The sequence below is a fragment of the Lederbergia wuyishanensis genome (genome assembly GCF_022900255.1).
In the GTDB taxonomy this organism is placed as follows: domain Bacteria; phylum Bacillota; class Bacilli; order Bacillales; family Bacillaceae_C; genus Lederbergia; species Lederbergia wuyishanensis.
On the sequence record NZ_JALIRM010000011.1, the window covers coordinates 57,672 to 115,342 of the forward strand.

Sequence of the window (57,671 nt, forward strand, 5' to 3'; positions counted from 1 at the left end):
CTTCTCTCCTCAACCGAATTAATATTTGAACGCAATGGAATCCCTCCAATATAAAATACGAGAATCATTAGAAAAATTGATACTGCCTTGAAGTTTGTTTTCAGCATATATCATCTCTCTTCTAAATAAACTTCTATTATTTTTAGATTATAAAATATGATGGTATGCACTCTAGATCAACCCTATGTTATGTCGTTGGTGTCAGTAAATACTCCGTAGATTTCTTCCACAACTACATCAACAAGCTGCAAAGTAAATAGTTATTTTTTCACCTACCTTTCTTTAACCCAAAGTAATGTAAGTGCTCTCATTTTAAAACAAACTGATGTAATTTATCCCGTTGAAAATAAACCATTAGAAAAATATCAAATTATTATTTTTATCATAAATTTGTTAAACCAAACGGTCAATATTTTCTGTTCACTTCAAAAAATAAACATTCATCTTAGAGAAATTCCCAAGAATCAAAGTTAAGAGGATGCTGTTGTCACAAATAACATCGCAATGAGAATTTTTTCGCAGTATTAAACAAAAACACTCCTTAACTCAAATCGAGTTAAGGAGTATTATGATTCTATACGGAATACTTTGTCATCTGTACGACTGAATTATTGTTTGAAGTTCTTATTTTATAAAATAGTGTTCCCACAACAATCACAAAAAGAAGTGCAACTCCCCACATTATTTCGACCCCAACTGAATCCCATAAATTGATAAGCATTAAGAACCCTGGAATTGTAGCTGTAATAAGTGCTTGAATCAATGTTACCCATCCTGTGAAAATAGCGATATCCTTTTTCAAGGCAAGTAATAGGAAGAATAGAGTCCAAAGGAATGCCCACATGAACCAGATAATGCCAAACTTTGGATCATGGTAATGGACAAAACTCATAATCCCATAGCCCACCGCCATTATCGCAACCCAGAGTGAAAACCAGCCCACACCTCCACTATCCCATTCTTTTAAGTTCGTAATCCCCACATAGAGATACGTTAGGCTAAATAAGAAAACGCCTGATGCATTAAATATTACCCACGGATCGGAACCAGCAGTAAAAATGACATAAAATGGAGTAATCATTTGAATGGCACCTAGGAAAAGATTAAATACCCCTGCACTTTTGCTATCGACCTTTCCTAATAACATTAACGCATTAATGAAAAGAACTGCACCACAATACATTAAGCCTACATTTTGCATTTCTTCTCCTCCACCCTCTGCATGATTAACAACATCAAGATCAGCTTCCAGCTTTTTGATTCAATAATTTTACGAAAGTGTCTGCAGATATTACAGGAGCAAAATAATTGTTGATTCTTTCCATCGCAGCCGCTTCTTGTTCAGGTTTTGCACAGCCTGTTGCATCACCAATAATGATTGGAAGGTAGCCGTGATCCCTTGCTGAACGAGCGTTTCCTTCTATGCACCAATCAAGGTGAATACCTGTAAACACAATCACTTCAACTTGCTTGCGAGCCAATTCTAAAGGTAATGGCGTTCCAACAAATGCTGTCTGAAGCGCAAGCTCATTAAACTGCAGATCTCCAGGTCTTACTAAAGCTTGAAGTTCGTCAACCAACTCGTTATCTTTTGCCTTTTGTTCTTCCGTAAAATTTAATTTTTCTACCCATGTTTCATATTGAACTTTGTCAAAAATAGATTTCGGATAATCTTCACGAAAGACGCTGTAGCCAATCCAATTGAATGAGACAAAGTTGGCTGCGTTCCTGGCGGCTTCTACTACTTTGATTGTTGCAGGCAAATTACCTCTTTCCCGATGATTTTCATGACTTTGTGCTCCCCAAGGTTCGTATAAGGATTTATTTTGACTAACGGATACAAATGCCGCTCTTCGTGTCAAAATCTCTGTTAAATCAAGTTTTTTCCATTGTGGTGCAAGTTCAGGGATAGCGTGAATTCCACCAATTTTCTTTTCAATGCTTTCAATTATAGGCATTCTTATTCCTCCTAGTTATTAGTTAAATACTCACTTCAAAAATGTTAACTTTTTTCGGATCTCCTCCCTTTTTAAGAGACACATTAAACCCGAGTAAACAAATACACTTACTATGTTTAAAACAAAAAAATAAACCACTTCGATAAAGAAGAGGTTTTTAGTCCGTCCGTTAGTCTCTTCTTATCTTTCAAGCATTTCGCTTGCTGGAATTGGCACAGTACTTTAAAAAGCCTGTTGCCGAGGTGTCATTGGGCCAGTCCCTCAACCTCTCTACATAAGAATTACATATGAAATTATCTAGAATCTTACAGGTTGGGAAATGTATTGTCAACCTAGTTTTTGGAAATGATTCTAAAGTATTACTTACGAAATTTTTACTATTTGACCCACTTATTTTTGGGATATATAATTAATACAAAGTGAATTCGATTTTTTTAAGGGGAGTAGCTGTACAATTAAAGTCGTCATTACAGGATTTTTTCCTCGGCTTTATTGGCAACTAACGTTGTTAGCGAGACCTTACCATTTTTCGGTAAGGTCTTTTATATTCTATTAGACACTATAGCCGAATATGGTTATAGTGTTTTTTTTGTTTCATAGGAAATTATAGATTGGAACAATGTGGCTAACTTTTAAGAAGGTTGTTCCCGTCCAGCTTCAGCGACTAGCGCCTAGCGCCTAGCGACTAGCAAACTTTCGGTTTCTTCCTACGCTAAGTCAACATCGGCTCGCCAAGGCTAACCGTGTTTCCTTTATCTCGTCAGAAACCTAAAAAGTTGGTACGTCGCTGAGCAGGCGCTTGCGCATTTGTTCTTAAAAGGAGTGGAAATCATGAATAAGTATAGTGGCTTAGCAAATAGTGTAGTCATCAATCCAAAAAATCATAAACTCATTCATTACGATGCTTCTTTAACTTTAATTGGCGCGGGACGAAGTGCCTATGTTTTTAAAATTAACAATACAAACCAAGCATTGAAAATATTCTTTCCAAGTCATCAATATTTGGCAAATGTCGAAGCAGATGTTTACAAGAGTATTCAACATATCAATTATTTTCCCAAATTTTATGAATCGGGAATAGGCTATCTCGTCATTGATTACATTGAAGGCTACACGTTATTCGAGTGTCTTACTCGTGGAATTCCGATTTCAGAAAACAATATCAAAGAAGTCGACATGGCCATTCAGCTTGCTCGTAAAGAAGGCTTAAACCCCTCGGATATCCATTTACGGAACATTATCATTCATAACGGAAAGATAAAAATGATTGACGTTGCTCGATTCAAACAAGTTGAGACAGACAAACAATGGATCGATTTAAAAAACGCTTTTTATCACCTATATACAAAAAGTTTTTTCCCTAAAAAGATTCCTGCTTTTATTTTGAATGGAATTGCAGTTCTATATAAGAGGTTTAATAGAAAGAGCGCAATTCAAGTGAACTAAAACTTGAATTTGCTACAATCAAAAAGCCATTCACTAGTTACCATAACTGATGATTGGCTCTTTCTTCTTACATTTAGTTTCTACTAAAACTTTCTTTGCATCATAACCATGTATTGCACCCAAAATTGGCATTATTAAAGCATTCCTAATCCTCTATAATTTAAATAAGCTTATACCCACTAATTAAAATCATCACTGCAATAATGGCTCTTAATGGTTTAGCTGGAAGTTTTGATGAAAATGTACTGCCTAATATTACACCAGGTATGGATCCTGCTAAAAGATTAATCATTAACAAATAATCAACATTTCCTATTCCAGCGTGCATTAAGCCCGCCGCTGTCACTAATAGGAATGCATGGGCAATGTCGGTTCCTACTAATTCTGAAGGTTTCATTCTATAGAAATAGAGCATTGCTAAAGCAAACATAGAACCAGAACCAATTGAGGTTAAGCCAACAATAAAACCTAGCACTATTCCAATAATAATCGTCAAAGTTTTCTTTTCTTTCAAGGACTTCTGCTGTAGCTTGGATTCATATTTTTTCTTATAAAACGTTTTAAATAGAGTTGTTAATGCAACCAGAATTAGCGCATACCCTAAAGCATGTTTAATCAATTCTTCCTGATTATGAAAAAAGGAATCATATAGATGAAGTACACCTACTGCGCAAATCGCGCTCGGGACGCTTCCGATTGCAAGATACTTTACTAACTGAAAATCAATGGTTTTTTGTCGCCAATGTTGGAAAGAGCCAAATAATTTCGTAATAGAGTTATAAGCAAGATCTGTTCCTACTGCTATGGAAGGACTGATTCCTAATAAAACCAATATCGGAGTTAGAAGTGCGGCTCCTCCTACTCCCGTCAATCCAACCAAAAAACCAACAAATAGCCCCATTGCAATGATGCCAACGCTCATTCGGCACACCTCAAATAACTAGACTTTTATCCCAATTTATGAAAACCATCATTACTTGGTGACCCAAGAATGAAAAAAGGATAGGCTGAAGATTAGAATTTATTCTTTTGTTATTTTATTAGTATCTTGAATCGCATTGGGTAGGATTCTCGAGGAAATTAAAAAATCATTGAGTTTCGTCTTGAATTAAGGTGGTATTCACGACGAAACTAGAAAATCAATATGCTTAATCGTGAATTAGGGTGGTATTATCGATGAAATTAAAAAATCACTGTGCTTCGTCGTGAATTAAGCTGGCATTATCGATGAAACTAGAAAATCAATGTGCTTCATCGTGAATTATGGTGGTATTATCGATGAAAAAAAAATTCATTGAGTTTCGTCGTGAATTAAGGTGGTATTCACGACGAAACCAGAAAATTAATGGCATATCTTTACAAAACCTTATTTCTTCTCTTCTTCATCCTCTTTCAATTCAATTTTCTTACATCCTACATACAGGCAGCAAAGAATATCCGTTTCTGGATTCGATTTTGCCAAGCCTTTTATGTAGGGTGTGACCAAATCTTTAAAGTCAGCTCCTACGCCCTCTTCTTCCAATATCCCGTATACATATAATTTTTTATCGTTAAATAAGATTGCTAAGTTTCCAACGGCTTTGTTTTTTGAATCGACAACATTCAATATTTGATAGTGAGGTGTTATAACTTCAGGCGAAAAATAAATTTCCATGCAATGGCTCTCCTTTACGTAAATTCTAATTTTTCAAATAGGGTATCGTTTTCGTTTTCTTGTTTTGGTTCTTTTTTCCCTACACGAATGAGGACAAGACATAGAAATCCTACAAACAGCGTCAAGCCTGCGGTAGATAAAAACATTCCGGAACGCGACCATTCCATTAATGCTGTGTAAACGGGAGGGCCGACGGCGACGCCTAAAAACCGGACCGATCCGTATAGAGATGTAACAAATCCACGTCTATCAGAAGGTACCGATCCAGTGATAAAGCTATTGATACACGGAAGAACAAGGCCTGTTCCTATACTGCTTACGACGAGAACTGAAAAAAATGGAATTAAATTTTTAAAGAAAACAAGTGTTGAAAATGATGCGGTCATGAGCAATAAACCTAAAACAATTAAGCTTTTCATTAACCTCATATTTTTTCCGATCTTAGCTCCCGTTATATAAGATGTTGTCGTCATGAACAATAATGGGATAGCTAAAATGGCGCCTTTTAGTATTCCATCGATCTGGTGATCCTTCTCTAAAATATCGGAAATATAAAATAGGATACCGAATAAGGCAAACAAACATGTGGCACCAGTCAAATACGCTACCAATAACCAGCGACCTTCCGTTTTAAAAACAGAAACAAGACCTTTTACATAACTTCCTAACGGCGGAGGTTCCTTATCCTTTTTCTTTTCTCTAACGAAAAATATCGTTAACAATATTGAAATAAGACAAAAGATAGGGAAGGCAAAAAAGGCGGCGTACCAAATGATTAATGCCAACAAAGAACCGATAATCGGGCTAATCACTTTTCCAACTCCGTTTGATGCTTCTACTAATCCTAATACTTTGCTTTGTTCTCCCCCTTTGAACAAATCCCCCGTCAAAGCCATGGCAATTGGAGCGGTCCCGGCTGCTCCGATTCCTTGCAAAATTCTTCCGGCCAGAATCCATGTATAGGCGTTCGAAAACCAAGCAGCTGCAGCTCCAGCCAAAATCCCTCCACTACCATACAAAATAAGAGCAGGAATAATGATTGCTTTTCTTGAGAAGCGGTCGGATAAATATCCTAATACAGGAATAGTTGCTGCAGCAGCAATCGAAAATACGGTAATAATTAAGCTAATTTTAAACTGTGAGACATCTAATTCCGATTTCATTTTCGGCAAAATTGGAATAAGCATAGAATTTCCAAGAACAAGGATGAGCGGAATGGAACTTATCGCAAGAATCGTCCCGCCTTTTGATTTTTTCTTTGGCAAAGCTGTCCCTCCCCTGCTGCAAATGTCTTTTTATTGTTTGAATGGACTTGCTTTTTTATACAGGGCAAAAGCCTATTTTCCGTGGTAAAAGCCCATTCTTTACACATTCGCCCAATATTCGAATAGGCTAACCTAGAAAAATAGAGGAGGCATTTTTCCTATGGATTTTTTGCAATTACCTATAAGAACAGCAAAACCAAGAGCATATGGTTTGACGTCGATCATTGATACCGGCATCTCTTATGGAGAATTAAAAAATATGTTAAAGGACTATGGTCACTTTATAGATGTTGCTAAATTAGGTATGGGTTCAGCTTACATCACACCTAACTTAAAGGATAAGATTGACTTGTATAAGGAATTTAATATCACTCCATATTGCGGCGGAACACTATTTGAAAAGTCATATTTCCAAAACAAAGTTTCCGAATACTCCAATTATTTAAAGGGGCTTGGAATTGATTGGATTGAAGTTTCTACAGGGACTATAAATATTCCATTACAGGAACGCTTAAATCTCATTTCACTACTCGTGAAGGATTTTCATGTTATTGCAGAAGTCGGATCAAAAGACATCCATAATCAAATGAGTGTATCCGAATGGAAAAATGAAATTAAACTGTTACTAGATGCTGGTTGTAATTACGTAATCACGGAAGGCAGAGATTCTGGAACTGCTGGGATTTACGATCAAAATGGAAATATTAAAACAAACTTAATCTCATATCTGCTAGAAGATCTCGACTACAAAAAAATCATTTTTGAAGCTCCTACACCAAAACAGCAAATGTTTTTCATTAATGAAATTGGCTCAAATGTTAATTTAGGTAACGTGAAGCTAAATGATGTTTTAGTGTTAGAGACACAACGTCGTGGTTTAAGATGCGAGACATTTTATATCGGGGAGCAAGAATCCATTTTGCCAATATGAGAGGGGTGAAAAATCTTGTCTAGCGTCATAAGCTTTGAAAATTGGAATGACGAAAAAACAGATTATATTTTACGCGAAAACCCAGATTATATGGATATCTTAAGGTGGGCTTTCCGGGAATATAAGGATGAGATTGTTTATGCTTGCAGCTTTGGTGCTGAAGGTATCGTATTGATTGATTTAATAAGCAAAGTAAATCCTCGTGCCAAGATCATCTTTCTTGATACGGGACTTCATTTTCCCGAAACTTATGAATTGATTGAAAGAGTGAAAAACCGTTATCCCTCTCTAAATATCGAAATGGTTAAACCCAAAATTACTGTAGAAGATCAAGCAGCGATGTTTGGTGAGGAATTATGGGCACATCACCCTAATCAGTGTTGCAATATTAGAAAAGTGCTACCCTTGCAAGAAGCTTTAAAAGATGTCAAGGCTTGGATTTCTGGTTTGAGACGGGATCAATCCCCTACAAGAAGCAACACCCAATTTATAAATAAAGATAATAAGTTTTCGAAAATAAAAATCTGTCCGCTTATTCATTGGACTTGGGATGATATTTTAATGTATATCGAATTAAATAATCTTCCATACAATCCTCTACATGACAAAGGTTATCCAAGCATTGGCTGCTGGCCATGTACATCAGCTACGTTAGATCATAACGATTTGCGTTCAGGGCGATGGGCAGGTACGACAAAACGAGAATGCGGACTTCATCTGACTTAAAAAGGAGGTAAAACGATTGAGCATTAAGCCACACGGGGGAAAATTGATTAATCGAACAAATCTCTCTTCAAATATAGATTTATCACTTAACCATGTAGAACTCGATAGTATGGAACTAAGTGATCTGGAGTTAATTGCAAATGGTGCCTATAGCCCGCTCGAAGGATTTATGGGAAAAGCTGACTATTATTCCGTTGTCCATAATATGAGACTAGAGAACGGAATTCCATGGTCCATCCCCATTACATTAGCAGTCGATGAATGGAAGATGGCGGAAATCAAAGAAGGCGATACAATCAATCTTGTCCAAAACGATATAGTTTATGGAACAATGATAATAAAGGAAAAGTTTAAACCTGATAAATATATAGAAGCAGAATGGGTATATCAAACGACTGATCTAAATCACCCTGGAGTAAAAAAACTGTTCGAAAGACCCGACTTTTATCTCTCTGGACCAATCACACTTTTAAGAAAACCTGAAAAAATAATGTTTCCTACCTATTATGTAGACCCTATTAAAACGAGAGAAAAATTTAAAGAATTAGGCTGGAAAACGATTGTCGGCTTCCAAACGAGAAATCCTGTCCATCGCGCACATGAGTATATTCAAAAGTCAGCTTTAGAAATCGTCGACGGACTTTTCTTAAATCCACTTGTAGGTGAAACAAAATCAGACGATATCCCTAGCGAAATCCGAATGAAAAGCTATCAAATACTACTAGAAAATTATTACCCAAAACATCGTGTTTTTTTATCTGTATTCCCAGCTGCCATGCGTTATGCGGGACCAAGAGAAGCTATTTTCCATGCTATTGTAAGAAAAAACTTTGGCTGCACTCATTTTATCGTTGGAAGAGATCATGCAGGAGTAGGAAACTATTACGGCACATATGACTCACAAAAAATATTTAGTAATTTTGACGAAGATGAATTGGGTATCGAACCATTATTTTTCGAACATAGCTTTTACTGTAAACAATGCGAAAACATGGCGTCAAAGAAAACATGCCCACATGAATCAGAACATCACGTAATTTTATCTGGCACAAAAGTAAGGGAAATGCTAAAAAAAGGGGAACACCCTCCAAAAGAATTTAGTCGTCCAGAGGTAGTTAAAACTCTTATTGAAGGACTAAATGAAGCCTATATCTTGCATTGAAGGTGATGACATGGGAAAAAGTAGTCATATTGTATGGCACGATACATTAGTAACAAAAAACGATCGGCGGTTTAGAAACGGTCATAAAAGCTGTGTTCTCTGGTTTACTGGTTTATCCGGCTCAGGAAAATCATCGTTAGCAAATGCCTTAGACATCGAATTATTTCATCAAGGACTTAACAGCTATGTGTTAGACGGGGATAATATTCGTCACGGATTAAACAGCGATTTAAGCTTTAAAGCAGAGGATCGAAAAGAAAATGTCCGTAGAATTGGTGAAGTGGCAAAACTGTTTGTGGATAGTGGCCAAATCGTTTCTTCCGCTTTTATTTCTCCTTTTGAGGAAGATAGGCAGCTTGTTCGAAACATGTTTGACCAAGGGGAATATATTGAAATTTTTATGGATTGCCCACTATATGTGTGTGAAGAACGAGACCCAAAAGGTTTATATAAAAAAGCTAGAATGGGAGAAATCTCGAATTTTACAGGCATTAGTTCGCCTTATGAGGTTCCGTACGATCCTGAAATCGTCATTGAAGCGGATAAAATGACCATTGAAGAATCAGTAAATATCATTTTAGCGTATTTGAAAGAACACAAAATCATATTTTGAGAAGATTCCTTTTCGGATCTTCTCATTTTTTTCTCCAATAAGGGGTTAAAAGGGCTAGCCTTTGTATTCTGAGTTCATAAATATAGTCAATAATATGAGTCGAGAGAAACTGGCAAATAACTGCAAAGACGACGATTTTATAATCGATGACTAGAGAAGTTAATAAGAAAATCAATAGATTAATTACCATCATCACCTTGCCGGGACTCCATTTTTTATATGATGCAATCATCAGGGCTGGAATCACCATCCCTCCACTTGAAGAGCCAACTCTTATTAAAATTCCAACGCCAACTCCAAAAAATAAGCTACCAGCTAGGATATCTAAAATAATATGTACATGTGGAAACGGTACGTGGGACGCTAAAATACTGACCGTCGTCGAGGTTGTTGCCACAGCAATAATTGTTCGAAAAGTCCACGAGGAACCAAAATATTGATAGGCAAACAATAAAAAAACAGCGTTTGCCAGCCATAACGATAATCCAAGGGGAAATTCAAACCAGTGATTCATGAGTAGTGCCAAACCCGCTGCTCCACCAGAGGGAATCGAATGCGGAAATAAAAAAAAGGACATAGACATCCCCTGCAAGAATGCACCAAATAATAGCAAGATATAAGAAACTATTAACTTTTTCATCGTTTCACCTCACGGACAACCTCTCTTGTCCATTTTATGAGGAGAATTAATGATTATGTAGAACATTTTTTAAGGTTAAAAAACTTATTACATTGAACACCGTTAATTTTCTGTGATTATATGGACAAGTCATTCATATAATGGAACGAGTATAGTCACGGGAGGATACGAATGATTACTTTATTAGAAAAAGCTGTCATTGGGATGGCACTATTACGTATATTATCAGGGAGTATAGAAGTATTCGCCGCATTTTTAATGATTAAGTTTAACGATGTAGAAAAAGCATTAGTCATCAACAGCTCTCTTGCATTAATCGGACCAACTATTCTTATTATTACGACCACCATTGGTTTGATTGGTATTGCCGATAAAATAGCGTTCGGAAAGTTTGTTTGGATTTTTCTTGGTGTTGCTTTTATTATTTATGGTGTTAAGAGTGGTTAACTTTTTACACGTACATATTTTGACCCTTCTCTTCTTGCTAAATTTGATAATTCGTGAGTCTCGATAAATTGAGCAACAGCTTCTGGATTTGTTTTGGAATACTCTCTTAATGACCAACCAATCGCTTTTTGAATAAAAAATTCATCAATGTGGGAAGTTCTGCTTATATAGGAATACAGTAACTGTTCATCTGTTTTGTTTTTATATTTTAGTTGAAATAATATCATTGTGCGCTGTAACCACATATTGTCTGATGCGATCCATTTTTCTCCATACGTCTTGATTAAATGAGGATGCTTTGAAAATAATTCTCCCACCAAATGACTAGCGATCAAATCAACTGTATCCCACCATGACTTTGTAACAATTAAATATTCCATTAATTCAATATCTGTTTCCAACAGGTATTTTTTCTTTTTCACAAGATAATCTAATGCTATATATTGATATTCTCTCTCAGGTTTTCCCCATAATTCTTTGATAAATGGTGATAATGCTTCGTTTGGAACCACACCAACACTTTTCAACCAGTCTGCAGAGATAGCCTTCCTTTCGGGTGATCGTATTCCTAGAAAAGGGAATAAGTTTTTCATATATTGCTCCATCGCAGTCGCATTTTCCTGATTACGATTTACCTCATATATTTCACTCAAATTAGCAATAAAATTTTCCAAAGTAATTCCACTCCCTATGATATTTAACGGATAATTATTTTAAATTGTATAAAATAATACTTTAAATTACACCCATAATTCATTATGATAAGGTATATTAAAAATTGAAGGGATCTGTCATACATGTGGGGGAAAGTTCGCAGCTGGTTAGAAAATCTCGCACCTGCCCATGTTATTGCTGGATATTATTTACTAGCAGTATTAATATCCATTCTACTATTCAGCATCCCTGCGGTCTACAGGCCAGGAGTCAACATCAGTTTGATGGATATCATCTTTATGGCAGTCAGTGTAGTTAGTGATACAGGAATGGCTGTATTTAATATTGCTGAAACATTTAGTGTTTTCGGGTATTTTGTCATCATTATTATTTTGCAATTTGCTGGTATCGGCATTATGGCAATCAGTACATTTTTCTGGATGGTTTTTAGGAGAAAAATTGGTTTACGAGATCGTAGGTTAATCATGGTTGATAATAATCAATACGCCTTATCTGGTCTCGTAAAATTGATTAGAGAAATCCTACAAATTATTATTCTAGTCGAAATTACAGGTGCACTTGTATTTGGTATTCACTTTCTAAAATATTTCCCTACATGGCAGGAAGCATTTCTCCAGGGTCTATTTGCATCTGTCAGTGCCACAACAAATGCAGGAATGGATATTACAGGGGAATCTCTAGTGCCTTTTGCTGGTGATTATTTTGTGCAAGTAGTAACAATGGTTCTTATTGTTTTGGGTGCAATTGGATTTCCTGTATTAATCGAAGTAAAAGAATTTGCATTAGGACGAAAAAAGAACTTTTCTTTATTTGCAAAATTAACTACTTCCACATATGGAATCCTTCTTGTGATTGGAACTATTATGATTTATCTAATGGAATTTCAACACTTTTTCAAGGATCTGACGTGGCATAAAGGATTTTTCTTTGCTTTATTCCAAGCAACTACAGCTAGAAGTGCCGGTCTTACAACAATGGATATGAACGATTTTTCAATACCTTCCCTACTGGTTATGAGCCTTTTCATGTTTATTGGCGGATCACCAAATTCCGTTGGTGGTGGAATCAGAACGACAACTTTCGCATTAAATATGTTATTTCTTTATAACTTTGCGAGAGGAAATCGTTATATCAAAGTTTTCAGACGAGAGATTCATCAAGAGGATATGATGAAATCAATTGCGTTTACATCATTGGCTCTAATTATGTGCTTTATTTCGATTGTCGCCATCAGTATTTCTGACCCGCAACATCAACTTATTGAGATTATCGTTGAGGTTTGCTCTGCATTTGGTACAGTTGGAATATCATTAGGAATTACACCAGATCTAAGCATATTTGCGAAATGTATACTTATGTTCCTAATGTTCGTCGGAAGAATCGGTCTAACCTCTTTCTTTTTTATAATAGGCGGTAAGAAAAAGAATGAAAAATACCGATTTCCAGAAGAAAGAGTTATTATTGGTTAGAATTTATTAATTGCAAGATGATATTTAAGTAATCATCTAAATCGCTTTTGAGTTTGAACCGAGACAGATATCTGGTGTTTCTGGTGTTCCTGGTGTTTCTGCCTCGGTTGAAAACGAATCGAGACAAAGACAAAGCCTTTTGTCCGATTGAATCTAAAGCACATATAAAGAATTAAAATAATAACATTGGAGTGAGTATTTTGAAGCAAACAATTCAACCTGTGTACAATTTTAACGCTGGTCCTTCAGCTCTTCCTTCAGCAGTTCTTGAAAAAGCTCAACAGGAATTACTTAATTTCCGTGGTACTGGAATGTCCGTCATGGAATTAAGCCATAGAAGCTCTACATATGAAGAAGTACATAACAAAGCCATTACTCGCTTAAAAACTCTATTTTCCATTCCTGAAAATTACGAAGTGCTCTTCTTACAAGGTGGAGCAAGTCTTCAATTTTCAATGATTCCAATGAACTTTTTACAACAAGGTCAAAAAGCTGCTTATGTGAATACAGGAGTATGGGCTGAAAAAGCATTTGCTGAGGCTAAGCTATTCGGCGAACCTTACGAAGCAGCCAGCAGTAAAGAGAGTAACCATTGTTTTATCCCTAATAACCTAAGTTATAATCAAGATGATGCATATATTCATATCACGTCAAATAACACGATTTATGGCACTCAATGGAAAGATTTCCCTGAGACAGGTGACGTACCATTAATCGCTGATATGTCTAGTGACATCATGTCAAAAACGGTTGATATTAGCAAATTTGCGATGATCTATGCTGGTGCGCAAAAAAACCTTGGTCCATCTGGGGTAACAGTTGTCATTATTCGTAAAGATATGATTGAAAAAGCAAATCCAAATGTACCGACAATGTTAAAATATAGCACACATTATAAAAATAATTCGTTATTTAATACCCCTCCTACTTTCGGCATTTATATGCTTGGAGAAGTACTTGGTTGGATTGAGGAAAAAGGCGGGTTACAAGCTTTAGCAAAACAAAATGAAGAAAAAGCAAAACTCATATATGACGCGATTGACGAAAGTAATGGATTTTATGTAGGGCACGCTGAACCAGAAAGCCGTTCCCTAATGAATATTACGTTCAGACTTGCAGATCAAGAATTAGAGAAGAAATTTTTAGAAGAAGCTAAACAAGCTGGATTTGTTGGGATAAACGGTTATCGTACAGTAGGGGGCTGCCGAGCTTCTACATATAACGCCGTTCCTGTAGAAGCTTGTATGGCGTTAAGAGAATTTATGATTCAATTTCAGAACAATAATTAAAAGGAAAACGGAAGCTGCTTAATATTAATTGAGTAGCTTCCGTTTTTTATTTTAGTATCCGATTTCCATCAACCTTACTAAATTCTTGTGACTAGTATAAGATTAATAGTTTGGATTTTCTTTTACATTAATCCAGGAATCAGTAATTTCGAGTTGGCCCGCTAATTGTAACAGAAGGTCTTCACAGCCACGCCTTGCCATCACTTGAACACCACAAGGAAGACCGTCTTTTGTTAGATGCATAGGAAGAGTCATAGCTGGTTGACCCGTTAGATTAGCAAGCTGTGTAAAAGGAGTACGCTCGAGACTTTTGTATGCTATCTTGTCAACAAAACCTGACTTTTTCAAAACTCCTCCTAAACCTAGGCCTCCAATTGTTCGAATTAGTATTTTTTCAAATTGGGTTTGATCCAGCTCACCAATCCTTGATGGAGGATAAGCTGTAGTAGGTGTAATGTAGAGGTCATAGTCGTCGTGAAAGTTTTCCATTTGGATTGCCGCCTGATCCCAGAATGTTAAGCTTGTTAAAAATTCTTCTGCAGACACAGCTTTACCTAGTAGACTAAGAATCCAAGTTGTCGGTTCTACATCCTGAAATCTTACTTTTCGTCCAATCACATCTTCAAGCGCAGTCAACGTTGCTGCAACTTCTGCAAAATATAACATCATATAATTACTAGCTAATCTCTTACCATCTACTGAAGCTTCTTGTTCAATGACATGATGTCCCATACTTTCAAGAAGCTTTACTGTTTTATTAACAGCTTCCTTACATTCATCATCAACTGTGGATCCTAATGGTGAATTTGTTGTAAACGCAATTTTTAATGGACGTGAAATAGGAGTCTGCGATGCTTCCAGATAAGATCCATTATAAGGCGGAGCAATAAAAGCAGAGGTCCGATCATAACGATACTGGTCAAGCATCGCGGCACTGTCCCTAACTGTTCTACTTAATATATGATCGACTGAGGCGCCTTGCCATACCCGCCCTCTAGTAGGACCAATCGGTGTGCGTCCGCGAGTTGGTTTTAACCCAAATAAACCACAAAAAGCGGCCGGAATCCGAATCGAGCCACCCCCATCATTTGCACCTGCAATGGGAACCATCCCCGATGCGACCGCCGCTGCTGAGCCTCCACTTGATCCTCCTGGTGTATAATCTGTATTCCAAGGATTTCTGGAGGCACCATAAAAGACCGGTTCTGTTATTCCCATTAGCGCAAATTCAGGTACATTCGTTTGACCTAAGATGACAACTCCAGTATCCCTTAATTGACGAACGAACTCACTATCTTGATCTGCAATAAAATTGGATAATACCTTTGAACCACTTGAATTTGGCTGCCCTTTTATTTCCTGCGAAATATCTTTCGTTAATACCGGAACACCAGCAAATATTCCTTTGGACTGAACGAGATCCTCTTCCTTGGGCTGATCATATATTCTATGAATAACCGCATTTAGCTTCCCATTTTTTTGCTCAATCTCTTGTATTGCCATCTCTTGTACTTCTTCAGGCTTTACTTCTCTTTTTTGAATTAATTCTGCTAAGCCTAATCCATCATATTGCTTGTAATCGAACATTGTTTCATCACCTCTATTCAGAGAAAGTAATCAATTTTTAGCTTGTTGCCTTTAACATCTCATAATCTATTTGTATTAATCTATATTTGTGAACTATATAAAAGTTTTTACTAACATTTTTCCATAATAATAAAAAAGCCTTTCACACAATAGAAGTTTAAAGCTTAAATCAGTGAAAGGTTCTGGAGATTTATTTTTTTACATCAGAGTATGATCTATATATTATTAGAATCCACTATATTAACACTCCCTCTGTAAATATTGAAAGATTCTATTTGGCGTTCTCATCCGGTTGATGAATTCCGAATATATTTCCTTCCGAATCAATATAGTAACCCTGCCATGCCATTCCAGGCAGAGCATGTTTTGGCTTGGCGACCTTACCTCCGTTATTAAGAATTTTCGCTTCGGTAGAATCGTAATCTTCTACTCCGATTGTACAAGTATATCCATTCATAGCCTGGCCCGATGCTGGAGGTGCACTTTGACGTTGCATTAACGCCCCGTTAATTCCAAGCTCATTTGCATCGCCAGTGACTGCCCCAAAATAAGGCATTCCTGCATAATCGCTCCAATCTTCAAATGACCATCCAAATGCCTCTCCATAAAACTTTTTTGCGCGCTCCATATCATCTACATGAATTTCAAAATGAATTAATCTTCCCATGATTCCCTCCATAATGTTCCTGAAAATATTTTCTTACTAGTATTTTATATTCTACCTTTGCTTATGGTTTCCTTCTCTTATTTCAATATATCAATGTTATTCAATAGAGCAATATTGCCTAAAACCGTTGTGCACTATAGGAATGGAGGAAAAAAAGTGTTTAATAAAAAAACGTCTTCCTCCTACAAAATCTAATTGTAAGAACAAGACGTATGGTTAGTTAGGATACCCGTTCACGCAAATTCGTTTGAATATGCTCCTTGTATTCTTTCTTTTGCAACCTTACAAGAATATTATTAGCCAATAGAGCAATAACAATCAAGATAGTACCAAGAATATCATACATCGTTACATCATAGCCTTGATAAATCGAAATTAATAGTGTAGTAACCGGAACAAAGTTAATGAATAAAAGTGCATTTATAGGTGATAAAATACTTACACCGATATTCCATCCGAGCAATGCAATGAGGCCCGGAAATATAATCATAAATAGTAAATGTGGACTTGTTGCTATGATAACCTCTTCTGTTGGAAATGATATATATCCAAACAGCGTCGCTCCTCCTACTATCACAACCGCCGTTATCGTTCCAAGCAAACAACTTAACGTTGAATACCGCAAAACGGACCAACTGCTAAACCTACTCCCACCCATTGTGTAAATAACCCATCCTATAACTGCAATAAATATGAAAATGGTAGGAATAATATCTTCCGTCGCACCCAGAAATGCTTTAATATCACCTTTTGTAATGACTAATAACGCACCGACCAATGACACGATTACACATATTAATGTGAATGATTGTGGACGTTTATTAAAAATCATCCATAATATCACGATGGATATCATCGGCATTAAGGACTCCATAATTGATGCAACGATTACTCCTGATTCTCCTAGTAAGTCTTCTCCCCAGAAGATGAATAGATTATAAACCGTAAATGCCATTGTCCCAAAGAACCATAATTGCAGACCTTTACCGTCAAATCGAAATGCTTGTTTTCCTTCTTTCCAGAAAAGCATCACTACCAAAATGATTGTAACAACACCATAACGAATGATTGTAAAATAAAAAGGATCAATATGTTTAAAAGCTGCATGTGCTACAGGAAACATAGCTCCCCATGAAACTGCAGCAATAAAGCACAAAAAAGCTCCCCACAATACATTGTTTCTCAAGTTTCTTCTGCCTCCCCGAATGATGACTGATTCATTATCTAATCTTTTTGATATCTTGTAAAATGAATGTTATTGATGATTTACTATCACTTTTCGTGATATCATATTAAAATGGAATATTATGAGGGTGATTAATAGTGGAATTTAAAGACTTAGAGATCTTTCAGTTGGTTGCAGATAGAGGTACCATTACAGCAGCAGCAGAAGAGTTGAATTACGTGCAATCAAATATTACATCTAGAATTCGTAAGTTAGAAGCGGAAATGAATACTCCGTTGATTAATCGACATCGACGAGGGATGAGCTTAACACCAGAGGGGAAAAAACTATTAACCTATAGTACAAAAATTTTATTCTTAAAAGAAGAAATGAAAAAAGCAGTTCAAATTAATAAGGAACCGTCAGGAAAATTAGAAATCGGTACAATAGAAAGCGTCATTCATTTACCAAAAATTTTGTCAAGCTATATAAAAAAATATACAGATGTCGATTTGTCTGTATTTACTGGAGTTACTAAAAACTTGGTGGCGGAAGTATTAAATCATAAGTTGGATGGTGCTTTCATTACAGAATCAGATTTTGATCACGACCTCGTTTCTCATGAAGTATTTCAAGAGGAACTCGTTTTAATCTCTGATACTCGTTTTTCTACTCTAGAAGAGTTAAAAGAAGAACCTATTTTATGTTTTAGCCAAGGTTGTGGATACCGAGCACGTCTAGCAGAATGGTATAAAGATCAAAACATTACCCCTAAAAAAATAATGGAATTCGGTACATTAGAAACCATCTTACGTAGTGTTGTTATGGGACTTGGCATTGCATTCGTTCCAAAGTCAGAAGTAATACGATTGGAAAAGGATGGACTTATTCAATTCCATAAACTTCCGGAGCAATACAGTAAGATAAAAACTGTTTTTATAAGAAGATCTGATACTTACTTAACACCAACAATCGAAAAATTTATAGAAACAATAGAAATCAATAAACAGGAGAATATTTTTTTATAATATAAGGAGATAACAAAACAGACTTCCAACTTTAAACGTTGAAAGTCTGTTTTGACTGCTTTATTACTATCGGTGATTTCTACTCCAAATTAGCGCAAATAGAATTTTACCAAATAGATTTAGAGAATTTAATTAAGCTTCTTGAATGTTTTCAGCCTCAAATGGAGGGTTAAATTGATTTTCCCACTTAGAAACAACGATCGCTGCTAATGAATTTCCTACCACGTTAACCGCAGTACGTCCCATATCTAGAATACGGTCAATACCAGCAATAAATGCTAATCCTTCAGGAGGTAAACCAATTGTACTAAATGTAGCTAATAAAACAACAAAGGAGACACCAGGTACTCCTGCCATACCTTTAGATGTTACCATTAAGACTAACATTAGTGTAATTTGGTGTATAATGCTTAGTTCAATTCCATACATTTGGGCAATAAATAAGGAAGCTATTGCTTGATATAAAACAGAACCATCCAAATTAAAGGAGTAACCTGTTGGAATAACGAAAGTAGCAATATGCTTAGGACTCCCTGCCCTCTCCATTTTGTCCATAATTTTCGGAAGTACCGTCTCCGAGCTTGATGTGGAAAAAGCTAAAATTAACTCTTCTTTAATCATCTTCATTAATTTAAAAATACTAAACCCAACAAACTTTGCCATCAAGCCTAAAATCACTATTACAAAGAAAATCATGGTTCCATATACTGTAAAGGCTAACTTACCTAATGGAATAAGTGAATTGAAACCATATTTAGAAATTGTTACACCGATTAATGCAAAAACCCCAATAGGAGCGTACTTCATAAATAAGTTCGTAACATAAAACATGGCATTTGCTGTACCTTCAAAGAAACGCAGAACCGGTTTTCCTTTTTCACCAATGGCTGCAATTCCAAGACCAAATACAACCGCAAAGAAAATAATTGCAAGCATATCGCCTTCGACCATAGCTTGAAATGGATTTGTTGGAACAATATGAAGTAAGGTGTCCGCAATTGATTTTCCTTCTTGTTCCTCTGAAGTGTGTACATAGCCTGAGATGTCGCTTCGCTCTAGCTTGTCCATATTTAATCCAGCACCAGGCTGAAATATATTAGCTGAAATTAGGCCTACAGCTATGGCAACTAATGTCATACCAATAAAATAGGTAAGGGATTTAGCACCTAACTTACCAACAGATTTCAAATCACCAACACCAGCTATAGCAACGATAATACTAGAAAGTACAATTGGCACAACAATCATTTTAATTAATCGGATAAAAAGATCACCAAATGGCTGTAAGGCACTCTGTGCCGTCTCATTTCCATAGAAAAGCCCACCGACGATTATACCCAATAGAAGACCGATAAAAATTTGATTTGCTAAACTTAATTTAAACCTTTTCATTATTTACCCCACCTTCATGATGATATTTAATAAACGAATTGCGCAGGTAAGGGAAACAAGTAGAAATGAATGAAAACTATTGATTAAATTAACAAAAAAAAAGCTATTACCGAATAACATAATACATTCATTCTGTTTCCTCTAAAACGCTGACGAGGTTAGCTTTCAGGTTAGGACTAATGGAAACGATAAGCCCTTTCTATTCAGAATTCACCTATAACGGAAATATCCGTATAATAATTTGGGTCCCCCGCTCTTAAAAGAAGATTAAGCGAAAAAATATACTTAATCTTATCATTAAAATGCTATATCAGTAAACTATTGATTATTTCCAGATACTTTGAAATTAGCTTTAACGATATCCCTACAGCTACCAAAACAATAATCAAATAATAGTTTTACGCTTGAATACTGTGACTGGCATGGCACTTTCTTATATCGCTTATGATTCCCCTTAATGTTAATTTTGTAACCTATAATATTATTCTAGTAAAATATTCCTATTCCCGTATTTATCGATAAGAACATAAAAAAGAGACAGGTGTTTTATCCTATCTCATCGATTATTATAAGAGCATTTTACCTTTACAAGATTTTTACCCTTGCTAAACTTTTTCTACCTTTACCAATGAGTGTTCCAATTTTTAGCAACTTCAATGGATATTATTTCATCTATTTTATTATCTGCAAAATGATTTCTATATCGAAACTGCTATTTGTATCATTTGTTCTTTTTTTCGAACATCAAGAACTAGATTCATAAAAGTTAGATATTCACATGTATAAGTAAAGCGCATGTAAAATCTAATGTATATAACCTTTGGCGTTAAAATTTGCGCAAATAATTAATTCCTATCGTGTCCTATACAAAAGAAAAATACTCACAAACTTTGATAAATCAATTTTTGTGAGCATTTGCTTTTTGAAATTTAAACTTGATATGTTCAAATGAGTGTCAGTTTTTTATATATCCACCGACACCTTACTAACCGCCATCTTTTTCAACAAATTATTAATCGCGCTACAAAGCGCCTTAACAGAAGAGGTCATAATATCCGCATCAATCCCACTTCCCCAATAAACAGAACCGTCAGACGCCGTAATTCCTACATACGATACGGCATTCGATCTCGATCCAATTTCCTGGGCATGCTCTTTGTAGACTAAATCTGTATATTCGATACCGAGTCTCTTTTGAAGTGCGTTGCTGATTGAATCAAGTCTACCATTTCCTTCGCCTGTCAATTGTTCCATTTCGTCGTTAATTTTAACGGTAACGGTTGTTTCAAAATCATCCGAATGATTGTAACGGTAACGAATAAATTCGACTGGAGTAGAGACATTCACATATTCTTTCGTGAAAATACTATATATTTCATTTGGCAAAAGTTCTTTTTGCATTTGGTCTGATTCGTTTTTCACAACATACCCGAAGCTTTCGCGCATTTTTGGAGGTAGATCGAATCCATACTGCTGCTCGAGTACATAACCGATACCACCTTTACCCGACTGACTGTTTATACGGATGACGTCCCCTTCATATTCCCTTCCAATATCTTTTGGATCAATGAGTAAATATGGTACTGTCCATTTATCACATTCGTTTTCTTCACGCCATTTCATTCCTTTGGCGATTGCATCTTGATGTGAACCAGAGAACGCTGCAAATACAAGTTTCCCAGCATATGGCTGTCTCTCATTCACCTTCATTTTCGTCATGCGCTCATACACTTCAATGATATCAAGGATATTTTCAAAGTTAAGTTTAGGGTCTACTCCATGAGAATACATATTTAAAGCAAGTGTGACGATATCTACATTACCTGTTCTTTCCCCATTTCCAAACAGAGTTCCCTCAATTCTTTCTCCACCAGCAAGAAGCCCTAACTCAGCGTCCGCAACTCCACTTCCTCTATCATTATGCGGATGAAGTGACAGAATCACATTTTCCCTGTAGTTCATATGGTTGCTCATGTATTCAATTTGACTCGCATACACGTGTGGCATAGACATCGATACTGTTGCAGGTAAATTTATGATTACTTTATTATCAGGTGTTGGTTGCCAAACATCGAGAACTTGATTGCACACATCAAGTGCAAAATCAATTTCTGTACCTGTAAAACTCTCAGGGGAATATTGAAATTTGAAATTCCCTTCCGTTTCAGCAGCATATTTTTGCAGTAATTTTGCTCCAGATACAGCAATTTCGGCAATTTCTTCTTTCGACTTTCTGAACACTTGCTCACGTTGAGCTACCGAAGTTGAGTTATACAGGTGAACAACCGCGTTTTTTGCTCCCTTAAGTGATTCAAATGTCTTTTTAATAATATGTTCTCTGGATTGTGTCAATACTTGAATCGTTACATCATCAGGTATCAAGTTTTCTTCGATTAACGTACGCAAAAATGTATATTCAGTTTCGGAAGCAGCTGGAAAACCTACTTCAATTTCCTTAAATCCGATTTGAACAAGTAATTGAAAATATTCTAGCTTCTCTTCAAGATTCATCGGAACGACAAGCGCCTGATTTCCATCTCGAAGATCGACACTACACCATGTTGGTGCTTCTGTAATATATTCCTTCTGCGCCCAATTGAAACTCATCTCTGGGGGCATAAAATAACCTCTCGCATACTTATCCACGTTTTTCATATTGTTAACCGCCCTTTCGAATATTACTGATTATATGCATGTTCTAAATAAAAAAAGCCCTTCACCTCTATTTAAATATAGAGACGAAAGACTTTGTCAGCATTCGCGGTACCACTCTAATTCATACCAATTATGGTATGCACTCTGCCGGATATCGGTTTATAAACCAAATATCCCCTAATATAACGGTTAGGCTCCGTCCCCACTTACTTTTAATCTTTTCGGTGGGCTGCTTCAAGGCGAGTTCGGATCAATCCACGGCTGTTTCACACCACCCAACAGCTCTCTTTGCGCTTCAGCAAATCCTACTATTCCTCTTCTTCGCATTTAAATATTTTAAAAATTATATCAAATGAAAAGAAAGTAATCAAGATTTTTTCAAAAGTTTCTTTTAATTTGTAATATTATTACCTATAAAAAAGAGTTTCTTATTGTCTTAGCAGTAAAGCAAAATTTAGAATTTTTTCATCGGGACTTGGTATTTTACCATAGTGCCATCGTTAGGTGTACTTGTGATGATCAGTCCTTTTCCATAAAGTTTTATTAATCGCCGATTTGTGTTAGCCAATCCAACACCAGATTTAACTTGTCTTTTCTCACTAAGGATTTCTTCTAATTTTTCCTGTTCTATACCTACTCCATCGTCAATAATTGTTATTTGAGCATAGGAGTGACGCTTAGTAATGCAAATACAGATGGTACCGCCACTTGCGCGTTTAAGTACCCCGTGTCTCACAGCATTTTCAACAATAGTTTGTATGGAAAGTGGCGGGACTTCAATAGTAAGTAATTCATCTATAGTCCATTTTACTTGCAGCCTATCCCCAAAACGTTCTTGTTCAATATATAGATAAGAGCGGGTAAGATCAAGCTCGTCTTCCAAAGGAACAAGCATTTTCGTATTATTTAAATCGAAACTTCTTCTTAAATAATTTCCAAATTCATCTAGAAGCTTAACCATTCGTTCCGTATCAATTTCACTAAGTGAGGCAATGGTATTTAATGTATTAAATAAGAAGTGTGGTTGAATTTGTGCTTGGAGCCAGGCAGCTTCAAACTGTAGTTGCTCATGAACCGACCGTTTTAACTCGGTTAACGCTTTGACACGTGATTTCAATTCTAATGCATCCATCGGTTTAGCTACATAGTCGTTTGCACCTGAAAGAAATCCTGCATAAATATCTTCCGATTGATTTCGAGCAGTTAAAAGCAAAATAGGTAATTCAGATAAAGAAAATTGCTTACGAATCAATTGAGTTAATTCATAGCCTGACATATTTGGCATCATTACATCTGATATAATTAAATCCAAATTCCTTTCTTTAATCATAACTAATGCATCTTGCCCATTTGTGACTGTCATAACCTCATATTCAACAGCAAGCATATCACTCAGGATTTTTAAATTAATTGGATCATCATCGACAACTAATATCTTTGCTCGGTTTTCATCTATATTGGACACGGGTATATTCCATCCATTTCTTGCCTTTTCCTCACCAATATTTGGACTAATAGTAGCGGCTACTTCCATCACACTTTTTGTTCCTTCTGCAGATCCATCAGCTAATGGTAGTGTAAAAGAGAAAATAGATCCTTCCCCAAGAGCTGATTCTACAAAAATTTCGCCACCATGCAGTTCAACTAATTGTTTGCAAATACTAAGACCTAACCCCAGTCCACTCCCAATAGATGATATGCTAGAATCTTCTTGTTCGTATGGTTGAAAAATTTTCTCTTGGGTTTCCGCATTCATCCCAATACCAGAATCTTTAATATAGATAGTAGCCATTCCATTTTTATGGTCGGCATCTATTGTTACAAGCCCACTATTCGTATATTTAACTGCATTGTGAAGCAAATTAAATAAAATTTGAATTAAACGGTTTACATCTGCATCTACTTTAGGAAAGGAATCTGGAATATTCAAACCAAATTGTAGATCCTTCCCATCAGTCATAAAACGAAGCATATCAAGTACACTCGAAGTCACCGAATAAACATTTACCTGTTCCCTGTTTAGACGTATTTGCCTTTCCTTTAGACGTGTGAAATCCAGAAGGTCGTTGAGGGTATAAGTCATTCGTCGACCAACGCTAACCAATAATTCTAAGTTTTCCTTATTAGTATTTGTTAATGGTTCCGTTTCATCATCCAAGATCGTTTGCGCTATATTGATCATCCCATGAAGGGGATTACGTAATTCATGAGAGGTGTTCGCTAAAAATTCATCTTTTTTCTTATCCGCTTGTTCTAACATAGCAACGAGGTCTACCACTTGATTATTTTGTCGATAAAAACGCTTAAACCAAAACACAGCAAAACCTAGAAAAGCACATAAGTAATCAAATGGATAAAAAGGTATTTCAATTCCTAAAGCTACTTTAATGAGCCCCCATAAGATGCCTGAGGTCGTGCTTATAACGACGACCGCAATAAAAATGGATTCATCTTTATATTGAAAGTATTCTTTTAAAGCTAGTGGTACAACACCAATAAAGGATGCAAAATAAAGAATGAAAAACATCATATTAACTTGTATTAAAACATTCAAAGGAAGAATGATAATGAGCAGTGCACAGACTCCATACAAAATAGTAAACCAACGAAAGCGTTTGTATTCCTGTGAACTTCTTAATAAACTTTTCATGATCTGCACAAGAAAAAAAGCAGCGCCAAGGTAAATCAGTTCTCCAAATTTAAACGACCACTCATAATTAAAATGAAGCAAATCTATTGAAGCACTATTATAAGTAAGCATCTCATCTATAGCCGGGAAAAGAAAACCTACCGAAAAAAACAGCATGATTTTCTTCCGATAAATGAAAGTAAATATAAGTAGACTATAGAGACTATGTAGCACAAGGATAACAACCATACTTGTTAATAATCCATCTTCATAGGTTTTACTTTTTGCAATAGCCTTTGATGTACCAAATTTAATAGGATGACTTATCGCAATGCCCTTTGTAGTATCAAAATTAGAAACCTGTAACATAATATCGATTTCGTTGTTCTCTAATGAAAATGAAGCAACATAAGGGTTTCCTTTACCAATATGGTTATATTCATCTGCTGCTACTTTACCTGATTGATCTTTTAAATGACCATTTATGTATAGTGCCGAGGCTGTATTTGCAGATGGTATGCTTATGGAAAATAATTGTTCCAAATCTGTAGATTCATCAATGAGAACCTTTAAATAAAATGTTCCGAATCTATAGGATGGATTAACTCCCTCAGATATATTTATAATATTTTCTTCAATAGTAGAATGATCTTGATGGGGATTTTCCAATAGTATTTCAGGTAAAAAATTCCACTCCCCATTTAGTGTAACAGTTTGTTTATCATTTAGATCATACTCTCGTAGATCTAACAACCCGTGTTGAGCTACTGGCTGTTCAGAAGGAGTATGGTAAAAAAGCCATATCAAACGAAAGCTTGTTAAAGAGACCAAAATGGCTATCAATATCAAAATACTTTTTGTTTTATTTTTTTTTGGTTTTTTCAATCCTTATAAATTCCTTTCAAAATACTTCAAAGCTTAGATGTATTCCAAAAAACCATCCTTGTTTTTTAATTGTAGTTTTCAGACACCCATTGATCATACCAAATCCTTATGTCACCTATCGGTTTTAACCCAAATTCACCCCATAACATTTTAGTATAATTCGCATATTGCTCTTCAACTGACGGTCGATCACCTAAGGCATCATATAATTTCATTAGCATAAAATAACTATCATCTAAGTAGGGAAGAATCATCTGTAGACGATGATAAAGAATAATAGCTTCTTGATAGTCGCTCCTATAAATATAGTAATCACATACTTTTTTGACAATTTCGACCCAAATTCCCCTTAATCTTTCCCGCTCTTGTTCTGCCCAAAGATAATCATCTACCTCAAAATAATCTCCAATATAAAATTCTATTAACTTTTGGAATTTAGGAAGTGTATCGCTAGTAACAATGGATAATTTGCTAACTTCTTTTTCCCAAACGTCCACATCTAATAAAACATCATTAAAATCAAGTTTATAACTATTTTCCGAACTTAAAATACTTATATTAACATTGATTGATTGTAAGGTTTTACGAATATTATATATCGTTGTATAAAGTTGCGGAAAACCCTTTTCCCAATCAATTTCGGGCCAAAATAGATCTAAAATGACATCCTTGCGAATAGGTTGATTACGATGTTGAACAAAAAAAGCAAACAATTCCCTAGCTTTATATGTACGCCATTGAACATCAATCGTATGTATCTTATCACCATAAGAACAAAAACTTAAAGTTTGAAAACAGCGAACCATCATGGAATTTGACTGTGCAGTTTTTGACTTGGCTACACCTGGAAGACGTTGAATTGTTTGGAATAACCGATCGCGTTTAACTGGTTTAACAATATAATCCACGGCATTCAGTTCAAAAGCTTTTACCGCGTACATATTATATGCCGTAATGAAAACAAGTTTTATTTCAGGGATTTCATTTTGGATGAGTTCCGCCAGTTCCATTCCGTTTATTTCTGGCATTTCTATATCGAGAAAAACAAGTTCTGGCTGATCACGTTTTATTGCCTCTAGTGCTTTTCGAGGATCCCAATACTTCCCCAAAATAGTAAGATTTTCGATTTCTCCTAGTAGTTTCTCTAAGTAAGCAAGGGCCAATGGTTCATCGTCAATAAGTATTACTTTCACCGAAAACTCCCTCCTTTATTGCTACTTTAAATAGAAATGAAAAATTATGTAAGTCACACTAAGATGTAAAAAACACTTAAAATAAGTAGAACTTATCTCCTAATATACCACCAAATTATGGAACGAATAACAAAGAAACATCCGTCGAATATGTCTTATGCAGAATTCTGTTCAGATGTTGTAAGAAATTATTCAGTTGTCTCAATTAGCTCCGCAATTACTACAATCCTATCCAAACCGGATTTAGTACATGTAATCATGGTAATTTCCTTTTTTTCTTGATGATCATCTAGTATTTCCACATAAGATGGATCAATAACTTCTGTGTTGGTAACTTTGTATACGAATGTTTGCTTGTCTGTATGTAAAAATACTTTATCCCCAATTGAAACTTGTGGCAAACGACTGAAATGGCGCTCACCACGATAACCTCTATGCCCTGCGATTGTGAAATTTCCAACTCCTGGAGTCTGATCTTTCTTTAATTGCGTTAATGCCACTCGTAGATTTTCTTCAGTTGTCTCACCTAAGATTTTTTGTTTTAAATTAATTGATGGAATTTCTAATTCCATAACATCTTTTAGTTGATCTTCAGTAAAAGAAAGATTATCAATACTTGAAAGATCAACAGATTCACTATTACCTTCAGAAATAAGAAAGAGGGCTTCTTCCAAAGCCCTCAACTCTTTTCCTTGCTGCCATTCGTAATAAAGTGGAATGGAGATGAAAGTTAGTCCTGCTGTCAAAAATACAAGACCTACTATTAATTTTGCATTTTTCATGAGGACATCACCTTCTATCATTATTCTGCTTTTCTATTTCTTCGTAAAAGAAGCAATCCACCAATTGATAGGAATAGCAAACCTAATACCATCATATACAACAAGTTTTGTTCCCCTGTTTGTGGAAGCTTGTCAATATCTTGTGCTGGTTTTTCTGGGCGAACTTCTTTCCCAGGATCAACTGGTTGTTCAGGCTTTTCTGGTTGCACAGGTTTTTCTGGTTGCACAGGTTTTTCTGGTTGTTCCGGCATTATTGGAGTAGCTTTATTTGCAAACTCAATAACTAAGGTTTCTTCCTGACCTTTTTCAATCGTAAATGTGATTGGAGTTGGATCTAGTTCGTAATCAGATGGTGCTTGCGTTTCGACGAACTGGTAGTTGCCTGGAGTTAAATTTTCCACAACTAGTTTACCGGTTTTGTCGGTTGATAATCCTTTTTGTAGCGCATTACCATCTTCATCCTGAAGTTCGAATTCTGCACCTTCCAGAGTAATCTCTTTGTTGTTACTGTCGACTTTGATCAATTTAACTTCGCCTAGAATCAACTTGTTCGTAATATCAAACCCGGAAACAATTGATACATAGCCTTCGACAACATGTTCCTTCACTGAATAAGTGTATGCCTTTCCCTCTTCATCATACTTCTCTATATCAGTAAAGCTATATTTCCAATCATTACTAGCTGTCACTTCTTTCGTATCTATTACTTTATCATTCTGCAGGAGGTCAACTTTGATCATTTCTGGACGATCTTTGAAGTTATCATCTTCCCATGTCTTCGTTCCTTCTACTGAAGTTTTGCCGACACGCAAGTTGGTGATATCGTAGCCATTTACTATAGATTGATAACCTTCTACAGATTGCTCTGTTACACTGTATTCGTATGCTTTACCTTCTTCATCATACTTGTCTAAATCTGTAAATCCGTACTTCCAGTCAGTGTCGGCTTTCATTTCTTTCGTGTCAATAACTTTACCATTTTGCAGCAAGTCAACTTTAATCACATCTGGACGATCTTTGGAGTCATGGTCTTTCCATGTCTTTGTACCTTCTACCGATGTTTTTCCAACACGCAAGTTAGTAATGTCATAGCCATCTACTGTAGATTCATAGCCTTTAATAGCTTCCTCTTCAACAGTGTACTCATAAGCAACTCCATTTTCATCATAAGCTTCTAAATCAGAAAACTCATAAGTCCAATCGTCAACTGCAGTTACTTTCACAGTATCAATCACTTCTCTGTTTTGAAGCAAGTTTACTGTAATGGAGTCTGGGCGATCTTTGGAGTTATCATCTTTCCAACCCTTTGTGACGACAACAGATGTTTTATCAGATCTAGTGTTTGTAATGTCAAAGCCATCCACCTCTGATCTATAACCTGGAACACCTTGCTCTTTTACAGCATATTCGTATGCCTTACCTTCCGCATCATACTTAGCCAAGTCTGCAAAGCTATATTTCCAGTCAGAATCAGCTGTCACTTCTTGTGTATCAACCACAACACCATTTTGAAGAAGATTCACTTTGATCATTTCCGGGCGATCTTTTGAGTTATCGTCTTTCCATGTTTTTGTGCCTTCTACTGATGTTTTACCAACACGTAAGTTTGTGATGTCGAAACCCTCTATCGTCGTTTCATAACCTTTAATAGCTTCCTCTTCAACAGCGTACTCATAAGCAACTCCATTTTCATCATAAGCTTCTAAATCAGAAAACTCATAAGTCCAATCGTCAACTGCAGTTACTTTCACTGTATCAATCACTTCTCTATTTTGAAGCAAGTTTACTGTAATGGAGTCAGGGCGATCTTTGGAGTTATCATCTTTCCAACCCTTTGTGACAATAATAGATGTTTTATCAGATCTAGTGTTTGTAAAGTCAAAGCCATCCACCTCTGATTTATAACCTGGAACACCTTGCTCTTTTACAGCATATTCGTATGCCTTACCTTCCGCATCATACTTGTCCAACTCTTTGAAGCTGTATTTCCAATCGGAATCTGCAGTGACCTCTTGTATTTCCACCACTACACCGTTTTGCAGGAGGTTTACTTTGATCATTTCTGGACGATCTTTAGAATTATCATCTTTCCATGTCTTTATACCTTCTACAGATGTTTTACCAACTCGGACGTTTGTGATGTCGTAGTCTTTTACTGTTGAATGATAACCATCGACTGGTTGCTCTTGTACAGTGTATTTATAGGCTACTCCATTTTCGTCAAATTCATCTAAATCTGTAAAGCTATACTTCCAGTGATTCACTGCTGTTGTTTCCTTGGAGTCTATTACCTTTCCATTTTGCAGTAATTCTATCGTTATAGACTCTGGACGGTCCCCTTCAGTGTTATCATCTTTCCATGTCTTCGTTCCAGACACTAAGGTTTTTCCAACACGTAGGTTTGTGATGTCATAACCTTCTACTGTTGACTTATAACCTTCTACTAGCTCTTCTTTAATAGTGTATTCATATGCCACACCGTTTTCATCGTAGGCTTCAAGATCTGAAAATACATATTTCCAGTCCTCAGAAGCTTTTAATTCTGCACTGTCAATTTCTCTTTCATTTTGAAAAAGAATAACTGTGATAGAATCTGGACGGTCTTTAGATTCATCATCTAACCAACTTTTCGTTACTTCAACAAATGTCTTTTCAGAACGAGTATTCGTGATATCAAATCCATCAACTTCTGTTTTGTACCCTGGAACACCTTGTTCTTTTACAGTATATTCGTATACCTTACCTTCATAATCATATTTCTCTAAATCTGTGAAACTGTATTTCCAATTATCATTTACTGTTACTTCAACAGTATTAACTACTACTCCATTTCGAAGTAAGTTAACTTTGATAGACTCTGGGCGATTTGCTAAATTTCCATCTTTCCATGTCTTCTCACCAGAAATATCCATCAATTCAATATTGGTGATATTATTACCATCCACTTTCGAATTGTATCCACCCACTGGAACTTCTTTGATTGTATAGTTGATTTCTTTACCATTTTTATCATACTTCGGAAAGTCTTTAAATGTGTATTTCCAGTTATCACTAGCTGCTACTGCTTTTTCTGCAACAACCGTTTCACCATCTAACAATTGGACTTTGATAGATTCCGGACGATTTTTCCCATCTCCATCGATCCATTTTTTCTCTCCGGAAACATCGACAATCGCATGGTTATCAATGGTAATTTCTGTTGTATTACCTATCTCAATCTTGATATTGTTCAATTCTGTTGCAATTTTATATCCTTGAGGAGCCTTAACTTCTTTTACAGAATACTCACCATAAGGAACATTTGCTTCTGCAATACCTTGTTCATTTGTTGTTAATGTATAGACTTGAGTTGTTTCCAAATTAGTTAATTTGAAGGTTGCATTAGCTAAAGTCTCATCTGTTACAGCATCTTTCTTAACAATTTTCGCCGAGCCTGTTTGACGCTTGTTTACAATTTTTTTCGTTTTGACCCCTTCAGGCATCCCCTCATATTTAAGCTCAATCGTTAATGGTGTTTCGGCTAAATATCCTGCCGGTACGGTCTCTTCTAAAGTATAAGTACCATATTTAAGACCAGTCCATTGAAGTTTTCCTTTAATATCCGTAGTTCCTTCGCGAACGACAATTTCTTTATTACCAACTGTTGTTTTTAATACGAAAGCAACGCCTGACAACGGTTTGTTCGACCCGTCTTCAACTTTTTCAATGATTAACTCACCCGTGCCACCTTGAGTAGGACCACCACCTGAGCTGATTCTTACTTGGACTGATTCTTCTTTCGTAGTTGTCCCAACTATTTCATTATTTGACTTTACTTCAGCATTGTTTTTTATGTCAGTTGTTTTATTAGCTAGAATATAAGAAGAATACTTAACAACGTAGTTGTCCGATGTCTCCCCAAGAATTTTCAATTCAAATGTATTACCATTAACTGTTAATGTATAATCTTTATCTACAACTAAAACTGTATCAGACCCTGTTCTTGTAACTTTAATTGTATCTTCCAATAAAACTTGTAAACTCTCATCACCTAAGTTGTCTGTTACAACGATGTCTTTTAACTTAGATTTTGATTTATTTACATCGATTGTCCAATCAATTGTCCATTCATCTTTATTGTGCACACCTTTTTTACCTAAAAACTCCCCTTGATGAGGTAATGTAACATGTGCTTTTAAATTATGTTCTTCCCCTTCACGCGGAACAAACTGTGCTGTGTTTTCATATTTTTCATCACTATTGTAGATGCCGTCTTTATCGACAGTTTTAAACACTATACGATAGCTCTGATCAATTTCACCTAAATTAATCTTAATTTCATCGTTCTTAGTAGTTATTACGAGGTTTTCTGTTACATCGTCTCCTACTGCTATTCCGCCTTTTTCTCCTATAGTCGTTTTAAAGACTTGAACCGAACCTTCCACCAATGTTTGGTTATCAGCAATTTTATCAATGAATTTTGCATCTTCTAGACTTAGCTGGTTGTAGTTCACGTCAACGGTCCAAGTAATTTCTTTTGTTTCATTATCTACTTTACCGTTTTTGACACCATTATTTTTCGTTTGATTATTCGGATCTACCTTATCTTCGATCTTTAGTTCATATTCCTCTCCGTCACTTGTTTCGTAAGATAAATGTAAACCATTGGTAAAGTTGGGTTTCGTTTCTGCACCACCGAAATCATATGTAAACCGAGTTTGATATGTGATGGTATATGCTTTGGTAATATTGCCAAAGTTTATGACAAACCCTTCATCTTTTTCGGTAATATGTGAAGTTGATTCGGGACTGATTTTGATTGTACCTGGAACCAGTTTTTGACCAGATCCTGAAAAATCATCTGTTAATACGAAGTTGCGTAAATCTTGTTGATCTGCATTTACGGTAATAGTCCAGTCGATTGTTTTATCTTTATAGTTGATTTCACTGTGGCTTTTTTTACCGACTTGCTGGTAAACACCTTGGCTACTTTTTGCTATTTTCCCGTTTAATGAAACTATATTCGTTATTTGACCATCATGTGTAATATAGGCTCCATCTTTAACTTTTGTTTTGTACTTGAAAATAAAAGCTTTATTGGTATCTTCATTTAATGTGAACGTTACTTTGTTCCCATCAATATGGATGTTAAATAAATCGTTTGCTTCAGATTGCTCTTTTACCTTACCATTCTCAAAAGAATCTACTTTAAATATCTTGATGTCTACTACTTCAAATTTATTATTTAAGGTATCGTTACCAACCTTAAATGTAAATTCATCTGTAATCGTTTCTCCTGCTTTTAACTCTTTTTCAGTAAAATTCGCGTTTACTGTCCATTCAACGGAACGGTCACCTTTATTAAATGCACTAGATGTTTTTTCAAGTGATTTCGGGCGGGAAACGGAAACGGATGAACCACTTTCTTCATCTTTCTTGTTATCCGAAACCAACTTTGCTGTATTATAATACGTATTCTCGCCTTCTTTATCTTTTTCATCTTCTTTAATTTTCGTCCTAAATGTAAGTTTATATGCTTTATTTGTATTGCCCATTTCCAACTCTAGTTTTTCTATAGTTGATTTATTATTAAACTCAACTGTACCGTCTTTTTCTTTTAGTACATTCCCTTTTAAATCTACTTCTACTTCTTTCAATATAATTGATTCAACAATTAATTCTTGACCGGATAATATCGGATCTTGAATAATTGCATCTTCTAACGATTCCCTTGACGTGTTAACAATTACAGTCCATGCAATTTCGGCTGCATTAAATGATCCACCAACTGGTTGCCCAGATTTAGTAATCGCTTGTCCGTACTTTGGTTTGACATTTATGGGGATTTCTTTGATTACATTATCATTTACTTTAAATTCTAGAATGTCTTCTGTCGTTATGATTTTCTGTTCTATCAATTCAGTTTGAACATAGAAATGACCGTGAACATTTGGGACCTTTTCTATATTTTCATTAAAAGTAAATAGGACCTTGCCATCTACGGTTACTTTATATCCTCCAAAAACCGTATCGCCGTCTGTTAATACATCATTAATCTCATTATAAATTGCCAGTTGTTCAGGTAATTGTAATTCGAATGTATCACCTGCAATATATTGATGCGTGTTAGGTAATTCCCAATCAAATTCAATTCTTAACCCTTCTGCAGGATCAAGAATTTCCCCCTCTTGAATCGATGATCCATCAACCTTTTTTAAAACGAGCGATCCATCTATAATGATATTTTCTTCGATTGGTTTTGGATCACGTTTCACTTCAGTGTTTAACTCTTTTTTATCTGAGTTTGATTTAACCTCTTCTTTATAGTCTGTCTCTTCTGTTGCCCCTGTACCAACTTCTGCTTTCTCATTGTCTTTTTCATCGGCTTCTGCAATTTGTTTCGTCTCATCTACTTGTTGAGCTTCTTCCGATTCCGGTTTTGAATCTACTTGAAAAGAAACATGAATAACCTTTTCTTGATTATTTAAAGTAAAAGGAATCGAAACTGTTTCATTGTCACCAATAACATCCTCATTAAAATTTGCTTTAATTGCCAGCGTTCCATTGGCATTGGTATCCGCTTCCTCATTGAAAGCAATTGTCACAAGTCCATCATTATTAACATTGTAAGAACCTATGTCTGAATTCCCGGATGTATGTAACTTTCCGCTTTGTTCTTTTGAAATCATTTGCGATGGAAGTTTATAGGAAAATATATCCCCTTCACTTACTTCTAAATCAGCTAATGACCAATCAAAATTAATATTCACTGTTGTATAAACATTTGGAAGAAATTCTGGATTTTGATTAGAATCAATAACATTGCCTTTTTCGTCTGTTATAGTTACATTTTGAAATATACTTTTCTTTACATTCTCAGCTATTACTACAAGTGGCGCTGCTCCATTGAGAATTGTGTTAGAAACTAAAACAATAATAAAGGCAACCATACTTAATTTCTTTCTCATTAAAAACATTCCCTCCTTTTTATTCGTTTGAATATGTCACTTTACTCATTACTCTTATTCCAAATTGTAATTCTACCCATCATTTCTAAACATTTTCTGAAAGAAAATAAACATTACATAAACTATTGAAAGAAGAAAAAGGATTTAGGTATTAATAAAAAAAATACCTAAATCCTTTTCAATACAACAATGAAAACGATTAATTTTATTAGTGAGAATATATTGATGATAAACTTGCAATTAAAGTCAGATAGATACAATATTTTGAAAAGAAAATCTCCAACTAGGACTTTATTCCTATTTTGAATCTTTAATAGTAATACTATTAAAGATATTAATGATCGTCCTTTATTTTATCTTTCAGAAAATGTATAGATGTTTTTGCTATAAATAAAAAAAGATTGGATTATGGAGGATATCATGAAAAGGCACCAGTTAAATATTCGGATTTCAAAAGATTTAAAGGAACAATTTGTTTCCCTTTGTAAAGAAGTGGATCGAAAACCATCAGTACTGATGCGTAGTTGGATTGAGAAGTTTATAAGGGAGAACGAGAAATACAATTCTAAGTGATAAACAAAAAGATCATCTAAGTATTTATAAAAAAACAGCTAGAAAAAAAGCGATGAAAACGGGATAAAAGTTGGATGCAATGTAGATCATTCATAAAACTTAATCAAAAAACTTATTGGAGCTCATATTCTTCAAAAAATAATGTGAAGTTTTTTGACAAATGAACGATTCCGTTTATCAAGAAAATAAGCTATTAGGCACTTACACCCAATAGCTTATTAGATATTTTATTCTTTTATTTTCATAATAGCTTCATCTAGTGCTTCTATTACTTTATCACACCAAGCATCAAATTCCGGATCCTCTTTTTGCAACTCAGGATTTTTTAATATATGTTGTACAGTCTGCTTTATACCTTGATCCACTCTAGTTGTTGCTACAAAATCAGGAACAAGTCTTTTTAGCTTGGAATTATCAAAAACAACGGTATTTGCTTTGTCTCCTATAAGGCCGCCTTTAAAATCATAATTGCTGCAGGCGTCTAGAAATTCGGATGGAACGTGAACAGCTTTTAATTTTACACCTAAAGCGTCAGCAATGATTTCGTGTATCTGGTTCCAAGTTACCGATTCATCTGATGTAATGTGTACAGATTCCCCTATTGCATGTACATTACCCATCAAGCCGATAAAACCCTTTGCAAAATCACTGCTATGCGTCAAAGTCCATAATGAAGTACCATCACCATGAATAATGACCGGCCTATTTTCCAGCATCCGTTTTGCTACTTGCCAGCTGCCTTTACTTCCTTGTACACCGAGCGGAATGGACCGTTCACTGTATGTATGGCTTGGCCTTACGATTGTGATAGGAAAACCATTATCTCTGTATTGCTTCATTAAAAATTCTTCACTGGCAATTTTGTTTCTAGAATACTCCCAATATGGGTTTGATAGTGGAGTCCCTTCTGTAATTCGATAATCAGATAGCGGTTTTTGATAGGCAGATGCTGAGCTAATAAAAATAAATTGTTTCGTTTTCCCTTTAAAAAGTCGATAATCTCTTTCCACATGTGCCGGTACAAAGGCGATAAAATCTGCCACTACATCAAATTCGTGGTCCTCGATAAGCTTCGCAACCGTTTCTTCATCATGAATATCTGCTGTAATGACCTTAACCCCTTCAGGCAAGTCATCATTTCTCGTTCCTCTATTCAAAAGATAAAGTTCACAACCATTTTCCGCCAGTTGCTTTGTAATAGCCGTACTAATCGTACCTGTACCACCAATAAAGAGCGCTTTCATTTTATCCCTCCATTATATATGTAAGATTTATATTCTAATATAATCATACGATGTTTCCACATAGTTTACTACTGTTTCGATTGGCGAAGACATGAGCAACCACTATACTGGTAGTTCATTTAAATATGTACAATTTTATTGCCGGGGATAACGATCAAATCAACGAAGAAATAGTTTTTCGCTGAATATCTTCTGCCATTTCACACTTTTACTGTGATTTTGACCGATGCGCGGCTTACTCCTCCTTTTTGGTATGATACTGCAGCGATTCAACTCAATACGCTGCATAACTCCTGCTTTTTGGCATGATACCGCCACGATTCTACTCGATGCGCCGCTTATCTCCCGCTTTTTGGCATGATACTGCAGCGATTCAGACCGATACGCTGCATAACTCCTGCTTTTTGGCATGATACTGCCGCGATTCAACTCGATGCGCGGCATAACACCTGCTTTTTGTCATGGTACTGCCGCGATTCAGACCGATATGCGGCATAACTCCTCCTTTTTGGCGCGATACTGCCACGATTCAACTCGATCCTCGGCATATCTCCTGCATTTTTTCACAATTCTGCCGCGATTCAGACCGATGCGCAGCATTACTCCTCCTTTTTGGTATGATACTGCAGCGATTCAACTCAATACGCTGCATAACTCCTGCTTTTTGTCATGGTACTGCCGCGATTCTACTCGATCCACTGCATATCTCCTGCTTTTTGGCATGTTACTGCCACGATTTTGACCGATGCGCGGCATATCTCCTGCCTTTTATCACAATTCTGCCGCGATTCAGCTTTTATTTAAAAAGTCATCATTTTTATTAGTATGGGGACTTTCTAGCAATAGAACAAAGAAAAGGATAGTTGAGCGTTAATACTTCGCCCATCTATCCTTTTCTTTCATTATATTATTTCTTAATCGGAATCAATGAAAATGCATAGGTATATGGTTTGTCAGCATATAAGGTGAATTCTGGATGTGTTTTTTGCAGCCAACTATCGTCTCCACCAATACCCATTTGTTTATAGTTAACTCGAATAACGGATTGGTTGCTATTCGGTAATTTATATGAATGGCTTGCTTCTTCTAATTCAAATGGTGTATATGGAAGTACATTTAGTTCCACTGTTGGAAATCCCAAAATTTTAAATCCTACACCTTGTTCGTTCGTAACAGTAGCCCACCTTACTTCTGTTTTATTTCCACATTCTTGTGGTTTTAAATATGGGACATACTGGTCTTTTACTTTTCCTTCATAAAGGCCGATTTTTGCACCTTTTTCTTTGTCGATATAGTTCTCGTGAGGACCTTTTCCATACCATTCTAGATTGTCGAAGCATCCTTCCATCTTAAAGAGCAATCCAACCTCTGGTATTTCCGGCAAATCAGATCCCGGAGTCAATGTGGATTCCACTATAATTTCTCCAGTGTTTTTCACGATATAGCGAATTTCTGTGCTAGATTCCCTTGCAGTAGGCAAACTGTACTTTACAAGAACAGCTATTTCTTCATTCGCTCCTTCAACTTGGAAGTTCTCAAGCTTGCGATTCAGTCCTGCTTCGCGCCATGTAGCACTTCTGACATCAAGCTTATTTCCTTTATCATTATCTGTCATAGCACGCCAATAGTTAGGAATGAGAGAGCTTTTGATTAATTCTTCACCAGCAAATTGATAGGATACAAGATCACCAGTCTGTTTGTTAAAGCGAATTAAGAATCCTTCTCCTAAAATTGTTAGTTCTTCGGCCTCTTCAACAAGATCTAGCTTTCCATCCATACTTTCTGGTTGCTCCTTAACACCTTCACGTAATACAAATTGTTCAAAAGCAATTTCATGACCTGCTTCTGCCCATATTGTGGAGTCTTTCAGACGAAGGCTAACAGTTAAGATGATTTCTCCGTCAGCATCAATCTCCTTAAGCGTATAATCTAGTCGAACTTCGCCAGAAGATAATGGTTCAATATCCAAATCTGCCTTGCCAGTTTTTATAAGTTCTCCATTGCTTGTAAGTTCAAAAGAAAGTTTAAATTCATTTAGATTCGTAAATAGATTTTTATTCTGAACATTCAAAGCCCCATTAGCAAGGTCAACAGCGCTAAATTCAACATTTTGATAGCATTTTTTCACTTCATAAAGCTTTGGAGTTACCGTGCCATCCGCGAAGATCAATCCATTACCTGAGAAGTTCCCATCATGTGGTGATTCACCGAAATCTCCACCATAGGCTAAAAACTCAACGCCATCTTCTGTTTTCATTCGAATTGCCTGATCGCGCCAATCCCAAATAAATCCGCCTTGAATGATTGGATATTTATCAAATAGCTCTGTGTACTTAAATAGATTTCCAACGGAATTTCCCATCGCATGAGCATATTCACATAGAATATACGGCTTCATTTGTTGATCGGCCTTTTCCGCTTCAATTGCATATTCCTCTACTTTTGAAGGAGTAATATACATGGTAGATTCAATATCCGATGCTGCTTCTGACGGTCTGTAATGGAATACACCTTCATAATGAACGAGTCTCGATGGATCTTTTTCTTTAAAGAATTGATGCATTTTAAGGAAATTATCGCCACCGAATGATTCGTTTCCTAGAGACCAAATAACTATAGAAGGATAATTTTTGTCACGTTGGAACATTGAATTACAGCGATCCAATACATTTTCTGTCCATTCTGGCTTACTGCCTGGAACCGTATCTTCAAGTTCCTTCTGCCCGTAAACCCATGAACCATGTGTTTCTAAGTTGTTTTCATCAATGACATACAAGCCATATTGATCGCACAATTCGTATAAATATGGATTGTTTGGATAGTGTGAAGTACGAACTGCATTAATATTATGCTGTTTCATAAGCTTAATATCGTGGACCATATCATCCAAATCAATCGCGCGTCCTTTATCAGCATTGAATTCATGTCTGTTTACGCCTTTAAAAACGATGCGCTCACCATTAATCTTCATTAATCCATCTTTTAGTTCAAATTTACGGAATCCAACTTTACAGCTTTCAGTTTCGATAATCTGGCCTTTTTCGTCTTTCAAACTTAGAACTAATGTATAAAGATTTGGATGTTCGGCACTCCATTTTAATGGATTTTCAACGAATGCCGATGCACTAATTTCGCATTTTGCTTCATTCGAAATCTTGACCTCACGTGAAATCGGAATTTCCAAAACCTTTTTCCCATTATCATCATAAAGCATTGCTTCAAACGCAACGTTCTCGCATGATTCTTCAACATAATTTGTGATGCAGGCATTCACTTTCAATTCTGCATCACGATATTCATTATCAAGCTCAGTATTGACGAAAAAGTCTTGAATGTGGATGCGCGGAGTTGAGTATAAATAAACATCTCTAAAGATACCACTTAACCTCCAGAAATCTTGGTCTTCAAGCCAACTCGCATCACACCAGCGGTACACTTCTACGGCCAATATATTATCTCCATCGATTAAATAAGGAGTAATATCAAATTCAGCAGGTGTAAACGTATCTTCACTATACCCGACTAAATCTCCATTTACCCAAATATAAAAGGCAGATTCTACACCTTGGAAGCTAATGTATACCGGCTGATTTTCCCACGATTCAGGAACTGTAAATGTTCGAATATATTGTCCGACCGGATTGTATTTTGTTGGTGCAAACGGAGCTTTAAGCTCTTCTGTGTTGATCCAAGGATAATTTACATTTGTATATTGCGGATAGTCATACCCTTGTAATTGCCAATGAGCAGGTACTTGAATATGATCCCAATTGCTAAAATCAAAATTAGCATGATAGAATTCTTGATTTCTTTTATCAGGAGTTTCAGAGAATGAAAACTTCCATTCGCCATTTAATAGTTTATAGTATTTAGAAGCCTTTCGATTTCCTTCCAACGCTTCTTCTACTGTGTGATAAGGCATTAGTGTCGCATGGGCTTCAAGCCGATTCAATTGAAAAATCTCAGGATTATTATTCCACTCTGGATAACCGTTTTTCGGAGGAGTGTACTCAAATTTCTTCAATTGCTTTAACATTACAGATCCCCACTTTCAACCAATTTATTTTACTGATCCCATCATTCCGGCAACAAAGTGCCTTTGCATTAAGAAGAATACTAATGCTGTAGGTAAAGTTGCAATCACGATTGCCATCATAATGACACCATAATCAGGTGCATAACCAGAACCTAAGTTAGAAATAAGCAAAGGAATGGTTTGTTGTTCTGGTGACTGGATAACAACGAGTGGCCATAAGTAGTTATTCCAGCTTCCCATAAATGTAATGATTGCTGCCGCAGCATATGTTGTTTTCATTGAAGGCATGAAAATTCGAAAGAAAATCCCTAATTCTGATAATCCATCGATACGACCAGCTTCAACAAGTTCTTTTGCAAACATTTTAGTATTTTGTCTAAAGAAAAAGATCAAAAATGCAGTCGTAATGGTTGGTATTGCTACTGCTGCCAATGTATCAATTCCGATAAATGGCATGACTTGAGAAATGGATCCGAACATACGATAAAGAGGAACCATTAGAGCAGCAAAAGGAATCATCATTGATAATAGCAAAATATTAAATACTATATCTTTCTTTTTACTACGATAGATTTCAAATCCATACCCAGCTATAGAAGCAATAATTAGAGCTAGAACAGTCGTTGAAATAGCAACAATCGCTGAGTTTACCAATGCTGTTCCCATATTGACATTTTCAAATAAATTTTTCATATTTTCTAGAAATTGATTCCCGGGAAGCAATCTGCCTTTTGTAACTTCTTTCGATTCATTCGTTGAACTAATGATCATCCAAAAGAATGGAAAAATGGAAATGAATGCAGCTATCGATAAGAAGACATACGCAAATACTTTTTTAAATGTAGTCATTTTCGATCACCTGCCGCTTTAAATTGTAAAGATGAAAAGATCACGATCAAAATAACGATCACAAATGAAACAGCTGCTGCATACCCAAAATCAGGTGAATATTTAAAGGATAAGTTATAGATATATTGAGAGATGGAGACTGTCGAATTACCTGGTCCACCTTTCGTAATATTCATGATTTCATCAAATATTTGAAGTGTTCCAATGGTTGAAGTAATAGAGGTAAATAGAATAATAGGTTTCAATACTGGAATCGTAATCTTAGTGAACATTTGAAATGCATTGGCCCCATCTATTTTTGCAGCTTCATAAATCGATTGATCGACATTTTGAAGTCCTGACAAGTAAAAGATCATATTGTATCCAGTCCATCGCCATGTAATTGCAATAATAATCGTAATTTTTGCAAGCAATGGATCCGTTAACCACGGGATTGGTTTAGAAATAAGTGAAACACCCATTAGAAATTGATTAATGATTCCATCCATACCAAATAAATATTTAAAAATAATAGAATAGGCTACAAGTGAGGTAACTGCAGGTAAAAAGATTGCAGTTCTAAAAAAACCTTTAAACTTCAATTTAGGATCATTTAATAAAACAGATAATATTAACGCTAAAACGATCATAATGGGTACTTGTACAATTAAATAAATAAAGGTATTTTTTAAAGCTGCTATAAAAGTAGGATCTTTAAACAATCTAGTATAGTTATCCAATCCAACGAAATCCAGATTGCTTCCCATTCCGGATTTAAACGATAATATGAAGGCTTGGACCATTGGATAGAAATAAAAAAGAACAATTAAAATAGCTGCAAAGAGCACAAATGACCAGCCGATTGCATTATTTCTTAGTTTGTTGCTCATTGGTATCATCTCCTTACGTAAAACAATGTCAGAGCTCATTCAATGTAAAGCCTTGGAGCAAATCTACATCTGAATTCTAAAAGCCCAAATGTAGAACTTGTCCAAGGCCTAGTCTAGAAAATTTATTTTAATTGTGAGTCTGCTTGTTTTTGAGCATTATTTAGAACTTCCTTAATATCTTGGCCGTTTAAATAATTTTGCATTTCAGCTACTAAAATATCTTCAACTGCATATGTGTGCATACCGTAATTGACAGCTGGAATTTCTTCCATCCATTTTGAAAAATCAGTCACGGTCTTTTGACCACCGAAATATGGATCTTCTGCTTTATATGCCTCGCCTTCAGAAGCAGGCATATAAGTACCGATTGCCCCTACTTTCGTTACTAAATTTTGATAGAAGTCTTTATTTGAACCAAATGTATTAGCTAGGAACTCAGCTGCTTTTTCTTTACCATCTACATTTAATACATAGAACGAACTTCCACCTAAGTTAGAAGCATTTACTGCATTCGGTAAGTCTAATCTTGGAATTGGAACGACAGCCCATTGTCCGGATTGCGCTTCTTCAGCTTTAATACTTGGTGTAATCCAGTTACCTTGTGCAACTGCAGCAACGTCACCATTGTTAAAACCGGCAAGTAATTGGCTCCAATCAGAATGAATACCAGCAACTTCTTCTTTTAACATTGTTTTATATACGCGAAATGCTTCTGTCAAAGCTTCATTTCCACTAATATCAGGAGTAACTCCGTCTTCTTTTAAGTACCATTTTCCAGCAGTTTGAATCATCATACGAATGGTTCCTAAGTCATTAGGGTCAACTGTAATCATTGGTTTTCCAGTTTTTTCTTTAACTTTTTTACCCATTTCAATGAATTGGTCCCAAGTAATGTTAGTAAAATCATCTACTGTATATCCAGCTTCTTTAATCATGTCAGTTCTAATAAATAAACCAGCTACACCTGTATCAAATGGTAAACCATATAGTTTTCCATCTAAACTAGCAGATTCAATTTTATAAGGTGCAAAATCATCTTTATTGATATACTCAGATAAATCAACAAACGCATCTGGATATGCTTTCAAAAAGCTTTGAGCACGATAATCTTCAATGAGAACAATATTAGGCATACCTTTCATTGTTCCAGAACTTAATCCAGTATTTAATTTTGAAACAATGTCTGGTTGTCCATTTTCAATAATTTTAAGATTAATTTCATCTTTACCACTGTAAGATTCATCAGCTAGCTTCAATGCAGCTATATTGAAATTAGGATCCCATGCCCAAGCAGTAATCGTATTAGAATCACCATTTTTGCTTGAGTTCCCGCCTTCTTTTGAACCTGAACTACATGCAGCAAGCATCATAATACTTGCAACTACTAATAACAATAGCTTTTTCACTGTCTATACCTCCTCATGATTGGAAACGCTTGCTTCCTATTAAAATGATATCAAAATAAAAAAAAAGACCGTTAGGACGATCTTTAGATAAAACTTTAACTTTATTTTGATAATTACATGGAAACGATTTCCTACTAACACTTTTTTTATAAATTTGTACTTTCTTTAGATTTTATTATCGGCAATCGAATCGTAACTCTTGTTCCTTCACCTAATTGACTGGAAACATCTACACCGTATTGTTCCCCATATAATAATTGAATTCGCTCTTCAACATTACGGATGCCAATTCCACTAAAGAGCTGTCGTCTACTTTTTTGATTTAAGGGGGTATCTTCCATTCCATCACCATTATCGTTTATTTCACAAATTAATTGGTGGTCTTTTTGTAAGATAAGCAGTTGAATATATCCTTCCTTTTTACGATTAAACCCGTGAAAAAATGCATTCTCGATAAATGGCTGTAAAATTAATTTCGGCAGCTCAAATTGTAAACACTCAGGAGAAACAAAATAGTGAACTTTAATCGCTTCTCCATACCGAATTTGATTAATATACACATAGTTTTTTATATTATTCAATTCTAGCTCCACTGTATTTGTTTCACTAATATTTCCAATCGTATTTTGTAATAACGAGATTAACGCATTAATTGTTTGAGCAGATTTTTCTTTATCTCCGTTTTGTACCATAAATTTGACAGACGCTAACGTATTATATAAAAAATGTGGATTAATTTGCTGTTGAAGTGCTTCTAACTCTGCATTTCGCTGCTTTTTTTGAGTATCCATTAACTTTCTCACATACGCATGAAGTTCATCTAACATATCGTTAAATGCATTTGCCAACTGCCTTGTTTCATAACTTCCTGTTTCAGTGACATATGAATCAAAATTCTTCTTACTCATATTTGAAATTTGTTTAACTAATCTCGATAATGATTTCGTTAACCCTCTTGAGATTAAAAACACAATAAATAAAGCTAAGATTACGATGATAGCACTAATCATGACAATCATCTTCGTATCGAGTAAATTACTCTGAACACTCTCACGATCAATTAAGTTTATAAGATACATATCAAATGCTGGTAAATACTTAGCGAATAGTAAACGACTTTCTCCTAAAACTTCAACTTGTTTATAATTGGAGTTATGATTTTCCATTCCTTTAACTTCTTGAAGTAATTCGGATATTTTTTGACCAGTTATAGACTCTTCACTGCTTGATACAACCATCCCAGTTTGATTTAAAAGCATTACGTGGTTTCCATTACCTGTATATCTCGCGTACAACTGTTTAAAATCTTGTTCTTGAATAGCGATATATATATAACCGTATATTAAATCAGTGGACTTTTCGATTAATGCTTTAGAAACGACAATTGCATCTTCCCGTCCGATGGTTTTTGGATCATATTGGTACAGAAGTCGATTGGGTTCTTTATAAGTATTCAACGTAATACGGTCTTTGCTCAATTCTTTCGCGGAAACCGGCCAATTCACATAATTGGTTGAATATAATCGTCCATTCTCACCAAGTAAAACGATATTGACCCCTTCCTGATCGATCATCGTTACATATCGATCCATTTGTTGTTTGATTCTATGTGTGGCTTTTGCTAATGCCAAAGGATCTGTTTGTTGATCTGTTAAATAATTTTCCACATAACTACTTTGCTGGACTTGGTTCGCTACAGAGACAAGTGAATAACCAAAAGCTTCAAAATCAGTCGTCACTTGATCCATTACTTTAGAATTTCCAATACTAAATGTATCAATAAAAAGCCTTTCGGACATTCGAATCATCGTAAACGTTATTAAGACGGACACAGTAACAATGCTGACAACCATTACAATAAACATCTTAAAAAACAGGCCGTTATTTTTAAAGCTATTTAAAAAGTTCCTTATCATTGAAATCATGTCCTATAAAGAAGTGCTCTTCCTATACTTACTAGGAGACATTCCTGTCATTTTTTTAAAAACCTTACAAAAATAACTATGATCTGAATAACCTACAAGACCGCTAATTTCAGAAATGGAGATTTTCTGATTTTGTAAATATTCCTTTGCCTTCTCTATTCTAATATGAGTCAAATATTCATTAAATCCAATGCTATGGTGAGTACTAAAATAAGATGATAAATAGGAAGGATTAAAATGGAAATGTTCTGCCAAACTAGACAAGCTAATTGGCTCAGCATAATACTGGTCAATATAATCTAATAATTTTTGCATATTGGATTGACTTGGTTCTTTAATCTCTTGGTGAATGATTGCTTTTACTTCATTTAAGTAAGAATGAAAGTATTTAGTAGTTTCGACAACATCTTTTGCATCGTTAATCATGGAAAAATGATGATATTTCTCTTGTTGCAATGATTCACTTTTAAAATGGAGGTTTTCTAATAAAATCGTTGTGTTAAAAATAATATTCCCTAAAAATGATTTAAACTCATTTTCATCCTTTGCATATTGCCGGGATAAACACTCGACGTAATCATTGAGATATTCAAAGGCATCTTCAAAATCTCTCTTTTTGAATACATCAATAAAGTAATTTAAATCGAACTTTTTTTGTTCATCTGACAGCTTGGGTAATTGGTCATAAGTCAAAACCGTAAAATTAGGAAAGTAAAATCTATATTTCCTAAGCGTCTGCAAACTTTCTTGAAATTGGTTTTTTATATCTTGCAGAGCTATAAATGGTTCACTTAAAGTCCAATCCACATTTGCTGTAACATCTTCGAGCTTATTTATAATAGTTGTTAAATCACTCTTCTCAATATTGAGCAAATACGTAAAGCCCGTTGCCTCTTTTAACACGGGATAACAAGCAATATCTACAAGCATGTTAAGTATAGAATCTATTTGTGAATGATTTAAGTCGTACTCTGTGGCGTCAGCACCTATTAAACAAAAATACTTTTTGGGAAAGACTTCTTTTACTAATTGATGATCGTAATTTACCTCATAGCCTGTCATTAAATGGTGGATAAGATCCTCTATAGAATTTACTGTGCTGTCAGTACGGCTTAGTTTAAAATTTGGGATATTTTTAACAACCCTTTGTAATGTCTTTAATAGTTCAGGTCCTTCTAATTTAGGTTTGAGTATATAGTCTGCAACCCCACTTTGAAAGGTAGAGCGAACATATTCAAAATCACTAAAACTACTTAAAATAATCACTTCAATATCTGGATAATGTTCTTTAATTTCCTTTGTCAGCTTTTCACCATCCATAATGGGCATGACCATATCAGTAATAACAATATGCGGTTGCTCCTGTTCAATTAGTTGAAGTGCTTCACTTCCATTAGATGCTTCGCCTACAATTGTAAAGCCTTCCTGTTCCCAATTAATATAATGCTTTATCCCTTGTCTAATCAGCACCTCATCATCGACAATGAGCACTTTACAATGTTCTTGTTTGTCCATCCAATCTCACCTCACACTTCCTCCACCGCACCGCAAGAAGTATAGTTGCCAGTTTCAACATTTAATCATACTACGTATTATCCAACAGCTACACTATCTTCTTTCATTACTAATGAATTAAAATGTCTCAAATCGAATTCATATAAAGCTCTGTATGTGTATAAGCTATGATCTTTCACTAATTGAAAATCATACCAATTGACTACTTCATATAATCGATTTAATGTTTCTGCGTGTCTCCATGCGGTTTCCTCAAATTCAATATTCATAACATGCTCATCAATAAGCATTTGTAACAGTTTCGCGTTCTCCTGATATTCTGATGGCAGATGATTTCTTTTCATTTTAAAAATCTCAATTGTTTTTGGCAAAGATTTTAATAATGCATCTCTATCCATGGCATGACCCAATTCATGCAGCGTGAGCGTTTTGACATACGATTCTATCGGTATCAATTGTTTCATGCTGTTTCTAGCCTTTAGAACACGATTCATATCACAGCAAAGAAAATGATAAATAAAGTCATAACTCATATTAATGCCAGTATGCATTATTTTTAATTCTATATCCATGTCAACAGCTTTTGTTGTTGAAAGAATCCAATTCTTAATACGTTTATTTGTATTTCTTTTATTCATCCATACCCCTAGCTTTCTTATTAGTAGAAACTATTTAATTATAGGTAAACAGTTAAAATATACTACTTTTCTTTCTAGTTGTTTTTTACTATTTTACTACTATAAATTAATGATTCCTACTGCTTTTTTGGTGCTTTCTAGTTTTTTAAATGCTAGATTATGAAAAAATAATAGTTTAATAAAAATTCTATTGGATATATATATGGATGTAAGACCAATACACTTCAAAGGAGAGATTCTAAATGGCTAACAATAATGATAAGCGTGACGGAATGTCTAGAGAAGAAGCAGGTCGTATGGGTGGAGAAGCTACTTCCAAGAACCATGATAAAGATTTCTATGAAGAGATTGGAAGAAAGGGCGGAGAAGCCACTTCAGAAAATCATGACCGTGAATTCTATGAAGAGATTGGTAAAAAAGGTGGAGAAGCTACTGCCGAAAATCATGATAGTGATTTCTACGAGGAAATTGGACGAAAAGGCGGAGAAGCTACTGCCGAAAATCATGATAGTGATTTCTATGAAGAGATTGGAAGAAAAGGTGGAGAAGCTACTTCCAAAAATCATGATCGTGATTTCTACGAAGAAATTGGTAAAAAAGGTGGAGAAGCTAGAGCCCGACAAGATGGTGGCGACGGCAAAATGAGCTTATCAGAAGCTGGCCGTAAAGGCGGAAAAAATAGCCATGGCGGCGGAAGAGATAGCTAATCCAACATAATTAATAAGCATATTATACATTCTTTGAGCTCAGGAACAAGGTTAAGAGAAACAAATTCTTAACCTTGTTCTTTTTTCTCGTATTTTCTTCTTCAGACAATGAGCTATAATAAGAGGAGGAAATATTTTGTAATGGGGGTATGGGATTGGATACAATTACTCATACTTTGTTTGGATTAGCATTATATGGGGCAGTCGACAAAAAACAGATGGACAGAAAATATAAAGCAGCCTACTTATTAACAATGGTAGGTGCTAGTCAGATACCAGATATTGATGTCATTTCACAGTTATGGGACACAGAAGGACTTTATCAAATGTGGCATCGCGGGCTCACTCATTCAGTTTTTTTAACTCCCGTTTGGGCATTGTTATTTTATCTACTATGTCTTTTGATATTTAAAATAAATGATGTAAAGTTGTTTCTTCTCGCTTGGCTGGCAGTCTTTATCCATGTTACGAGCGACCTTTTCAATGCTTGGGGTACAGGATACATAGAACCATTTTCCAACATACGCTTAAGTTTTGGAACTATTCCAATCGTTGATTTTGTTATTTGGGTCATTATCGGAATTGCATTCATCTTTTCAAAACGAAATAAACTAAAAGCACCTCATTATTTTAAACTAGCATGGGTTTTCATTACCCTTCATTTCGTCATTCAAAGTGCCCAAGGATATTGGATTTATAACCAGTATGATAAAAATTATAAGCAGGTTGCTCTGTCTGCGAGCTTTGTTCCATGGTCATACACCGTCATTACGAAAAATGAAGATACAGTTACACTCTTCCAAGATGGTCTTTTCCGTGAAAAGAAAGAAGTATATGTTTTACATTCAAACGAAAGTGCAGATTTGAATACACTTTTTACTCAAGTTCCGAAAGCTAAAACACTTTATGAATGGTCTCCATTTGTAGTGTTAGTAGACGATGACAATAGACTAGGATTGTATGATCCTCGATTTTACCGAAACGGTCAATCATTCTTATTTGAATATATGGAGAAAAAGAGTGAAAAATAAATTTAAGAACCTCTTCTAAATAGAATTTCAAAATTTAATTTTGGATAAAAAATATCAAGGTGCGATTCTTTTGAAAAGCACCTTGATACATAAGAGTAATGATCTTCCATCTATTATAAAACTTCATCCTCAATTTCAAAAATAGGAAGTCGAATTGTAAAGCTAGTTCCTCTCCCTACCATACTCTCAACTGAAATTTCTCCCCGATGATAATGAATGATTTCCTTGCAAATGGAGAGTCCTAGACCGTGACCGTCATTTCTCTCAATTGATTTTGTATAAAATCGTTCAAAAATATGTGGGAGATCGTCATCTGAAATGCCTTTTCCAGAGTCAGCAAGTATAAAAACAGCTTCTTTTTTTTCTAAATCAACTTTATGTTTTAATGTGATTCCACCAACTATTGTATTTTTCAAAGCGTTAGAAATAAGGTTTTGAAGAACTTGTTCCATTCTCCTAATATCAACTTCAATCAGTGGATATACTCCATCTATCGATGGATCAATTCTGACTGAAAAAGCTAGATTTGCATTGACTATATCGTGTTCAAATAGTTTCCATAAATGTTCAACTAATTGATTCGATGGAATATATTCCATATGCATCGACATTCCGCGAGACTCCAATTTTGTCAGTTCAAATAAATCTTCTATCATCCGATTAAGCGTTAATAGTCGTTGATGACTTCTTTCTAAATATAGTTCTTTGTCCTCGTCTTTTGAAATAACTCCTTCTAAGATTGCCTCTATATATCCTTGAACGGATGTAATTGGCGATCTAAGATCGTGTGAAATATTTGATAAAAACTTCCGTCGCATTTCTTCAGATTGAGCTAAGTCAAAGTTCGCCTTCTCTAAATCTTTGTAAGCAAATTCTAATTGTGCAGTACGTTCCTTAACCTTTCCTTCTAAATTTCTATATAAAAAAGCATTTTCCAAAGAAATGGCAGCCTGAGTAGAAAGTATGTTCAATATTTCTATTCTTTCCTTTGTAAAGGCATGCGTCATCATATTATTTTCCAAGAACATAGCACCAATTAATTTGCCTTGATGTAATATCGGAAAACATAGAACGGATTTTGGTTGATATTTCTTTATATAAGGATCGTTCTTAAACATTCCATAAATAGCACCACCTGATACAACAACAGGTTCAAGGCTTTTTTCTACATAATGGATCATATTTAATGGATATTCCATTGTGTCTTTCTCTATAAACGCTTCGATTTTTTCATGATCTCCATGTGCCACCGGTATTAATTGGTCCTCTACTTTTAAAAACATGATTATTTTTTCAGCACCACTATTTTCTAAAACGATATTCATTAATCTCGTAAGAAGCTTCTCCAATACAATTTCTCCTGAAAGTGCTTGGGCTGCCTTCATCATTGTCGCAAGATCCAGAGAGACGGTTTCGTTTTTGCCGATTACGGCTAATGTCTCTTCTTTTAATAGATTCTGATATTCATCTTTAATTAATCTTGCTTTTCGTGTTGCTCCCCAATTTTCATAAGCCAATATCGCTGCGTTTAAATAAGCTTTTGCTACAAAAGGCATATCCTGTGAAAGGTAATAACGCCCCGCACATTCATTTGCAATGGCAGTATCCTGAATAAAACCATTTTTCTGTGCCATCATAATTGCTTTGTCATAATACTTAGATGCATTTACGAAATCACTTTTAAGCTTTGCTTCTTCTGCCTTTACCAACAAATATTTGTGCTCATAGTTGGATGGTGAATGTCTTGACCACTTTTTCCAAAGTGCGAGATGTTTTTTTATTTGTTTTTGATAACCTCGTTTTTCATACATTGTGGCATTCTCATACATCTTGGTCATCCATAAATCTATATAAAAGTAGTACTCAGGAGCGATGACTAATGTTAAAGTCCCATTGACAAGTACACGCAGCTTTTCCAACAACTCTTTTGCAATATCCTGTTCATTAAGCAAATAGGCAAGCTGCAAACGAACGGTATAGTGAATAATTTCTGCGGACGTATCGTCTGTTATGACTGGAAATCTCCAATTCGGCTCTTTAATTGACTCGTTTAATACATGGATCCAATATTTCATTTCGTTCAAAAAGTTTCTTGATAAATCGTATTGAATTTGATTTGAAAAATTAAGCTGCTCATCAATAGTTCTAACCGTTTCTTCAAGTTGATGCCCCTTTAAAAAACTAATCATACAAATAAACGAGCTGCATGCCCCTGCAAGGTGAGCATTCCCAGATTCAATACAATGCTTTTGTGAATGCTCTAAATATTGCTGACTGTACACAATATGATTTTTCCAATGGTTTACAAAAGAGCCGTATACAAAATAGACTCTTCCTAATAAATGAGAGTTCCGACTATTCTCTGCTTCATAAAGTGCGAGACGACCAAATTCATAGCTTTCATTATATTGATGGAAACCCGAACTTAAAATGAGCGCGTAATTATTAAATACTAGCGGAGATACATCTGCTGTTCCATGCTTTATAATAAAGTTGAATGCTTTTAACATTAATAACGCAGCTAAATTTTGGTCTACATGATAGGAAGAAGCATTCATATTAATAAACGTTTGCAAAATAAGACGTTTGTCTGCGTCGTCCATATTAGGCAATTCCCTTAAATCTTTTGCTTTTCTTTTACTCAAAGCAATCTTAGCACGTAAAAATTCTATTGCTACTGCAAGCTTTCCAGGCCTTTTATTCAAATTCCATCCAAAGAGCTGCAGTCCCTTTATCCCGCAACCGATTGCTTCGTCTACTCGATGTAAATGTGTATACAAAGCCATTTTTAATTGATAAATTCGCAGTTTCTCCTGCTTTGTCTGTACTTTGCTCAATGCCTCGTCAAATCTGTTCTCAGCTGAATCAAATTGATTATCTAAGTATTCAGCCTCTCCAAGCCCAATTGTCATTCTAGATGTAAGCTTATTATGAAACTTCCAACCTTCATCACCTAATAAATCTTTTCCAACTTTATAAAACGAAAGAGACGATCTAAATGCTGCACTTTGCTTTGCTTTTTCCCCTGCAATACAATTCCATTCGGCAAGTTGTAGCTTCTCACTGTTATTTAAGTAGTTTTGGCATTGATTTAAGTGATTAATAATCTCAAAAACTTTATCATCAATATTATTTTTACTCTTATAATACAATACTAAAAGCCTGCCAATGGTTAAATGGTATTTCTCTCGTTCCATTTTTGTCATCGTTGAATACACAGCTTGTTGTATTCGGTCATGCAAAAATTTATATCGCAGAACTTGTGTTTCCGCAAGGTTTATCTCATCATCTTCATATATCCATTTATAACTCGGACTAAGCGGCAAGATCATCCCTTCCCGCAATGACTCCCAAAGCGTTTGCACCGTTATTATTGTACTTTTTTCATAGACAGTACTTAAAACATTGATTTCAAATTCGTTTCCAATACAAGAGGCAAGCTTTAAAAGCTTCTGAGTCTCTGCAGGGAGTTTATTAAACCTTTCAACAATTAATGAAATAATATCTTCTTGAACAGTAATCTTAGTTAATAATTGTAGATTACTTGTCCACTTTCCTTGTTCTTCATTAAAGAAAATTAATTGTTGGTCATAAAAGGATTGAAATAATTGTTTTATAAAAAAAGGATTACCTTTTGTAATTTTCTCAATAAAGACTGCTATCTCTTCCGATTCTTTTTCTTCACAATATAATGCATCCACAGCCCATTCCTTTATATCCTCTAAACTTAACGGATGCAACTGTATTGATGTAACAAGTCCTTTAATAGATTGGAGTTCTTTAACCATTAGATGAAATGGATGTGTCACGTCTACTTCATTATCTCGATAAGCACCAATTACGAATAAAGATTGTACCTTTTGCTGTGATAATATGTATTGCAATAAATCTAACGTTTCATGGTCTGCCCATTGTAGGTCGTCCAAAAATATTACGAGTGGATGATGTTCACTAGAAAATAAATTAATTAATCTTAAAAAAGCAAAACGTAAACGGGTATGACTTTCAATTGCCGGCAATTCATCTGGCTCCTCTATATCGCCAACAATCCATTTAATAGCAGGGACCATTTTAGCAATTGCGGCCAAATATGGTCCTACTTCTGTTTCCAAGCCAATCTTCCATCGATGGATACTTTTTTCTCCTTCCGCCATGACTTGTTTTAACAAGTCTTGAAGAGCTTGAATAAGGGGATGATATGGTGCATCTCTTTTCAACTGATCGAATTTACCTGAAATAAAATATCCCTTATTCCGAACAAGAGGCTTCTGTACCTCATGAACAAGTGCTGTTTTTCCTATTCCTGATACTCCTGGAATCAGTACGAAGGAGCAATTGCCTTTACAAACATGATCAAAGGCTGTAATAAATTTACTTAACTCTTCGTTTCTTCCGTATAATTTATCTTCAATATTAAAAAATGGCGATGAATCATTTTCAGCTAGTGAAAAGTCTAATTGCTTTTCAAATTTAATTAAATCAAGTTTTAATCCAGTTGCACTTTGATAACGCGATTCAGGCATTTTAGATAGTAGTTTCATGATGATATTGGAAAGTATATGAGGAATGGATGGATCGATCTCATCTGGTGGAGTAGGTCTTTTAGCAATATGCGCATGAACAAGCTCAATTGGATCATCCATCTCGAATGGTAGACGACCTGTTAGAAGCTCATAAAACACGACCCCTAACGAGTATAAATCTGTACGAGAATCTAGATAACGGTTAATACGCCCTGTCTGCTCAGGAGATATATAATGAAGCTGCTTTCCTAATGTATAAGGATTCACGTGTGCTCGATGACTTTCACGCTTTAGCAATGCCGCATGGTAAAAACCAGTCATTTTTATTTCGCTTGCGCGTTCCCTTACTAAAATATTTTCAGGTTGAATGTTTTTATGAATAATATGGCAAAGATGAAGATCTTCAATAATGGTCGTTAACTTTATAGCAATATGTAGAAATTGCTTAATATCAATTAAATTCCTCTTCATATAAGAACTTAAGGAAACCCCTTGAAAGGACTCTGCAATGAAATATAGTTTGTTCCAATAACTTTCCAATCTAATTGGTTTCAATATTCCTTTTACATTAAGATCTTTCGTCATGTTATATTCGTGTTTAACTGTGGCAAATTCTTGAGGATTAAGATCTTCTTTAACAAGCTTTTTAATAAGGACAGAAATCTTAGAAGTTTGATCTACTGCAGTGAAATATGTATATATTTGATTTGTTTCAAGCTCAATAATACCCTCGTAGCCTGGTAAATTTGTTTGCAGGTCTGCAGTTACATTCATGAAAATCCTCCATTAAATCATGATGGGATATTTGATCCTTACAGCAATTTTTACCTACATCTAAACACTGCGACAATAAAAATCAGAAATCTTTAGCAAATCTTTAGAATAATTTGAACGTATTTTATACTACACTTTGTATTATAAGTGTCAAAAGACGTTACGAGGTGAGCAGATAGTGCGACCAATCATACATAACTCATTTGAGCAACGTAGACTTGAATTACAACTAGACAAGGAATGGGTCTCATTAATAACATTAGCCAAAATACAAGGTGTAAGCATTGATGATGTACGCAATTTTTTCAAAGAAAAACGGAACTCTGTTAATACAAATCAGAATTGAATTTATAACCAATTCCTCTTACAGTGGTAATATATTCAGACGTTGTTGGATCAACTTCTATTTTTTTTCTTAAGTTACTAATATGCACCATAACTGTTCGATGATCACCGAAGCTGCTTTCCCCCCAAATCATATGGAAAAGTTGATCGAACGAATATACACGATCAGGATTGGCAGCTAGTAAACATAAAATTTGATATTCTTTTGTAGACAAATGTATGTCCTTACCATTTGCCTTAACGGAATATGATTCTTGATCAATAACCAGCCCTGGAAATGAAATAATTTGTTTTCTATTAGATTGAATTTCCGCTGCATGAATACTTTTATCCAAAAGACGATTTCTTCGCAAATGCGCTTTAACTTTTGCAGTCACCACTGATGGACTGAAAGGCTTAGAAATATAATCGTCGCCACCTACTCCAAGACCCACAATCTTATCAATATCATCTTCCTTTGCACTTAGAAATAAGATCGGTACATCACTTTTTCGTCTGATCATTTGGCATACTTCCAAACCATCTAATCCTGGCAACATGACATCTAAAATGATCAAATCTGGATTTTCACTATCAAAAATATCCAAAACTGTATATCCATGGTCCGCTTCGACTACACGATAACCAGCATTACATAAATACAATTCTAGAACTTTACGAATATCATGATCGTCATCAACAATTAATATAGTCTCCTTATCCATGGCTCCCCCCCACTTCTCTCTATCCTTGGAAACATGACCTTTTACGCAATAATTGGATATTGATTCCAGTTCTATTTTACCATTCATCTTTTAGATTCGATACTATTTTTGGAAAAATTGTCTTTTTATAGGGATTTCCTATGACAAAATACTTAAAAATGTTCTTGCTATTCTATATGTTATATGTGTTATAACTATTATATTGATTGATAGAAAAATAATAAGATAACATCTTAGAGAGGGTTTGGGCAATTGATAAAAGACATGACAGAAGGTCGGCCACTGAAGCTGATATTTGGATTTATGGGACCGATGATTATAGGGGGATTATTTCAGCAGTTATATAATGTGGCCGACACATTAATCGTAGGAAAATTTGTAGGTTCACGCGCCCTTGCATCAGTTGGCGTTACAGGTTCAACGTTTTTTTTCCTGCTTTCCTTGACCCTTGGGTTAACAAATGCTTTTTCTATTGTAATGTCACAATATTTTGGGGCAAAAAACGAAGAAATGGTTAGGAAGACATTGGTTAGTTCAATTTATATAACCGTTTTATGTACAATTGTTTTAGCGATTGTCGGCATTTTTGGCGCAAGACCATTAATGGAACTCTTGAAAGCGCCTGCAGATATTATAGATGATGCAACACTTTACATCCAAATTTGTTTTGGTGGAAGTATAGGTTTACTTTTTTATAATGCTGCTTCAGCCGTTCTCCGTGCAGTGGGCGACAGCAAAACACCTTTATATTTTTTAATTCTTTCATCAGTACTTAATGTATTGCTAGATTTATTGTTTGTCATTAGCTTTGGTATGGGAGTCGCTGGAGTGGCAATTGCTACTGTAATATCACAAGTTGTCTCCGCTTTAATTTGCATCATATATACTTATAAAATGTTTCCTATATTCCGTGTAAGACGGAATGATTGGAGTCCCCACTTCGGTAATATTAGGATGATTTCTAAAATCGGATTACCAATGGGATTGCAAAGTTTATTACTATCGATAGGAGAAATGACTGTTACAAGTGTGGTCAATTCTTTCGGTACAAACGCAGTTGCTGCTTATACGACTGGAATGAGAGTTCAACAGTTTGCTACTCTTGTCTTTTTTAATATGGCTCAAGCATTTTCCACTTTTGCAGCACAAAACTTAGGTGCTAGGAAATTCTCAAGGATCCAAGACAGCTTTAAAAAGGTTGTCCTTATTTTGATTACGATCACACTGGCATCTTCGGTATTGATTTTTATTTTTGGAGAAGTGATCGTAAGGCTATTTATCTCTAATCAAGACGCTCATCTAGATACCATTGTGAAAATGGCAAAAG

At 35.3% G+C, this 57,671-nt stretch carries 41 protein-coding genes, 2 riboswitches and 1 other annotated feature (2 of these 44 cut by a window edge); of the genes, 14 read left to right on the plus strand and 27 right to left on the minus strand.

The features are described 5' to 3' along the window. From MT489_RS15155 to MT489_RS15165, 3 genes are all read right to left on the minus strand, one after another. Positions 1 to 107: the start of a family 16 glycosylhydrolase gene (locus MT489_RS15155; protein WP_244682403.1), read on the minus strand. The gene continues 688 nt to the left of window position 1, outside the view; 107 of the gene's 795 nt are visible here — the first part of the coding sequence; the start codon lies at positions 105 to 107; its stop codon lies beyond the left edge, outside the window. 467 nt (positions 108 to 574) lie between these two features. Next, a complete protein-coding gene (locus tag MT489_RS15160) occupies positions 575 to 1,201 on the minus strand; it encodes an AmiS/UreI family transporter (RefSeq protein ID WP_244682404.1) in 627 nt (208 codons plus the stop codon). 40 nt (positions 1,202 to 1,241) lie between these two features. After that, complete coding sequence (locus tag MT489_RS15165; RefSeq protein ID WP_244682405.1) at positions 1,242 to 1,958, minus strand: cysteine hydrolase family protein; 717 nt, start codon at positions 1,956 to 1,958, stop codon at positions 1,242 to 1,244. A 177-nt stretch (positions 1,959 to 2,135) separates the two neighbouring features. Then, positions 2,136 to 2,239: riboswitch (SAM riboswitch) on the minus strand. Positions 2,240 to 2,789: 550 nt separating this feature from the next. Here MT489_RS15165 and MT489_RS15170 point away from each other — a divergent pair. Further along, positions 2,790 to 3,404, plus strand: a complete 615-nt coding sequence (locus MT489_RS15170) for a protein kinase family protein (protein ID WP_244682406.1) — start codon at positions 2,790 to 2,792, stop codon at positions 3,402 to 3,404. A 160-nt stretch (positions 3,405 to 3,564) separates the two neighbouring features. On the opposite strand, the gene MT489_RS15175 is transcribed toward MT489_RS15170, so the two are convergent. From MT489_RS15175 to MT489_RS15185, 3 genes are all read right to left on the minus strand, one after another. Continuing rightward, positions 3,565 to 4,326: a sulfite exporter TauE/SafE family protein gene (locus tag MT489_RS15175; RefSeq protein ID WP_244682407.1), complete on the minus strand. Its 762-nt coding sequence runs from the start codon at positions 4,324 to 4,326 to the stop codon at positions 3,565 to 3,567. A 444-nt stretch (positions 4,327 to 4,770) separates the two neighbouring features. Next, positions 4,771 to 5,058, minus strand: coding sequence for a hypothetical protein (locus MT489_RS15180; protein WP_244682408.1), 288 nt, complete (start codon positions 5,056 to 5,058; stop codon positions 4,771 to 4,773). Between the two features lie 14 nt (positions 5,059 to 5,072). After that, positions 5,073 to 6,323: an MFS transporter gene (locus MT489_RS15185; protein WP_244682409.1), complete on the minus strand. Its 1,251-nt coding sequence runs from the start codon at positions 6,321 to 6,323 to the stop codon at positions 5,073 to 5,075. Between the two features lie 160 nt (positions 6,324 to 6,483). On the opposite strand from MT489_RS15185, the gene MT489_RS15190 reads away from it, so the two are divergent. The 4 genes from MT489_RS15190 to cysC all read left to right on the plus strand — a co-directional run bounded on the left by MT489_RS15190 (position 6,484) and on the right by cysC (position 9,755). After that, on the plus strand, positions 6,484 to 7,254 hold the full coding sequence (locus MT489_RS15190; protein ID WP_244682410.1) for a phosphosulfolactate synthase: 771 nt from the start codon (positions 6,484 to 6,486) through the stop codon (positions 7,252 to 7,254). A 66-nt stretch (positions 7,255 to 7,320) separates the two neighbouring features. Then, positions 7,321 to 7,980, plus strand: a complete 660-nt coding sequence (locus MT489_RS15195; protein WP_307415924.1) for a phosphoadenylyl-sulfate reductase — start codon at positions 7,321 to 7,323, stop codon at positions 7,978 to 7,980. 16 nt (positions 7,981 to 7,996) lie between these two features. After that, positions 7,997 to 9,142 carry a sulfate adenylyltransferase gene (sat, locus tag MT489_RS15200; RefSeq protein WP_244682411.1) on the plus strand — a complete coding sequence of 382 codons (1,146 nt, stop codon included), beginning with the start codon at positions 7,997 to 7,999 and terminating at the stop codon, positions 9,140 to 9,142. Positions 9,143 to 9,152: 10 nt separating this feature from the next. Continuing rightward, positions 9,153 to 9,755 (plus strand): adenylyl-sulfate kinase, encoded by a 603-nt coding sequence (cysC, locus tag MT489_RS15205; protein WP_244682412.1) that lies wholly within the window; start codon positions 9,153 to 9,155, stop codon positions 9,753 to 9,755. A 22-nt stretch (positions 9,756 to 9,777) separates the two neighbouring features. Here the strand turns inward: cysC and MT489_RS15210 are convergent, their stop codons facing one another. Next, a complete protein-coding gene (locus MT489_RS15210) occupies positions 9,778 to 10,395 on the minus strand; it encodes a YitT family protein (RefSeq protein WP_244682413.1) in 618 nt (205 codons plus the stop codon). Between the two features lie 171 nt (positions 10,396 to 10,566). Here MT489_RS15210 and MT489_RS15215 point away from each other — a divergent pair, with 171 nt between their 5' ends. After that, complete coding sequence (locus MT489_RS15215) at positions 10,567 to 10,842, plus strand: DUF2619 domain-containing protein (RefSeq protein ID WP_244682414.1); 276 nt, start codon at positions 10,567 to 10,569, stop codon at positions 10,840 to 10,842. On the opposite strand, the gene MT489_RS15220 is transcribed toward MT489_RS15215, so the two are convergent. Further along, a complete protein-coding gene (locus MT489_RS15220; protein WP_244682415.1) occupies positions 10,839 to 11,516 on the minus strand; it encodes a DNA alkylation repair protein in 678 nt (225 codons plus the stop codon). The two genes, MT489_RS15215 and MT489_RS15220, sit on opposite strands and share 4 nt — an antisense overlap. A gap of 123 nt (positions 11,517 to 11,639) precedes the next feature. Here MT489_RS15220 and MT489_RS15225 point away from each other — a divergent pair, with 123 nt between their 5' ends. Then, positions 11,640 to 12,986, plus strand: coding sequence for a TrkH family potassium uptake protein (locus MT489_RS15225; RefSeq protein ID WP_280518648.1), 1,347 nt, complete (start codon positions 11,640 to 11,642; stop codon positions 12,984 to 12,986). Between the two features lie 197 nt (positions 12,987 to 13,183). Then, entirely contained in the window at positions 13,184 to 14,275 is a 1,092-nt protein-coding gene (serC, locus tag MT489_RS15230) for a 3-phosphoserine/phosphohydroxythreonine transaminase (protein ID WP_370876404.1), read from the plus strand. Between the two features lie 102 nt (positions 14,276 to 14,377). On the opposite strand, the gene MT489_RS15235 is transcribed toward serC, so the two are convergent. The 3 genes from MT489_RS15235 to MT489_RS15245 form a co-directional block, all read right to left on the minus strand. Beyond that, on the minus strand, positions 14,378 to 15,862 hold the full coding sequence (locus tag MT489_RS15235) for an amidase (protein WP_244682417.1): 1,485 nt from the start codon (positions 15,860 to 15,862) through the stop codon (positions 14,378 to 14,380). 271 nt (positions 15,863 to 16,133) lie between these two features. Further along, positions 16,134 to 16,529: a VOC family protein gene (locus MT489_RS15240; RefSeq protein ID WP_244682418.1), complete on the minus strand. Its 396-nt coding sequence runs from the start codon at positions 16,527 to 16,529 to the stop codon at positions 16,134 to 16,136. A gap of 220 nt (positions 16,530 to 16,749) precedes the next feature. Beyond that, on the minus strand, positions 16,750 to 17,715 hold the full coding sequence (locus tag MT489_RS15245) for a DMT family transporter (protein WP_244682419.1): 966 nt from the start codon (positions 17,713 to 17,715) through the stop codon (positions 16,750 to 16,752). 137 nt (positions 17,716 to 17,852) lie between these two features. Here MT489_RS15245 and MT489_RS15250 point away from each other — a divergent pair, with 137 nt between their 5' ends. Further along, complete coding sequence (locus MT489_RS15250; RefSeq protein ID WP_244682420.1) at positions 17,853 to 18,722, plus strand: LysR family transcriptional regulator; 870 nt, start codon at positions 17,853 to 17,855, stop codon at positions 18,720 to 18,722. Between the two features lie 132 nt (positions 18,723 to 18,854). Here MT489_RS15250 and MT489_RS15255 read toward each other — a convergent pair whose 3' ends face one another. The 6 genes from MT489_RS15255 to MT489_RS15280 all read right to left on the minus strand — a co-directional run bounded on the left by MT489_RS15255 (position 18,855) and on the right by MT489_RS15280 (position 35,205). Continuing rightward, positions 18,855 to 20,114, minus strand: coding sequence for a cation:dicarboxylate symporter family transporter (locus tag MT489_RS15255; protein ID WP_244682421.1), 1,260 nt, complete (start codon positions 20,112 to 20,114; stop codon positions 18,855 to 18,857). A gap of 132 nt (positions 20,115 to 20,246) precedes the next feature. Continuing rightward, positions 20,247 to 20,398: riboswitch (cyclic di-AMP (ydaO/yuaA leader) on the minus strand. 679 nt (positions 20,399 to 21,077) lie between these two features. Then, on the minus strand, positions 21,078 to 22,769 hold the full coding sequence (locus tag MT489_RS15260; protein ID WP_244682422.1) for a 2-isopropylmalate synthase: 1,692 nt from the start codon (positions 22,767 to 22,769) through the stop codon (positions 21,078 to 21,080). Between the two features lie 76 nt (positions 22,770 to 22,845). Then, positions 22,846 to 23,100 (minus strand) — a binding site (T-box leader). A gap of 123 nt (positions 23,101 to 23,223) precedes the next feature. Further along, on the minus strand, positions 23,224 to 26,283 hold the full coding sequence (locus tag MT489_RS15265; protein WP_244682423.1) for a hybrid sensor histidine kinase/response regulator: 3,060 nt from the start codon (positions 26,281 to 26,283) through the stop codon (positions 23,224 to 23,226). Positions 26,284 to 26,348: 65 nt separating this feature from the next. Next, a complete protein-coding gene (locus tag MT489_RS15270) occupies positions 26,349 to 27,476 on the minus strand; it encodes a response regulator (protein WP_244682424.1) in 1,128 nt (375 codons plus the stop codon). 188 nt (positions 27,477 to 27,664) lie between these two features. Next, the gene (locus MT489_RS15275; RefSeq protein ID WP_244682425.1) at positions 27,665 to 28,258 is read right to left on the minus strand and encodes a class D sortase; all 594 of its coding nucleotides are present in this window, start codon (positions 28,256 to 28,258) and stop codon (positions 27,665 to 27,667) included. Between the two features lie 20 nt (positions 28,259 to 28,278). Next, positions 28,279 to 35,205: a Cna B-type domain-containing protein gene (locus tag MT489_RS15280; RefSeq protein WP_244682426.1), complete on the minus strand. Its 6,927-nt coding sequence runs from the start codon at positions 35,203 to 35,205 to the stop codon at positions 28,279 to 28,281. A 420-nt stretch (positions 35,206 to 35,625) separates the two neighbouring features. Here MT489_RS15280 and MT489_RS15285 point away from each other — a divergent pair, with 420 nt between their 5' ends. Then, positions 35,626 to 35,778: a hypothetical protein gene (locus MT489_RS15285; protein ID WP_244682427.1), complete on the plus strand. Its 153-nt coding sequence runs from the start codon at positions 35,626 to 35,628 to the stop codon at positions 35,776 to 35,778. A 227-nt stretch (positions 35,779 to 36,005) separates the two neighbouring features. Here the strand turns inward: MT489_RS15285 and MT489_RS15290 are convergent, their stop codons facing one another. The 8 genes from MT489_RS15290 to MT489_RS15325 form a co-directional block, all read right to left on the minus strand. Next, a complete protein-coding gene (locus MT489_RS15290; protein ID WP_244682428.1) occupies positions 36,006 to 37,022 on the minus strand; it encodes an SDR family oxidoreductase in 1,017 nt (338 codons plus the stop codon). A gap of 907 nt (positions 37,023 to 37,929) precedes the next feature. Further along, entirely contained in the window at positions 37,930 to 41,058 is a 3,129-nt protein-coding gene (lacZ, locus tag MT489_RS15295; RefSeq protein ID WP_244682429.1) for a beta-galactosidase, LacZ type, read from the minus strand. A gap of 24 nt (positions 41,059 to 41,082) precedes the next feature. After that, entirely contained in the window at positions 41,083 to 41,907 is an 825-nt protein-coding gene (locus MT489_RS15300; RefSeq protein WP_244682430.1) for a carbohydrate ABC transporter permease, read from the minus strand. Continuing rightward, the gene (locus tag MT489_RS15305) at positions 41,904 to 42,776 is read right to left on the minus strand and encodes a carbohydrate ABC transporter permease (RefSeq protein WP_244682431.1); all 873 of its coding nucleotides are present in this window, start codon (positions 42,774 to 42,776) and stop codon (positions 41,904 to 41,906) included. Before MT489_RS15305 ends, MT489_RS15300 begins: the two co-directional genes overlap by 4 nt. Before the next feature lie 122 nt (positions 42,777 to 42,898). After that, positions 42,899 to 44,182 (minus strand): ABC transporter substrate-binding protein, encoded by a 1,284-nt coding sequence (locus tag MT489_RS15310; protein ID WP_244682432.1) that lies wholly within the window; start codon positions 44,180 to 44,182, stop codon positions 42,899 to 42,901. A gap of 146 nt (positions 44,183 to 44,328) precedes the next feature. Next, positions 44,329 to 46,098 carry a cache domain-containing sensor histidine kinase gene (locus MT489_RS15315; RefSeq protein ID WP_244682433.1) on the minus strand — a complete coding sequence of 590 codons (1,770 nt, stop codon included), beginning with the start codon at positions 46,096 to 46,098 and terminating at the stop codon, positions 44,329 to 44,331. Between the two features lie 12 nt (positions 46,099 to 46,110). Further along, entirely contained in the window at positions 46,111 to 47,622 is a 1,512-nt protein-coding gene (locus MT489_RS15320; RefSeq protein ID WP_244682434.1) for a response regulator transcription factor, read from the minus strand. A gap of 77 nt (positions 47,623 to 47,699) precedes the next feature. Next, complete coding sequence (locus tag MT489_RS15325; RefSeq protein ID WP_244682435.1) at positions 47,700 to 48,260, minus strand: integrase; 561 nt, start codon at positions 48,258 to 48,260, stop codon at positions 47,700 to 47,702. 242 nt (positions 48,261 to 48,502) lie between these two features. Between MT489_RS15325 and MT489_RS15330 the strand changes: the two genes are divergently transcribed. Both MT489_RS15330 and MT489_RS15335 read left to right on the plus strand, forming a co-directional pair. Continuing rightward, positions 48,503 to 48,967 carry a KGG domain-containing protein gene (locus tag MT489_RS15330; RefSeq protein WP_244682436.1) on the plus strand — a complete coding sequence of 155 codons (465 nt, stop codon included), beginning with the start codon at positions 48,503 to 48,505 and terminating at the stop codon, positions 48,965 to 48,967. A 155-nt stretch (positions 48,968 to 49,122) separates the two neighbouring features. Next, the gene (locus MT489_RS15335; RefSeq protein ID WP_244682437.1) at positions 49,123 to 49,998 is read left to right on the plus strand and encodes a metal-dependent hydrolase; all 876 of its coding nucleotides are present in this window, start codon (positions 49,123 to 49,125) and stop codon (positions 49,996 to 49,998) included. Positions 49,999 to 50,111: 113 nt separating this feature from the next. On the opposite strand, the gene MT489_RS15340 is transcribed toward MT489_RS15335, so the two are convergent. Further along, the gene (locus MT489_RS15340) at positions 50,112 to 55,295 is read right to left on the minus strand and encodes an ATP-binding sensor histidine kinase (protein ID WP_244682438.1); all 5,184 of its coding nucleotides are present in this window, start codon (positions 55,293 to 55,295) and stop codon (positions 50,112 to 50,114) included. A gap of 178 nt (positions 55,296 to 55,473) precedes the next feature. Here MT489_RS15340 and MT489_RS15345 point away from each other — a divergent pair, with 178 nt between their 5' ends. Then, positions 55,474 to 55,641 (plus strand): anti-repressor SinI family protein, encoded by a 168-nt coding sequence (locus MT489_RS15345; RefSeq protein ID WP_244682439.1) that lies wholly within the window; start codon positions 55,474 to 55,476, stop codon positions 55,639 to 55,641. On the opposite strand, the gene MT489_RS15350 is transcribed toward MT489_RS15345, so the two are convergent. Then, complete coding sequence (locus tag MT489_RS15350; protein ID WP_244682440.1) at positions 55,622 to 56,344, minus strand: response regulator transcription factor; 723 nt, start codon at positions 56,342 to 56,344, stop codon at positions 55,622 to 55,624. The genes MT489_RS15345 and MT489_RS15350 overlap by 20 nt on opposite strands. A gap of 252 nt (positions 56,345 to 56,596) precedes the next feature. Here MT489_RS15350 and MT489_RS15355 point away from each other — a divergent pair, with 252 nt between their 5' ends. Beyond that, positions 56,597 to 57,671, plus strand: partial view of an MATE family efflux transporter gene (locus MT489_RS15355; RefSeq protein ID WP_244682441.1) — the 5' portion only. It continues 278 nt past the right edge of the window; 1,075 of the gene's 1,353 nt are visible here — the first part of the coding sequence; it begins with the start codon at positions 56,597 to 56,599; its stop codon lies off the right edge, out of view.

What these genes read in the sequence shown, in the direction of transcription:
- MT489_RS15160 (WP_244682404.1), bottom strand. Translation starts at nt 1,201, where the DNA reads ATGCAAAATGTAGGCTTAATGTATTGTGGTGCAGTTCTTTTCATTAAT.
- MT489_RS15165 (WP_244682405.1), bottom strand. Translation starts at nt 1,958, where the DNA reads ATGCCTATAATTGAAAGCATTGAAAAGAAAATTGGTGGAATTCACGCT.
- MT489_RS15170 (WP_244682406.1), top strand. Translation starts at nt 2,790, where the DNA reads ATGAATAAGTATAGTGGCTTAGCAAATAGTGTAGTCATCAATCCAAAA.
- MT489_RS15175 (WP_244682407.1), bottom strand. Translation starts at nt 4,326, where the DNA reads ATGAGCGTTGGCATCATTGCAATGGGGCTATTTGTTGGTTTTTTGGTT.
- MT489_RS15180 (WP_244682408.1), bottom strand. Translation starts at nt 5,058, where the DNA reads ATGGAAATTTATTTTTCGCCTGAAGTTATAACACCTCACTATCAAATA.
- MT489_RS15190 (WP_244682410.1), top strand. Translation starts at nt 6,484, where the DNA reads ATGGATTTTTTGCAATTACCTATAAGAACAGCAAAACCAAGAGCATAT.
- cysC (WP_244682412.1), top strand. Translation starts at nt 9,153, where the DNA reads ATGGGAAAAAGTAGTCATATTGTATGGCACGATACATTAGTAACAAAA.
- MT489_RS15210 (WP_244682413.1), bottom strand. Translation starts at nt 10,395, where the DNA reads ATGAAAAAGTTAATAGTTTCTTATATCTTGCTATTATTTGGTGCATTC.
- MT489_RS15215 (WP_244682414.1), top strand. Translation starts at nt 10,567, where the DNA reads ATGATTACTTTATTAGAAAAAGCTGTCATTGGGATGGCACTATTACGT.
- MT489_RS15225 (WP_280518648.1), top strand. Translation starts at nt 11,640, where the DNA reads ATGTGGGGGAAAGTTCGCAGCTGGTTAGAAAATCTCGCACCTGCCCAT.
- MT489_RS15235 (WP_244682417.1), bottom strand. Translation starts at nt 15,862, where the DNA reads ATGTTCGATTACAAGCAATATGATGGATTAGGCTTAGCAGAATTAATT.
- MT489_RS15240 (WP_244682418.1), bottom strand. Translation starts at nt 16,529, where the DNA reads ATGGGAAGATTAATTCATTTTGAAATTCATGTAGATGATATGGAGCGC.
- MT489_RS15255 (WP_244682421.1), bottom strand. Translation starts at nt 20,114, where the DNA reads ATGAAAAGGTTTAAATTAAGTTTAGCAAATCAAATTTTTATCGGTCTT.
- MT489_RS15260 (WP_244682422.1), bottom strand. Translation starts at nt 22,769, where the DNA reads ATGAAAAACGTGGATAAGTATGCGAGAGGTTATTTTATGCCCCCAGAG.
- MT489_RS15275 (WP_244682425.1), bottom strand. Translation starts at nt 28,258, where the DNA reads ATGAAAAATGCAAAATTAATAGTAGGTCTTGTATTTTTGACAGCAGGA.
- MT489_RS15280 (WP_244682426.1), bottom strand. Translation starts at nt 35,205, where the DNA reads ATGAGAAAGAAATTAAGTATGGTTGCCTTTATTATTGTTTTAGTTTCT.
- MT489_RS15285 (WP_244682427.1), top strand. Translation starts at nt 35,626, where the DNA reads ATGAAAAGGCACCAGTTAAATATTCGGATTTCAAAAGATTTAAAGGAA.
- MT489_RS15290 (WP_244682428.1), bottom strand. Translation starts at nt 37,022, where the DNA reads ATGAAAGCGCTCTTTATTGGTGGTACAGGTACGATTAGTACGGCTATT.
- lacZ (WP_244682429.1), bottom strand. Translation starts at nt 41,058, where the DNA reads ATGTTAAAGCAATTGAAGAAATTTGAGTACACTCCTCCGAAAAACGGT.
- MT489_RS15300 (WP_244682430.1), bottom strand. Translation starts at nt 41,907, where the DNA reads ATGACTACATTTAAAAAAGTATTTGCGTATGTCTTCTTATCGATAGCT.
- MT489_RS15305 (WP_244682431.1), bottom strand. Translation starts at nt 42,776, where the DNA reads ATGAGCAACAAACTAAGAAATAATGCAATCGGCTGGTCATTTGTGCTC.
- MT489_RS15315 (WP_244682433.1), bottom strand. Translation starts at nt 46,098, where the DNA reads ATGATAAGGAACTTTTTAAATAGCTTTAAAAATAACGGCCTGTTTTTT.
- MT489_RS15320 (WP_244682434.1), bottom strand. Translation starts at nt 47,622, where the DNA reads ATGGACAAACAAGAACATTGTAAAGTGCTCATTGTCGATGATGAGGTG.
- MT489_RS15325 (WP_244682435.1), bottom strand. Translation starts at nt 48,260, where the DNA reads ATGAATAAAAGAAATACAAATAAACGTATTAAGAATTGGATTCTTTCA.
- MT489_RS15330 (WP_244682436.1), top strand. Translation starts at nt 48,503, where the DNA reads ATGGCTAACAATAATGATAAGCGTGACGGAATGTCTAGAGAAGAAGCA.
- MT489_RS15340 (WP_244682438.1), bottom strand. Translation starts at nt 55,295, where the DNA reads ATGAATGTAACTGCAGACCTGCAAACAAATTTACCAGGCTACGAGGGT.
- MT489_RS15350 (WP_244682440.1), bottom strand. Translation starts at nt 56,344, where the DNA reads ATGGATAAGGAGACTATATTAATTGTTGATGACGATCATGATATTCGT.